Below are 56,723 nucleotides of genomic sequence, written 5' to 3'. Positions count from 1 at the left end.
GCGGAACCCGCCCCCGCCCCACGTCCACGCCCTCGTCTTCGCCCGAAAGCTCACCTCCCAGGGCTGGACCAGCTTCTCCCCCATCACCAGCCACAGGCACCACCCGGCGCTGGTCGCGGCGTGGGGCGCGTGGAGATTGTGGAGGTGAGCTTTGCCGAACGGGGGTGCCGCCCACGCGCAGTGGGAAGGAAATTCACCAAGAGATCACCACGCGAGCCGGCGTCAGAACAAGCCCCTTCGGACGCGCCCACCTCTGCCCACCTGTCGCTGGACCGCCCGGCGCGCAACGGGCTAGACACAATCCGTGCCGAATGAAGCCTTTGCCCGGGTCCGCATCGATCAGGTCCTGAAGGATGCCGGCTGGGCGCTCACGGATGGCACCAGCGTCCGCTTCGAATATCCGCTGAAAGAAGCCGGCAAGGCCGATTATGTGCTTTTCGATCGCCAGGGCCGCGCCCTTGCCGTCCTTGAGGCCAAGCGCACCAGCGTGTCGCTTTCAAGCGGCGAGACCCAGGGCCTTCGCTACGCCGAAGCGCTCGGCGTACCTTTCATCTTCCTCGCCAACGGCGAGGAGGTCTGGTTCCGCGATCGCGACCGGGATGCCCATTTCCGCAAGGTCGCAACCGTCTTCAGCCAGGACGATCTCATCCGCCGCATGGCGATACGCACCGTCCGCGTGCCGCCTTCGACCATCGCCATCGACACGCGCATCGCCGGCCGCGGCTATCAGCAGGCCTGCATCGAGGTGCTCTGCCGCGAGATGGAACTCGGCCGCCGCAAGCTCCTCGTCGAGATGGCAACCGGCACCGGCAAGACGCGCACGGCCGCAGCCCTCATCAAGCGCTGCTTCGATGCCAGCTGGGTCAGCCGGGTCCTCTTCGTCGTTGACCGCAACACACTCGCCATCCAGGCCGAGGATGCCTTCGCCGAGCATCTGCCGCACCTTCCCACCTATCGCGTCCCGCGGGTCGGCCAGCGCTTCCAGGACGAAAAGCGTGTCACCATCGTCACCCTGCAGACTCTGGTGAACGAGTATGAGAACTACACCTCGGGCTATTTCGACCTCATCTTCATCGACGAGTGCCATCGCAGCATCTACGGCAAGTGGCGGCGCGCGCTCGACCATTTCGATGGGGTGAAGATCGGCCTGACTGCAACGCCCTGCGTGATGGAGAATGCCGCCGACGTGGACGAGGAGGACAAGGTCGCCATCCGCGACACGCTGCGTTTCTTCGAGGTCGAAAAGCCCACCTACAGCTACACGATGCGCGAGGCGATCGAGGACGGCTATCTCGTGCCTTACGAGATCTACCGCGCCATGACCGCCAAGACCGCCGCCGCGCAGGGCTTCCAGGTCTACCGGCACGAGATCGACTGGGACGCGCCCGACGACGCCACGCGCGCCGAGCTTGAAGCCCTCTTCGCCGATCAGGATCCCATCCTTGTCGATCCGCTCGCGCTCGAGCGCCGCTTCACCATCCCCGAGCGCAACCGTGCAATGGTGCGCGAGTTCCGCCAGGTGATGGAAGAGGGCTACTTGGGCCCCGATGGCGTGCGCCGCGCGCCTGACTGGGGCAAGACTATCGTCTTCGCCGTCACCAAGCGCCATGCCGAAACGCTCGCCCGCCTGTTCGACGACGCCTTCGCCGACCGGAAACCCTCGCCCACCACCCGCTACGCCGATTTCGTCGTCTCTGGCCTTGGCGCCGACGACAGCGTCGATGGCCCCACCATCATCAAGCGCTTCAAGAAGGAAGAGTTCCCCCAGATCCTCGTCAGCGTGAACATGCTCGACACCGGCTTTGACGCGCCCGAAGTCCGCAATCTCGTCCTCGCCCGCTTCACCAAAAGCCGCATCCTCTACCAGCAGATGCGCGGCCGCGGGTCGCGCTTGGCCGAGGGCAAGACCCGCTTCACCATGTTCGACTTCACCGGCGTCACCCTCTGGCACGGCGACGACGAACAGCCCGGGGAGGGCGGGGTCATCGTCGTCCGCCCGCCGGTCGCACCCCAGCCCACGCCCCGCCGGCTCCTCACGCTCGACATCCACGACGAGATCGACCCCACCACGCGCGAATGGGTGACGGTCGATGCCGATGGCCGCCCCTTCATGGATGCCGAGCATGGCCGCGCCGAACAGCTTGGCGCCGCCTTCGAGGCCTGGCGCGCCGGCACCCCGTTCAACTCCGACCAGACCCGCCTTCTCGATCTCGTGAAGGAGCTGATCCTCGCCAACGCCGCCACCATCGACCGGTTCGACAGCTGGCGGTTCGATCATGGCTCGCTGCAACTGAACGGCGGCTATGCCCGCGCCCTTGCCGTCTTCGGCGGCGAGGCGCAGCTGGAGGCGATGCTTGCTGCCATGAACGACGCCCTGTTCCAATCCAGCGATATCGGGTCGAAACACTCCGAAGAGCCTGACAGAAAACACAAACCTCTATAGGTATGCGAACGGAAATCGGGGGGGCACATGGGCGACAATCTGGAACCAAATCCCGGCCAGAACCTCTTTGATGTCGCGAGCGATGAGGTGCTGGCACAAATGATCGCGGGCGCCCGTCACCGAATCCTGATGGTGGCCCCGGCGCTGACCGCGAGCGTGGCACAGGCCCTGGTTGGTCGGCTGGATGAACCACAGTCACCCTTGATTGAACTCATTCTCGATGCCGACCCGGAGGTTTATCGGCTTGGCTTCGGAGATGTGGCGGCGCTCGCCCTTATCCGCGATCGCATGCTTGCCCATGGCCTGGCGGTCCGTCAGCAGGAAGGAATTCGGATTGGCGTGCTTGTGACCGACGAGGCCATGATCGTCTGGTCGCCGACGCCAAGGCTGGTCGAGGCGGGCTCAACGTCGCGACAGAAGCCGAATGCGATCCGCCTGGGCGGAACAGCAGCGGCTCAGAAGCTGGCCGAAGCCGTCGGAGCCGGCGACGGCCCGCCTGAGGTTGGCAAGGTCGGACTGACGCCCGAGAAGGCCGAGGAGGTCGCGAACGATCTCCGGCGCAACCCGCCGCAGAAGTTCGACCTGGCGCGTGCTGTCCGGGTCTTCAGCAGTCAGGCCCGCTACGTCGAGCTGGAGGTCAGGAACAGCCGCTTTGCTTCGCGCTCGGTGCCTTGGCCCGAGGAACTTCTCGGGATAATCGATGAGAAGCTGAGGAAGCGCGTGGAGGGCCGCTTCAAGCCGTTCGCGGATTTCGACCTCCGGCTGCCCGTCAATGTCGTCCATCCGGACGGACGCGAGCGGGAAGTCCGTATCGATGAGAAATGGCTGAACCAGCAGCGCCAGAGTCTCGAGAACTGGACCTTCGAGGTCAAGGGCTACGGCCGCATCATCCTGCGCCAACATCAGGACGCTTTCGAGAAGGGTGTCGAGCGATTGAAGACCAATCTCAATCGCTACCGGTCCGCACTGCAGAATGCGATGGATGCGCGAAAGGCTGAGATCGTGCAGCAGGTGATTGCCGAGTTCAGGCCGCGGTGGCTGGCCAGCCCCCCTCCGGAACGAATGCGCTGGGGCCGGCCATCGGATGCCGAACTGGAAGCGGAACTTGCCTGGATCGCTGCGCAACTGGTGGACGATGCAACTTGCTTCGACGAGCCCGAGACAAAGGTGGTCATCAAGGATATCGCCCCCGAGTCCGTGCAGTCAGAGGAGTTTGTCAGCAGGTTGGAACAGGCCATGCGCAAAGCCCGTGTTCCCGACAGCATCATCGAGAACCTGTGGAAAACCTATATGGCCGCCCGGCAGGCCGACTAGGTGCCCAACCACGATCGCCCCCACGCAACCGGAGCTGCCTGATGCCCTTCACGCCTGAGATGCGCCGCAAGGTCGACCAGATCCGCGACTATCTCTATGGCGGCGGCTATCCCGACCCGCTCGGCAATGCCGAACAGCTCTCCTTCCTCTTCTTCTTCTACATGGTCGAAGGGATCGATGCCGCGAACCTGCGCCAGGCGCGCGCCACTGGCCAGCCCTACACCAGCATCTTCGCTGGCGACTGGACCATCCGCAACCCGCTGAACGCGCCCGCGAAGGGTGTGGAAACCATCCCTGCCGAGCGCATGCGCTGGTCCTCCTGGGCGCACGCGCTTTCGGGCGAACGCCTCGTCTCCTTCCTGCGCGACGAGGTCTTTCCCTTCTTCGCGAGCCTCGGCGACCGGCTCGGCCTCGGCTTCATGGGGCAGGCAAGGCTTGCGATCGACGAGCCGACGGTGCTGACCCAGGTCGTCACCCTGGTGAACGGCCTCGGCCTCGACCAGGCCGACCCCGACACCAAGGGGGACCTGTTCGAGCATGTGCTCCGCCAGATCAAGCAGGCCGGCGAGCTTGGCCAGTTCCGCACGCCCCGCCACATCATCCGCGCCATCGTCCAGCTCGTCGACCCCAAGATCGGCGAGACCGTCTACGACCCGGCCGCAGGCACCGCCGGCTTCCTGGTTGCGGCCTATGAGCATATCCGCCTCGCCAATTCCTCTGCTGCTGGCCGGGTGGAGGCGGAGTTCGATGGCAAGCGCTTCGAACGCGGCCTGGGGGATCGGCTGTCGGATGCGCAGTGGCGGAAGCTGCGCACCGCCACCTTCTACGGCAATGATGTCGACCCGAAGATGGTGAGCCTCGCCTCCATGAACCTCGCGCTCCGGGGCCTTCCCGATGTCCGGATCCTGAAGCGCAACGTGCTGACCACAAGCCTCGACCGCGCCGGCAAGGCAGCGCTCGGCCTGCCGCTGGATGGCCATGACGTGATCCTTGCCAACCCGCCCTTCTCGGGCCGGGTGGACCGCGACCGGATCGTCGATGACGTGAAGGTCGGCACCACGACCGCGACCGAGATCCTGTTCCTGAAATACATGCTCGACAATCTGAAACCCGGGGGGCGGTGCGGCCTCATCGTGCCCGAGGGCGTGCTCTTCGGCTCGACCGGCGCGCACCGGGAAATCCGCCGCATCCTCCTTCAGAACAACCGGGTGGAAGCCGTGCTCTCGCTTCCCGGCGGCGTCTTCCAGCCCTATTCGGGCGTCAAGACAAGCGTGCTCGTCTTCGCCCGCGGCGGGCGGACGGAGCGGGTGATGTTCCTTCACGCTGACAATGACGGCTTCAGGCTGGACGCGAACCACGACCAGCCGATCGAGGCCGACGATCTCCCCGGCCTCATCGCCGCCTTCAACAGCCGCGAGGAGCTCTGGGCCGACTGGCAGCGGCGCGACCCGGCGGCACCCTGGGCCGAGAAATGGTGGTTCGCCGATGTGGCGGCGATCGAGGCGGAGGGGTGGAATCTTTCGGCCAGCCGCTACCGCCCGCAGGCGCGGGAAGCCGCCGAGCACCGCCCGCCGGCCGAGCTTCTGGCCGAGCTCAAGGAGGAGCTCGCTGAAGTGATGGCCGAGCTTGAGGCGCTGGAGCTGGACCTTTCGGAGCGCGCCGAGGCGTGACCAGGTGGCCGCTGCATCGTTTGGGCGAGCTATGCGATATTATTGGCGGCGGCACCCCGTCGCGCGAGAGGCCTGAATACTTTGGCGGCGACATCCCTTGGATTACGCCGACCGACGTCACTAAGGGTTGTGCGCGCTACCTCGATCGCGGGGCCGAAGCAATCTCGGAACTCGGGTTAAAGAACAGTAGTGCCAAGCTGATCCCGCCGCGCTCGGTGCTTCTCACCACGCGGGCCACGATCGGCTTCACAGCCATAAACACGGTGCCGGTTACCACAAACCAAGGCTTCGCTAACCTAGTGTGCGGACCCCACATTTGGCCGGAGTATCTGGCCTACTGGCTGGAATGGTCCCGTGACCGGCTGGTTGAACTGGCGTCGGGCGCGACATTCAAGGAAATCAACAAGTCAACTTTGAAGCGGCTTCCGATCCCTCTCCCGCCGCTGGAGGAGCAGCGGCGGATCGTGGCGATACTCGACCGGGCGGCGAGCCTGCGCCGCCGCATCGAGGCTGCCCGCGCGCGCGCCCGCGCCCTCATCCCCGCCCTCTTCCTCGAAACCTTCGGCGACCCCGCCACCAACCCCAAAGGCTGGCCAGACGTGACACTCGGCGCAGTTCTTGGCGCCCCCTTAAGCTATGGCTCAATGATTAGACCAAATGCCAATGAGACAGGTTGGCTTGACATCCGGGTTGCCAACATCAAGGCGGGGCGAATTGACTGTACTGATCGCAAATTTGTCGAACTTGCGCCAGAGAATCTAGACAGGCACGCCCTTCAAGACGGTGACATCGTGCTTGCGCGGGCGATTGGATCAGAGGCGCATCTAGGGAAATGCGCAGTGGTTTATCCGGGTAACGAGCGTTGGGCCTACGACAGCCACGTGATGCGAATACGCTTAGATCCGGATAGAATCTCTCCGCTGTGGCTGCATGCGCTTATGAATACCGAAGGCGGCAAACGTCGGCTTCTTCAACGTAGCCGGGCCTCTGCCATCCAGCACAATATCAATACGAAGGAGGTCGCTGCCTTTACATTCGGCCTCCCACCGCTCCCCCTCCAGAAGGCCTTTGCGGAGCAGGTGGCGCGGATCGAAGCGCTCGCCCGCCGGCTCGACGCCGCCGAATCCAGCGCCGGCCAGCTCGCCGCCAGCCTCTCCGCCCAGGTCTTCGGGGACTGAACGCCGCCAGGCGACCGTGATTCGTACTCGGTGGGAGGGGGAGGAGACGAAAAGGCGGACGCGTCCCGCCCCCGGCGCGACTGGAAGTGCCTCATTCCGGCAAGGCCGGTACGTGCGAAAGGACGCCGCCCCAGGCCGGCGCCAATCCGAGTGGACATAAACAGGCATCACTCCATACCACAGACACGATAAACGGTATGGAACATGGCAACTCTCCATGCCAGTATCCGGGCATCATCCCAATCGGAGAGCTGAGTCCATGATCGACCCGAACATCCTGAGGGCCCGGCGGACGCAGATGGGCCTGTCGCTCGAGAAGCTGGCCAGGAAGGCCGCGCTTTCCAAGAGCCAGATCCACAAGATCGAGCAGGGCAAAGCGGGCCGGCCGAACGAGACGACCGTGACCCGCCTTGCCAAAGCCCTCGAACTCACGCCCGAGCAGCTGGCCGGCAAGGCCCCGATCGAGAATGGCGAGCACCACACCGTCTGGGAACCGCGGCGCGTGTCGACGGGATACCGGATGACGGTCCAGAACCGGAATGCCCTCGCGTTCGTGGCGCGCCGTTATCGGGTGCCTGCTGCGCACATTCTCGAACTCGCGCCACTGATGTTCCACATCCTGGCAGGCCTGTCGCTCAAGGCGCGGCGCGAAGCGCTCGACGAGGTGTTCGCCATGTTCCGGGCGCTGGATGATGCGAACGGGAAGCTGCCCCACCTGGGACCGGTGGCCTCGAACAGCGTGGAACTCGATGACCTGCTGAACGCGGAGGATGAAGCCATCCGCAAGAGGGACCTGCTCTCGCTCGACCTGACGCGCGAGGATGGCGAGAATCCGTTCGTGCATTTCCTGAACACCCAGCTTGCTGCCATCACGGCACCCGAAGAGAGGGAGCAGGATGGCGTCCACGACTGGGACGGCTTCCGCACGCCGGACTACACGATCTGCTCCTCGGACCTGTCAGCCTTTTGCCAGGGGGACGAGGATGCGATCCACGGCCTTTCGGTGGGATGGATCGGGTTTCATGACATCCCGGCGGAGCTGCGCGCGGATGACCGGGCTGGCGAAAGGCTGGACTGGCTGAAGGCCCGATATGCCGAAGCCAAGCGCGAGGCGGACCGGAAGTGGGCCGAGGCCGGGCTCGACATCCTCCTGGAAGGGGAGGGCCAATGATCGGCCCTGCAACCAACAAGATCGCCGATCGCCGCGCCATGCCGCTCCCTCTCACCGCCCACGCGGTTCGCCGAAGCCGAGAGCGGAGCATCCCCGAGTTCATCATCGAGGCCCTGCTCGACTATGGCGATCGGCACCCGGCCCCTGGCAATGCCGAGCGGATCGTCTTCGGCCGGCGGGGATGGGCCCGCTTCGCGAAGCGGCTCGGACGCGAAGCGCGCCACTTCGAACGCTATCGGCGGGCCTACCTCATCGTCTCCAACGATGGCTATGTGATCACCGCAGCCTGGCAGGATTGACGAGTTGGCGCTGAACCTGACGCCCCAACGCGGATTGCTGTTCCGTATCACGCATGTGGCCAACATCCCGTGGCTGCTGGCCAACGGGCTGACCTGTGCCAGCTCACAGCTCAAGGATCCGATATTCGTTTCAGTCGGCAAGGCTGACGATCAGATCCCGTCCGTCGGATTGATCCACCGGGCAACCGTGCATTCGCGCCGTGCATCGAAGAGATAGTCGATCCCCCCGCCGAGGTCCCAGAGAATGACGGTGCCATCATCCAGCCGGGCCGTCACCGAACGGTCGTGCAAGGGCCGTTCGCGCCTCGAGACGAACCGGGGATAGACGCGCAGGTCTTCCAGCCGGCACTGCCGAAGGGCCCGCATCAGGGTTTCGCGCTGCTCGCGATCGCTTCCGAACCGCGCGTCCGGCAGGCTGGCATTGTCGAAACAGGTGAGATCGACGGCATCGATGCTGACCCGCCTTTCGCGCAGGCCCGCAAGAAACTGTGCAACAGCCTGACAACTGGCCCGCGAACCCGCGGCATAAGGGTCGACGATGTCCAGCCTCCGAACGCTACTGGCCTGAAGCGGCTCGACGAACAGCTGCCAGGGAATATCTCCACCGGGCCGCTTCTTGACGCGATGGTTGGTTCGCCCCGGCAGTTGCGGAGCTGGAGGTGAGGCTGGGGCGGCGGGCGATGCCGGCGGCGGGCCCTGCGTAGTTGTCGCCTCCGGCTGCTCCTCTGGCTCCAATTCCGCTTCCACGAGCAGATCGTCCAGCAACTGCTCCGGATCAGCCGGCGACTCGGGCTCGATCAGCAGGCCCTGGGCGAGGTCGCGCTTGCGCTTCAGAAGCGCATCCAGCTTTCGGTCGAAGCTCGCCTCGCCATAGACGGGGTGCTCCGCGATCGGCAGCCAGACCGTCACCTCGCGCTCCTGCCCGATCCGGTAGACCCGGTCGGTCGCCTGGTCCTCAACTGCCGGGTTCCACCAGCGCGAGAGATGGATGACATGGTTTGCAGCAGTCAGCGTAAGGCCAACCCCACCGGCGCGCGGCGACAGGATCATCACGTCAAATCCCGGCGGGCGGGACTGGAAGCGGTTGACAAGCTCCTGCCGCTGATCGCCTCCGACATCGCCGGAGATGCAGGAGACCGGGTTCAAGAGCCGAAAGCGTCTGCGGATCTCGACCGCGAGAAGTGGCTGCAACTCCAGGGACTCGCAGAAGATCAGCGCCTTCTCGCCCTTCTGCCGGATGTCCTCGAGGATTTCGAACAGCGCCTGAAGGCGCGCCGAGTCCTTCTCGAACCCATCGCCCGGCTTCGGCAGGGTGGGTGCAAGGGAAATGGATCTCAGCCGGGCGAGCGCCTGAAGAACACCCTCGCGCCCCGCAGTTCCGCGCATGAGGACGGCACGGTTCACGGCAGCGGCATAGGCCTGCGCCTGGACTGGCGGCATCGGCCTTGCGCGCTCGATCACGCGCTTGCGCGGCAGGCCTTCAAGATGGTCGCTCTTCATGCGGCGAAGCATGAAGGGGGGCCAGGTCCCGGCTGGAGAGGTCAGGCGCGTGTTGAGTTCGCGCAGCTTGTCGAGGTCAGCGCTCCCGAACTCCTGCTCGAAGGCCTTGCTCGTCGAAAGGAAACTCGGGTGGATGACGTCGGCGATCGACCAGAGATCGTGCAGGCGGTTCTCGACTGGGGTTCCGGTCAGTGCGAGTGCAAGGCGCGACCGCAGTGCCTTGGCTGCCCTTGTCACTTGCGCCGTGGGGTTCTTGATCCGCTGCGCCTCGTCGAATGCCACGACAGCAAAGCCGACCTGCGCGAAGCTCATATGATAGTCCCGGAGGGTCTCGTAGGTCGTCAGCACCACGCCGCCCGAGCGCCACTCCTCGACACCAAGGCGGGGGGCGCCGGTTTCGATGTCGGTACCCTGAAGTACCCGAAAGGAGGAAAGGCTTGGGCCGTAGGCCTTGACCACCGGGCCAAGAGCGCCGGTTTCCAGATGCCGGTCAATCTCCTGCTGCCAGTTGGCAAGCAACCCGGTCGGGGCCACCACCAGAATGGGCGCTGTGACCCTTTCGACCTGCTTGAGCCAGGCGAAGAAGGCCAGGGCCTGGAGCGTCTTGCCAAGGCCCATGTCATCGGCGAGCAGCACTCCCGGCCGATTGCTCTGCCACGCGCGCGCAAGCCATTGGAAGCCCTCGACCTGGTGCGGTTTCAGGCTCGTCCGAACGGCCGCCGGAACTTCGGCTGGCGGAGCGACCACGCCGACTGGAGCGCAGAGTGGCGCATACTCGACGTCCTCGAAATTCTCGCGGACGCGCAGGAACAGCTTCTCGCGCAGGCGTGGTGGCGGTTCTGCGCCGTCTTCCCTGGTCCTGCTCAGCCGTTCCGCCTCCGCCTCCACTTCGGCAATGGAACGAAGGGCCTCGAGCGTGGCGCGGGTTGCGGGTACATCCTCCCCGAAAAGAGACACACTTGGCTTTCCGCCCTCTATGGCCGCCTCGACCGCGGGAATTGCGGGACTTGCCTCGCCCGGCGGGATCTCCATCAGCTGCTGGTTAGGCGGGTCGCCGATTGCAATCCCCATCTTCTCAGGGAGCCAGCTGTTGGGGCGCGGCTTGATCCAGGGCAGGACGGGCTTGCGCCAGGGATCGATGCCAATGACACGCTCGGAATATTGCGCGGTCTCGATGAATGCCGCCTCGAAGGCACCTTCATTCTTGCCAAGCGCCTCGGCCAGCACCCGGCGTGGCGAAATCGCGAAGCGCCGTCGCTCGTCGGCCGGTGCCCGCTGCTTCTCGCTAACCACGCGAAGCGCCTTCGCAAGCTCAGGGTCGATGAACAGCAGCAGGCCGTCGGGAAGGAGGTAGGAAGACTGGCGCCCTGCGCGCTGCCGGAACAGACGGCGGAAGGCCTTGTCCTGGGCAGGAGTAAGCAGATTGTCGGCCTCTTCGTCGACGACCGCACCTTCCGACGCAGCAGCGCCAACTCTCGGTGCGAACAGCACCGGGTCGAAATCGAATGCGGAAGCCGACGAGCCAAGCGACAGCGAGAAATGTGCAGCGAAGGCGACACGGGTCTCCTGAAGCGCGCCATCGAGGATCGCCTCGTCGGCATGCCCTTCCAGCATCCGGCGCAGCTCGGCGAAGGCGGCCTGCTTCTCGCTCAGGCTTGGCGCCGCGTTGATAGCAGCCGCCGTGCGGCTGAGCGTGAAGAGCGGCTCCGGAAGGCGAAACTCTTGTCCTTCCATCCGAACCTGCGCACCGCAGACTCTGACCATCACGGGGAGACCGTTGGTGCGCGTCCATCGCATGTCGATGGCAAAGTTATCCTGTGTGATAAGCCCCCTGCCTTGCAGCCGCAACACGAGGGGAGCTGGTGGCGGAAGCCCGATGGCTGCCGCGAGCCCCTGCTCCAGCGCTGCGACCCTGGCTGCAGGGAGCTCGATGGAATCCCCAAGGTCCTCGGCTTCCCCGCGCGCCGCGAGGTCGATGAGGCGGTAGGCCGCGTCAGAGGCGAGAATCTCGATCCACTCCGAAGTGGGAACCACGCGTCGCGCCGACTTGCTGAACAGTCCAGGCGGCCGCAACACCTGTTGCATCTGGATCCGGGCGTCGCCGGTTGCGGTGAAGCTCGCGACGAACTCGATGCTCATGCCTGGCGTGTCAGGGCCGGATTCCGGTCAGCCTGCGGATCGTCTCCGCGAACCTCCGCTGCCATTGCCCGAGATGCGCATGCGCTTCCCACAGGGGATCCGAGCACAGCTTCCGGGCCTGCCACTCGGCCGCTCCCCTCATGGCCTCGGAGTTGCGAAGATAGGTGCCGTCATAGCGTGCGCGGTAGAGTTCGGGACGGTGAACGGCATTCTTCTGCCAGAAGCAACAGCTGCCATTGTGCGTCCACTCGCCGATCACGAGGTCGCCGATCGTCATCAGCAGCGCGGAGTGGCTGGGATTGGCTCCGGCGTCGAAGCGGCCGAAGCCACCGGCCTCGGCAAGTTCCTCCCGATAGGCCTTGGCCTGCCGTTCGGCTTCGGAACCAAGGATGAACCAGGCTTCTCCCACATGGCCCTTCTCGAGATAGGGGCGCCAGAACGTCTCGCGGGCTCGCCATTGCACCGGATCTTCCGTTGTTCGCCCCATGATCCGGAAGAAGATCTCGAACGACGCTGCAACAAGCCAGCGCTTGAGGATCAGCCGGAGCGTGTCGGCGTCTTCGGCATGGCCCAGGGCCCGCAACGCGGCCTCGACCCCGTGCCAGCGGACAGGGTGGGTCCGGGGATCGCCGACGGTTGCGACCAGCCGCTTCTGAATGCGCACCTTGAGCCCCTGCTCGGGCGGCGCGGTGCGCCACGGCCGAAGGAGCGCGCGGACGGCCCTGGCCTGTGTGTCCGGGAGGATGCCGTCCGGACCAAGGCGGTCAAGCAGATCAAGCAGGGCCGTGCAATCGCTCTCCGCCTGTTTCCCCTTCGTCTCCGCGACATCATCGCAGACCGTGGCAAGGGCGGCCTGTACGAAGCCGGATGTCCGTCGGCCGGGCCCCATCGCTGCTTCCTCGAGGAGTGCTTCCGGGTCTTCGCTCGCCAGCAGCGCTCGCCCGAGTTCGCGTGGACCCTCGGCGGGATCCCAGAGTGCGAACTTGCGACCCGCGCCGCGAAAGGGCCAGTCGCGCCGCTCGGCCGCCTCCCTTGCCGCTGTTGCCAGGGTCTCACGACCTTGACAGCTCGGGAAGACGTCAAGCCACGCGTGGATGATGGCTCGGTCCGCTGCCCGACGCTCGAGGGCAAGCGCCGTTCGGGTGAGCTCCTGCACCCACTCGAGCGACACCGGCCCTTTCCGATCGAGCGAGCGCCAGGCCGGGGCGAGTGCCCGGCGTACATCGCGCGGCGAAAGTTCCTCGGGTGGGCAGCCCGTCACCCGGGCCAGGAACGCGTCCTCCTCCGATTCCATGGTCTGCGCCTTTTCGAGTGGATTCTTGATGTTCCGGACAGCCCGCGGAAGCGCGATGGGATCGGATGCCAGCCGCGGCCAGCCCGGGATCCTTGCTGAAACCTCCACAATGGCATCGCGCAGGCTCATGGCTGGCGGCCGCCTCGTTCGGAAGACTGGGGCGTCGCCATCAGGAAGCGCAGGTCGATCCGACGGTTTCGCTGATAGTTCTCGGGCGTCGGCGCCTCTAAACCAGCCAGCGGCCGAGTCGCTCCATAGCCGCTCACGCTCAGGATCCGCTGGGGTGTTCCACTCGGATTGCGGGTCATGAGCTCGTCCAGCTTGGGTTGCTTCTCGATCATCGCCAGATAGGTGTTGATCGCGCGAAGTGCCGACAAGTCGATGTTGGTATCCCGGCTGATTCCGCGACGCTGGCTGTCGGTGTGGCCTTCGATCAGAAGAGTCTCCACCCGCTGGGCTTCTTCCCGCGCGCAGGGATGCGGGCCGACCCTCGGTGTATCGGTGAAGCAGGGCAGGTGTCTTGCCAGCGCGTCTGCCACGATCCGGACCGATCTCAGACCCTCCGGAGTCAGCGTCTCGGCATTGAGATCGAACATTGTCACCCCGCGCAGGCGCAGAATCCCGTTCGCCGGATCGATTTCCACATCCACCTTCTCCGCCTTGAGTTCCCGCTCGAGGGTCTCAAGGAGCACGCGCCGGGCCTCGTTGGCGCCCGTCAGTTCCTCGGTCGTCTTCCTGAACTGGAAGACAAAGAACATAAGAAGGATGATGAAGACGAAGAGAAGGCCTGTCAGCATGTCCGACATGCTGACGAAATAGCCCTCATCCTCCTCGGCAGCCGTCCTTCGTCTTGATCGCAGGCGCGCCATGATGAGTCAAATCGAAGCTATTTCTTGCCCTGAACCAAGGACTCTGCGATATCTGCGAGCTCGTCGATTGCCGCTGCCAGCTTCGCGACCGCGCTGGCGAGTTGGGTGTCAAGCTTGTTCGCATACTCCACCATCATCTCGGCGCGCTCCCGTGAAGCCGCCTCCATCCCGCGGAGCACGTTCCCCAAGCTTTCGTCCACCTGCCCGAAACGCTCGGAATAGCTCTGCCACGCCGCTTGCGCCGCATTGGCCGTCCTCTCGAACTGGGCCGCCATCTCCCGCAACGCCGAAACCTGCGTGCTCAGCTGCGCTCCCTGCGCCTCGAGCGCGGTCCGCACGCCCTCGACACCCCGCTCGATCGCAACCGCCGCCTTCTCGAAGGGATTGGCGATCTTGCCGAGCGAATCCCCAGCCTTGGTCAGGAGCGGAATGGTCTCGCGCGCGGTGGAGTCCAGCATGCCCGCCACGCGCTCTGCAGCGGTTCCCGCGCTTGCGAGCTTTGCCGCCTGTGCGTCCGCGCTGGCCGAGGCACGTTCGATGCTTCCGCCGAAGGCCTGCACCTTCGTGGCCCCGGCCTCGATCGAACTGGCCAGCGCCCGGCTCGCCGTGTCGATGCGTTCGGAAAGCTGCCGCAGGGCATCCTCGACGGCCTTGGATGTCGCATCCGAGGCAGCACGGGCAGCGTCAGCAGCAGCATCGACGAAGCGCTGGGACGCCGACGCCGCCGCATCCCCGAGGGCCTCGCGGGTTCGGGCGAGGAGCTGTTCCGAACGGAGGATGTCTTGCTCCGCCTGGGCAGCCAGCTTGCTGCCGAGGTCGGAGAGCGTGCCCCCCATGCTGCTGACGAGCGACCGCAGCTCCTCGGTTGCCGCCTCCACCTCGGCGCGACTCCGCTCGCCTGCAGCGCCGACTTCCTCCCGTTCTCTGGCAAGGCTTCTCTGCAACTCTAGGGCCGCCGCCTTCTGCTGCTCGACAAGCTCAGCCCCCATCTGCTGGATGCGACGGCCAAGCTCGTCGAAGGCCGCCTGCATGCCGCCAGAGGCCTGGCTGAACATGAGTGCCGCATTCTCGATGCGGGCGTGGGCCTCATCAGCGCTCGCGCCAATCTGCTCGGGGATGTTCCCCAGTCGCTCGCTCATCGCGGACAGCGCGGCAGCGAGAGCCTGCATTTCCCTGCCGGCTGTCTCGTTGAGGGTGTTGGCGACCGCGCCGCCGACGCCTCCCACGAGTTCGTCCTTGAGATTTCGAATGCCGCTATCGATCTTCCCGAGCACGGACACCACCGGGTCGAACTGCTCATTGAGCTTCTCTCCGATGGCCGCGGCCAGATCCTGGGCAAAGACGGTTTGAGCTTCGGCAATCTGCTCGAGCTGGCGGAGTTGCTTGGCCGCGATCCGCTGCGGAGGGAGATAGACAAGTCCGCGCTCCAGCGCATCGACCAGTAGCGCAACTTCACGACGGATCCTCCCTTGCAGCCTATGGTCGCCTGAGCGAAGCGCAATTGACGCGCCAATCCCAAAAAAAGAGGTCATGAATTTTGCGGCCGTGACCTTCAGCAGATCCTGGAGGGCACGCTGCATGTTGGCGGCATCGCCTGCCGCTTCCATCGCGACAGCCGTATTGCCGAGCGCAGCCATGATTCCAAGAAAGGTGAAGAGAAGCCCGATCGCCACCATGATGTTGGCCCACCAGAAGAGGCCGCGCGACTGCTCCACCAGGGGTTCGAAGAATTCGTTGGCATGAACCGTGCTGCTGAGTGGAGCAGCAGACGGGTCGACCAGACTCTCCTCGAACTCGTCCCAGGCATGGCGAAGGTCGGCATGCCCACTTTCTAGGATGGCCTTTGCAACATCATGGTAGTTGTCCACAAGGGCAGCACGTGCGTCATCCGGCCCTGCGGCTTGACGCACTGGATCTAGGGACTTATTTACCTTTTGAAGTGCGCTGATGAGAGGAGTAGTCTTCTGGCGCAGTTCCCATCTTAGCCATATCGTCCATCCAACGATCCCAAGGCTGACAATTAAGGCAACTGTCGGCGTGTAGTAGGTGTTTAGCCAAGCGAGCCCGGCCGCGATCCATCCGTCGAGAAAATTGTGCACCTTGCCGTGGGACCCTGTTTGAGACCTGCCTGTCTCTAGCCAAGCCTCGTGTCCAACGCCAAGTGGCGCCTCCCGCTGTGAATTGCGCTGCGTTGCGGGGGTCAATGGGCTTTGCCTGCAGCCGGTCTCGATCACCGTCAGGAATGTCCCGAAAGCACCAACCGGGGTCATCTGAAATTGAAAGGCGGCGTTCGGAGCTATCGCCTGCACCGCTGTCGAGCCACGAGTGGGAGAAGGGCGAAGTGTCACGTCGGCGGGAAGTCGGCAGCGAATCGCCGTCCATGGAGGTCAGCTTCTTTAGGGCAGGCGTCTGCGGACGCGCTGCAAAGCGGGCCAGCAGGGCCAGTAGGTGCCAAGCCTGAACTTGGGCGCAAGCCATAGGGCCGACTCGCGGTGAATGAGACGGCTAGATGACCCGCAATCGGTAAGACTCTCTTCGGCCGTCAGCATCCCTTCGAGCTCGAGATCGCAGCCGATACCTAAGGATCTTCCACTTCCAACCCGCGGAAGATCGTCAGAACAGTATCCGAATTTCCCAATCGTTCGAGTGCCCGCACTTGTCATGCACGGCGCACCGATCCCGAAGCCGAGGGCAGACGCCAGGAGATCGGGCCGGAAGACCTCTCTGGGCGATGGGAAACGAAAGCACATTGGCCCCCCGTTCCAATTCCCGACCGTTCGGCAGATGAAGTGCGCCCCCCGCAGCTGGCAACTTCGGTCCGCCCGGCGGCCGGAACCGGCCCAGCGAACGCCGGCCGCCGCATCGGGGGGCAGAGCCGCGACGGACCGGTGCCGCAGCGCAGCGCGGGCCGCATGGGTTGGTGCGGCTTCCGCGAGGGCGCGAGGATCGAGGAGGGTGGCCCAGGAGTCAGCGGGTCGCGTCGCCCGGGACGTCGCACCTCGCATTGACCGGGTTGCAGCGGAAGCCGCCCGGAAAGGGCGGGACCTGGTAGCCGTTGCCGAAGATGTTGGGTGCCAGGAGATAGTCCGTGTGGATGATCTGGGCGCCGCTTGCGATGGTCGCATCGCGGCGGGTGGTGTCGTTCGCGCGCACCTCCCCCGTGTCGATGTCGGCCCGCGAGCGGACGAGATAGCCCTGGCGCACCAGCTCCCCGATCCGTCCGGGCCGGGCGAGCGCATTGTCAACCATCACGAAGGCGGCGTGCGCCATGCCCGGCTCGCCCTGGACGAAGGCCACCCGCCCCTCGAGCGACGGCGCGCCGGCAAAATAGGGGCGAAAGGCCTCGAAGTTGCGGCCCGGCACGATGAACAGGAACAGCATCCGCCCGCGCGCCTCAGCCAGGCGCGGCCAGGCACCGGCGCGCGCGGCCGCCTCGAGCGTCCGGTGGCGGCCGCGGACGTCGTCGGGCGTCACCAGCCGGTCGCGGCCAATGATCTCGAGGATCGAGCGGTCCACCTCGGCAAAGGCGGCCGCATCCCAGGGGGCGACCTTGGCGGCACCGGGGATCGCCTGGTCGAGCCCGCCCCACTTGGGCTCGAGCAGGATGAAGAGCGGCGCATGGCCGGGGTTGGCGTCCGACCATGCCCTGAGGATCCGGAGACAGTCGCGGAAGCGCGGGCAGGAGGAGCGGAAATCGACATCCGCCATGTGGAAGACCTTGAGGCCCGGCTCGCGCAGTTCCGCGCCGTGGAACGGGGCAAGGTCCTTGACGCCCCTGGCGCGGAGCTCGCGGTAGGGCAGCGGATCGGCATAGAGGCCGCCCTCGGGGTCGGGGAAGAGGTCGAGCTCGAGGCTGCGCGCGCCGGCCCGCAGCTGCGCCTCGATCGGCGGATGGATGTAGTCGAGGCTGGCGCGGATGCCCCCCTCGACACGGTTGGGATGCTCCTCCTCGAAGCTTGCGCGCATCGCGGGCGTCATCCGCTCGCGCATCGCCTCGAACAGCGCATCCACGCGCGGCGCCATGAGGTCGAGCGCGCGGGGGTCCGGCGGCAGGGCATAGCTGTTGTGCGTGCCAATCACCTGGATCTGGTTGATGCGGAGCGCCGATTCGTCCGCAAGGACGGGCGCGGCTGCCAGCGCCGCCGCCACCCAGACGAGCCGGGCCTGCACCGCCTTCCTCCGCATGGGCATGGGGCCTTCCCGGAAGGCGCGTCGATCAGAAGGCATAGCTGGCCACCAGGCGGACGTTCCGGCCGAAGATCGGCCGGCCGTAGATCACGGTCGCCGCGCCCTGGCCTGACAGCTGGTCCTGCCGCGGATTGCCTTCGGTGATGCCGCGGGCATTGGTCAGATTGTCGCCGACCAGCTGCAGCGCCAGCCCCCCGCGCGAGGCGCTGAGGCCGGCCTGCAGCGTCTGGAAGCCGGGCATCTCGGTCTGGTTCTCGAGATCGACGAAACGGCGGCCGATGAAGTTGAAGCGCGCGAAGAGCGTCATGTCGAAGCCGCCGGCGTCGAAGAACAGCGACGGGCGGATGTTCCCGTAGATCTCGGGCTGGCGGATTGGCAGATTGCCTTCCGCGCGCACCACGGTCGCCCCGGTGGCGCTCACGAAGTTGCCGAGGCGCGGCCGGTTGTAGGTGATCGTTCCGTCGAGCGCGAAGATGCGCGCAGGCCGCCACGAGAACTCGGCCTCGACACCCGGGCTCACGACCCTGCCGACAAAGGCGGCAAAGCCGAGCGAGCCGTCGGGATTCTCCGCGAACAGGGTGGCGGTGAAGGGGTCGAACTTGCTGTAGAAGGCAGTGGCGAACAGCGAGAAGTCCGGAAGCCTCAGCTTCGCCCCTGCCTCATACTGCCGGGCGGACGTCACGTTCGGAATGGCCGGGATGATGAGGTTGAACTCGTTCGGGCCGCGGAACGCGCGGCTCGCGCGCGCGTAAAGGCCCACGCGATTGCTCACCGTCCAGTTGGCGCCGGCAGTCCATGCCGTGTGGCTGTGGTTGACCTTCGTTGGCACTCTCGCGCCCGAGAAGCCGAGCGCGGCATTGTCCGCAAGCGTCGTGGGGTCTCCAAGGTTGAAGGGCCGGGGCTCGCGGAAGAAGCCCTGCCCATCGTAGATGGTGTGACGGAGGCCCGCCTCGAGGGTGAAGTCCTCGGTGATGGACCAGCTGTCGGCGGCATAGATGTCCCACTGGTCGACGTTGGACTGGCCGGAGATGAGGGTGTTCGAATAGGCGAGCACGCCGTTGTCGGTGACGAAGCCGACCGGGTTTCCGGCCGCGTCGAAGGCGACGAGATCGATGAGCCGCGGCTGCGAGCGGACCTGCGCGAGATAGGCCTGGCTGCGCCAGGTGGAGTCCGAGTTGAAGAGCGCGAGGTTGAGCCCGAACGTCGGTTGGTGCCGGCCGAGCAGTTCCACCTCGCCGGTGACTCGAAAGTCGTTCTGGAATGCCTCGAAGCGGTTCTTGATGGCGCGATAGTCGAGCGGGATCACGAGGCCGGATTCGGTCGCCGGATCATAGGTCTCGCGTCCGCGCGAGCCGGCGAAGGCATAGCCCAGCCGCGCGACCCCCGGCCCGAAGGCGGCGCGCGCGGCGTTCAGCCGGGCGGCAGCGAACAGATTGGCATCCTGCGGGTTCTGCGCGGAATAGATGGCGTCGAAATCGAGCCATCCGCGGGTGTAGCGGAAGCGGTTCACGACCGTCAGCCCGTCGAGCGGCCGGAAGGTCACCTCAAGACCCGTCGCCACATAGCGGGTGTGGCGCAGGTCATCGAGCGACCGGTTCTCGGTGGTGACTGCGCCGCCGGCATCGGCGCTGGTGTAGCGGAAGACCGCGCGCCCGTTGGCAAGCGCGGGCGTGTTCAGCGTGCCGGTGAAGATGTTGACGAACTCGTTGAGCGAGCGGCTCGGATCGCGCGGGTCGGCCAGCGGGATCGGCAGGTAGAAGACATTGCGGTCGTTGAAATATTTGAAGTGCGCGCGGACTTCCACCCGCTCGAACGCGTGCCGGAGGTTGAGCCGCACCTGGCCGCCCTCGTCGCTTCTGAAGCCGTTCTTCCGGTAGCCATCGTGATAGCGGAAGAAGCCGCCCGCGGCGAAATAGGTACGCGGACCGAGCGGGCCGGAAAGGAACGCCTCGCCGCGGTAGAGGCCGGTGTCGCCGAGCGTCAGCCGCACTTCGCCCTTCAGCTCGTCCGTCCCCTGCCGCGTGACGAGATTGTAGATGGAGGTCGCGTTGGTGGCAAAGACGGGTGCCGGGCCACCGATCACGGCTTCGTAGCGCTCGGTCATGATGTCGGTGCGCTGGATGCCATCGCCGGTGAAGAAGAAGCCGGCAGACTCGGGATAAAGGGGCATCCCGTCTTCCTGGAAGGCCTGGAAGCTGCCTTCGTTCGGGATGCCGCGGACGCGATAGACGTTGGAGGCCTCGCCGCCGCTGGCCTCGGCGAAGATCCCGCGGATCTGGCCAAGGAGGTCGGCGGTGCTGAGCGGCGCAAGACGCACCAGCTCCTCCTGGCTGATGCTGGTGATCGCGTAGGACGTCTCGAACTTCGATTGCCCGATCGCGCTCGCCGTCACCACGATGACGTCGAAATCATCCTGCGCCGCTGCGTCTGCAGTGGGAGCCTGATCGGTTGCGTCCTGGGCGAACGCAGGTGCGGCGAGAAGCAGCGCAGCGGCACCCGCCGCGCGTGTCGCGGTCGAACGAATCATCGGGAATGTCCTCTGAACTCTCGGTGGGTGCGCGTTATGCGCCGCAGATTACATCACCAAGACGCTTGTATGGCTCTATCGTGAACTTTGATGCGATATCAGGACGGGTGTACGGACGGCATGGCCCGTCGGATGGTATCGAGCGCCTGCCGCAGCCGCTGCAGCCGGTCCGGCTGGAGCCCGTCGGCGGAAAGACAGGCGCCGAGGAAGGTCAGGGAAATCAGCTGCGCGTTCAGGCGATGGCTTCCGGGAGCGCTGCCATCGCCCATCATGGCAGGCAGAAGCGGCCAGAGATTCTCGCCCCGGCGCCAGCGCATGTCGATGGCATAGGGGCGGAAGAAGGGATCCCTCGCAGCAGCAAGGGCCAGCCCATGGCTTGCGCGCGCCACGCGTTCGGCCAGCGCCACGTCGTTCCGCGCGCCGCTGCGAATCCGACGATAGAGGGCCGTCAGCCCTGCCCGCATCAGGGCGGCCGCGGTCGGGAAGTGATGCGCAACGCTCGTGTGCGCCATGCCGAGCCGTGCGGCCACCTTGCGGTGCGAGATGGCGCCAAGATTGCCCTCTTCGAGAAGGTCGGCGATGGAGTCGGCGACGAGTCCGCCAACGCCCTCGGCTGGCTTCCCGTCGGCTTCGGCCGTGATCGAAAGCGCTTCCAGCTCGGCAAGCAGGGCCGGCAGTTCCGGCGGATCGGACGGCGGGAGGCCAGCCAGAAGGTGCCGGAGGCATCTCCAGCGAAGCCAGCGATAGGCGGGCAGATCGCCCATGCACAGCGTGAAGGCCAGCTCGTCGACCAGCATGGCGTGAAGGACCGCAGCAAGCCCGCCCGGCGATGCCGGGTGGCCCTGCGACAGCGCGGCCAGGAACTGCTCCAGCACCCGGTCGATTTCGGCGAGGCTCGTGCGGAGCGCAGCCGGCAGCAGCGGGGCGGAGACGCGCAGCGCCGCCTGCAGGTGGGCGGAGCCGCAGCGGTTGCGCGCCCAGTCGTCGAGCAGCGCCTCGATCGCCTGCGCCACCATGGCATCGTCGGTTGTCTGGCCCAGAGGCAGGCGCAGCCGCCACCCGCCGAGCCAGGCCGCCATGTCCCGAACCTCCGCCTCGGCGATCGAGGCGAGCAATGCGTCGAGACTGGCGTGCCGTCCGGCGAGCCCGCCCGCCGACATCCCGGCCTTGCGGGCGATGCCGCGGAAGGTCAGCGCTGACAGACCCGATTCGTGACACAGGCTGCGCGCGGCCTCGAGCAGGCGACGCTCAACTGCCTCCCGACCTTCCATCCGACGTGTTTGGGCGGAAGCCGCTCCGTCTGCAACACGCCGGGGCCGGGTCTGAGCGGCCGCCAGGCGCCGGGCCGGCATCGCCGGGCTTGCTCAACGCCAGGATTTCCCAGGGACCTCCCGGACCTCAGGCTGTCCTTCTCATTCTGTCGTGGCTCTGGTGATCAGGCCACGGTAAGGCTAAGATTACAAGCCTGCGCATCGGAAAAGGATATTCCGAATGTTTGCGTTCCGGCTGCTGGCCTGCATCCTCATCATCCTGGGCTCGGCACCAGCCAGCGCCGCGCCGGCAGCCGGCAGCCGGCGCTGGACCTTCACCGCCGAGCCCTATCTCATGGCGCCCTTCATGAACGGCGCGACCGGCATCGGGCCGGTCAGGTTCAGCGGCTCCACCAGCCCGAGGAACCTGTTCGCCAACCTGAACTGGGGGGTGATGGGCCTGCTCGAGGCCAACAACGGGCGGTTCGGCCTCGCCTTCGACGGCACCTACATGAACCTGGAGATGGAGCGGCGCGGGCTGGTCGACCGGGTCGGCGGCCACCAGGGCGCCTATGCGGTCATGGGGCTCGCCCGGATCCACCGCTTTGCCGAGGCCTATGCAGGCGTGCGGGTGAACGACCTTGGCGTTGACATCTCGGCAACCGATCCCCGCACGGGCGCACCCGTGGCCGTCCGGAACTCGGAGACCTGGGTCGACCCGCTGGTCGGGCTTCGGGTCCGCGGGCCGCTGTCCCGCACGGTCGATCTCGCCATGCTCGCCGATGTGGGCGGGTTCGGCGCCGGCTCCGACATCGCGGCGCAGGCCTGGCCGACCCTTGGCGTCCGCCTGTCCGAAAGCGTCCAGGCCAAGCTTGGCTACCGCGTCATCTACATGAAGTATGAGACGGGCGAGGGACTTCGGGCCTTCCGCTTCGATGTCATGGCCCACGGCCCAACCGCGGGCATCCGGTTCCGATTCTGAGCATCCCACGTTCCTGTCCCGGCAAGCGGCCGCAGCGGCAGCGGGCGGAGCGGCAGCGGGCGGAGCGGCAGGTCGGGGCCGAAATCCAGTCCCCGAGCAACAGCATCCCGAACGCGACGACAAGGGGCGTGCCGAAAGCGGAGCGGGCGTGTTCCCAAATCTGCGATGCAGATGCGGGTTGACCGTTTCGATCGCCGCAGGCTGGCAGGGCCCAGCGGCAGCATTCCGACCGCTGACGCCGAAGCCGACGCCTCCGCCATCACCGGCTAGTTGAAGAGGGCGCCGTGACCCATATCGGGGAGGCTCCGGACACCCGGTCGCGGTCCAATCCGGCGCGGGGGTGTTCGAATGCAGGCAGGAGGATGACGAGCTGATGGCTGCGCAACCAGGCTTGCTGAACGTCCGGTGGTTTGCCGAACTGTCGGTCCGCGACGTCCCGATCGTCGGCGGCAAGAACGCATCCCTCGGGGAGCTGATCCGCGCGCTCGGCGCAGCCGGCGTCAGGGTTCCCGACGGGTTTGCGACCACGGCCGATGCCTATCGCGCCTTCCTTGCCGAAAATGGCCTCGAGCCGGAGTTGCGCACCCGCCTCGAGCGCTTTCGTTCGGGGCAGACGAGCCTGCAGGATTGCGGCCACGCTATCCGGGCCCTGATCCTCGCGGGCCGCCTGCCCGATCCGCTCGTTGCCGACATCCGGGCCGCCTACGCCGCGCTCGCGGAGCGGCTTGGAACCTCCGATCCGGCCGTCGCCGTCCGCAGCAGCGCGACGGCCGAGGATCTGCCGGACGCGAGCTTTGCCGGCCAGCACGAGACCTATCTTAACATCCGGGGCGAAGCTGCGCTCCTTGACGCCTGCCTCCGCTGCTTCGCCTCCCTCTTCACCGATCGGGCCATCAGCTACCGCGAAGCGAAGGGCTATGATCATCTTTCGGTCGCGCTTTCGGTTGGGGTCCAGCAGATGGTGCGGGCCGATCTTGCCGGGTCTGGCGTCATGTTCACGCTCGAGACCGAGACAGGGTTCCCGAAGGTCGCGAGCATCAGCGCCGCCTGGGGTCTTGGCGAGACGATCGTCCAGGGCGCCGTGAACCCGGACCGGTATCTCGTGTTCAAGCCCCTTCTCGACACCCCTGGCACCGCGCCGATCATCGAGAAGGCGCTGGGCGACAAGGCGATCCGCATGGTCTATGCCGACGAGGGGGGAAGCCGCACCCGCGTCGTGCCCTGCACGCCAGCCGAGCGCCAGTCGTTCGTGCTGAGCGACGCCGAGATCTGCGAACTCGGCCGCTGGGCGGTTGCCGTCGAGCGCCACTACGGCCGGCCGATGGACCTCGAATGGGCCAAGGACGGCGGCAACGGGCTGCTCTACCTCGTCCAGGCTCGGCCCGAGACGGTCCACGCGGCCGGGTCGGGCTCGGTCCTGCGCACCTTCCGGCTGCAGACGAAGGCAGAGCCGGTCCTGACCGGGATTGCCGTCGGCAGTGCGATCGCCACCGGCCGGACCTGCATCATCCGCGACGCCTCGGAGATCGAAGACTTCCGGGACGGGGCGATCCTGGTGACGGAGAACACCGACCCGGACTGGGTGCCGGTGATGAAGCGGGCGGCCGGCATCATCACCGACCGAGGTGGCAGCACCAGCCATGCCGCGATCGTCAGCCGCGAGCTCGGGGTCCCGGCGGTGGTCGGCACGAGGACTGCCACCCACGACCTGGCGGACGGCGAGGCCGTGACCCTGTCGTGCGCCTCCGGGGCGCGGGGGCTGGTCTATCGGGGCATCCTTCCCTTCGAGACCGAGGACATCGACCTCGCCACGATCCCGGAGACCCGCACCCGCATCATGCTCAACCTCGCGGACCCGGCGGCGGGCTTTGCCTGGTGGCGGCTGCCGGCGCGGGGCGTCGGTCTTGCACGCATGGAGTTCATCATCGCAAACCTCATCAAGGTGCACCCGATGGCCGCGGTCCACCCGGAACGGCTCGGCGAGGCCGACCGCCGCCGCCTCGAGGCGTTGGCCGCGGGCCATCCGAGCCCGGCCGACTATTTCGTCGACACCCTGGCCCGCGGCATCAGCCGCCTCGCCGCGCCCTTCTTCCCCCACCCCGCGATCGTCCGGCTGAGCGACTTCAAGACCAACGAATATGCCCATCTCGTCGGCGGGCAGGCGTTCGAACCGGTCGAGGAAAACCCGATGCTCGGCTTCCGCGGCGCCGCGCGCTACCACCACGAGGCCTATCGCGAGGGGTTCGCGCTGGAGTGCCGGGCGCTGGCCATGGCGCGCCGCGAGATCGGCTTCCGCAACCTCATCGTGATGGTCCCCTTCTGCCGTACGCCCGAGGAGGCCGACCGCGTGCTGGCGGAGATGGCCCGTCACGGTCTTGTCCGCGGCGAGGATGGCCTTGAGGTTTACATGATGTGCGAGATCCCCGCGAACGTGTTTCTCGCGGAGGCGTTCGCCGAGCGCTTCGACGGCTTCTCGATCGGCTCCAACGATCTCACCCAGCTGATCCTCGGCGTCGACAGGGATTCTGAGCTGCTGGCCGACCTGTTCGACGAGCGGAATCCCGCCGTCACCCGCGCCATTGCCGAGGCCATCGCGAAGGCCCATGCCCGCGGTATTCCGGTTGGCATCTGCGGCGAGGCGCCGAGCAACCACCCGGACTTCGCCCGCTTCCTCGTTGCGCAGGGGATCGATTCCATCTCCCTCAACCCCGACAGTTTCGTGCGGACCGCCCGGCTCATCGCAACCGCGGAAACCGCGGCTGGGAGCGGGATGGAGCACGGGCAGGCCTGACCCGCTGCCGACCCCGGGCGGGGCGGCGCTGCCGCTGCGAAGCCGGACGCGTGAAACGACCGTGAGAAATCCGTGGCCGGCGGGTGCAGGGCGCCTGCGGTGCGGTCTTGCTGCTCGCGTTCGCAAGCAGGCGGACGAGCCTCAGGAGGCAGGCGATGGAACGGGTGATGAGTGGAGCAGCACGGGTCGTGCTGGCGGCGGCGGAGGCCAGCCCGCCTCAGGGTCTGGTGATCGAGACGGGGGCTTGAGCGGAGCCGGCGGCGTTCAACACTGCCGGCGAGATCGTTGTCCCAACGTCGGGCGGCGTCGACGCCTAGGCCCAGGCGGTGATCGGGTCGGCGGGCGCGCTGTCATCGCCGCGCACTGGCTATGGACTGCCCCCGGGCGTGACCTCCGCCCGGTTCATCGGCTGGGGCCTGAAGAACCATGGGGTGATGGTGGGCAGTCTCTTTCAACTCGGCGGAGACGGAACTCTGGCCTTGCGCTCAGACAGCAAGGGCGATGTTTTCACGGTCTATCCCAAGCTGGTGGAGCCTAACGGCGATTTCCATGTGTCTGACAGCGGCAGGGACATCAACGACGCTGGCGTGATCCTCGGCCAGTCCGGCTCATGGGGCAGCGATGGTCCTGTGCGGGACGGCGCGACGGTGCGATGGCGCGAACACGGCCGCTCGTTCCGCCCGTCCGGAACCGTCCGCGCCCTGAACGAGGCCGGCGCCGTGATCGGCTCGGCGCTGCGCCGCCGCGGCCCGCGCGCTGCCGTCAGGGCCTGACCACCCCGCAGGGTCGGGCCCGCGCCGGAGCACCCCTCCGGCGGAGGCCTTCCATGTCCGGCAAGCCCCGGCGCATCCGGAAATTCCCGTGAAAGCGCAGGGAATGGGCCATGAGGCGCACGCTCTTCCGCGGTGCCTTCGGGCATGGTTCTCCCGCCGGCACGCTTCGCCGGCAGACACGGAGGATGACCATATGTACCCTGGATGCAATCGGCGGCCTTGCCACCCTGCACGCCGCCCTGCTGCCTTCCAGCCCCGGCCATGCCCAGGCCCGCCCCGACACCTTCCAGAACGGCGAGGTGCGGCAGCTGAGCGCCGAGGCGCTGGCGCGGGCACCGCTCCGTCTGGCGATCCCGGCAGGCGGGGATCTCGACCTTGCCGACTGCCCCGAGACGCGGGGGGCCGGCTTCGTCACCATGCAGCCCGATCTCACCCTGCGGCTGACCGAGAATCCGCTGGGCCGGCGGCTGCGCTTCCGCGTCGAGAGCGTCGGCGTCGACCGGGCGCGCGCAGCCTGCTGGGATGTCTGGCTCGGCCGCCCGGGCGACGGACCGGGCGCATGCCCGGCGACCCTCGTCGGCTCGGCCGGCCCGCCTTCATAGGGCGGGCGTTCCGGCCTTTCCGGACGGCGCAAGGACGGTATCGCAATCCCACCAGAGGTCGCTCTTGCCGGCCGCTTCCCGGCAGGCCCGCAGCCGGTTGAGCTCCTGCTGGACCGGCAGCCGATCGCGTTTCGCCTTCTCGCGTGCCGCGGGGCTGTAGGCAGTGGCGAAGGCTTCGGCATCCGTGGCAATCCCGGCAGGGCCGCCCGTGATGGCCGCCGCGCGCGACGTCGTGGCCACGCTTGTCTCGCTTTGCTGCCCGAAGGCGTCGAACTCTGCCTGGAAGGTCCGCGTGCGGCCGAAGCCCGCCCGCAGCGGCAGGCGCTGCAAAGGGCCCCACTGCCGCATCGGGACATCGGCCAGCACCTGCGACGCCGCAATCCCGCCGTTCGGCTCCGTGGCGCGCAGCACAAGCATGACCACGACATCGACCTTGGCCGGGGAGGGGAGCACCAGCGCGGCGGCCTCGGGATTGGCTGGCTGCACAGCCGTCTCATCGGCAGCGGCGTGTTCCTGCGCGTCGGGGGGCAGAGCCTTGGGAAGCGCCACCGCCACGGTCATCTGCCCGGCAGGCTCGAAGCCGGCAAGCAGGGTGGCCGGATCCTCCGCGAAGGCCGAGCGAACGATCGTGACGCTTTGGCCCGTCGAGGCCACCACCGTTGTTCCCGGGTTCGCGCTCAGGTGGGAAGGCGCAAGATCGACAGAGCCGTCCAAGGCAGACGGAGCCGGGTTGCCCGGGGCGCTGCGACCTCGCTCTTGAGCATCGCGATGTGCGCGGCCCGTGCCTCGGAGGGATTGCGATCCTGTTCTTCTTCAAGCGTCCGGATCCGGGTTTCCCTTGCCGTGACCTCCCTGATGAGGGCGATGGCCGCCTCGGTGCAGGTCATGGCCTTCCGCGGCGCGAATCCGGCCGTGCCCAGGGTCGCGGCCTTGAGAAAGAGTTTCACGATCTTGCCCAGGACCTCCGGGCCGCGATTGGCCGAGGCGGCGTTGACGGAGGAAAGCACGCCGTGCCTGCGCACCGCGAGCGGCTTTGCCACGAACGTTGCCTCGAGCGTTGCCCAGAGCGTTGCGGTGTCGTCGTTGGCGCAGCCGCGCACCATGAGGGCACCGGAGACCTCGATGAGCGCCTTCGGAAGATGAGATTCGATCAGGAGCGGCGACTCAGGCGACGCCGAACCTTGCGGAAGGACGCGCGGCCGCCGGCGAGAGAAGCACGGTTGGCCCGACAACCGCCCGCGACAGGTTGCCATTCGGGATTTCGTCTCCTTTCCTGCCGGTGTCATGCGCGGCCAGACCTTGCCAAGGCCTGCGACGATCGCTGCAACCGAGGCGGCGAGCGGCTCGCCGAACAGCGCGGCAGCGGCTTCGGGTGTCGCGGCAGCGCAGCGGTAGCCGGCATCCTCGAGGTTTCGCGCCGCCGCCTGGAGGCGGACCTGCCAGCCGGCCGGGCCGACGTCTTCCAGCAGCGCTGCCGGCGTGTCCTGGCGCCAGTCCCGCGGGTGGCGGCCGCCGCCGGCACCGAGCGCGGCCAAGAGCGCGAACCGCACCTCCGCTTCGGCGGTCGCGGAATAGACAGGGTCCGGACCTCCCTCGGCCGGGCCCGGAGAAGGGGGTTCGGTCATCTCCCCACCCTGCCTGCCGCCGCGTCCGCGTGGCCCCGGCTTCACGCGAATGTCATGCGCCCACCTGCCGCCCGTCGCCGCTGCGGATGCGGGCAAGCGCACCGGTGTCGGGCGGGGGCGCGATGGGAAGCGGCGGCAGCCGCGGGCAGCGCGGCCGCAGCGCCAGTGCCAGCGCCGCCCGCGCATCCGCGCGCTTCAGCTGCCGCTCGACGCGCGGCAGCGCCGCAAGCAGCCCGGCGCGGCGAGCGCAGGCGGCAGTGGCCCGCACGTCGACGAGCGCGACCGAGACCGGCTGCCAGCCGAGCGCGGCGGGCGCGTGGGCAACATGCCCATGCTGGCTGCGCCGATGAGCCGGTGGCCGGCGGCCATGAGGTGCAGCAGCTCCTTGTGCCAGGGGCTGCGGACGCGCCCGAACAGCCCGTCGATGAGGCCCAGCGTGGCAGGCTGTGCGGGCGCTTGTTCCAGCATCTTGCCGGCGGCTGCCGGCGGCCTGGCCTCGAAGCCCTCGGGCAGCGCCTCGCCGGCGAGCGTCGGCCCGACGAAGACGAGGACGGTCATGGCCCTGCACCCGGTCCCGGCGGGGGCGGCATGTCGCGCATTCCCGGCACGACCACATTCACCACTGCCAGCGGGCAGCCGGGAACGCGCATGTCCACATGGCCGACATCCGCAAATCCGGCCGCCACGACCCGCGTGACCGTCCAGGCCAGCGGGTCGGCGCTGTCGCACTCCCGGAACCCCGCGCGGGCGAGACCCTTGCGGGCCAGCCCCGGCGGCAGGGCAGATGGGCGCCGAAGCCATTGTCCGCGTCCTCGGCTGCAGGTGTCGGCAGGTCCTCGCGGGCCCCGGCAATCCGGGTCCGCCGCACCTGCGCTGCTTTGGCAAGCGAATTGCGGATCGCTCCGGCAAGCGTCGGCCGCGCGGCCGTCCCCACGGCCACCCGCCCGGCGACCCGGTCGGGCCGCAGCTCGAGGAGCTGGCAGGCGACCACCGGTACGCCGGCCGCGCTGGGAAGCGCGTGGAACCGCACGCCGATGCCGGCGTCCCTCGCGCGGGCGAGAAGGGTGCGGACGGCCGCGTCGGCATGCCCGTCCGGCGCCAGGGCGGCAAGCCCGCGCGCCAGCGGGTCCTGCCCGAGCCAGGCGGCAATCGCGGCGCGCGCGATGACTTCGAGCAGGCCGGCAAGGAGCGCCCCCGCACGCGTCTCCCCTGAGGCATTGCCGTTGCTCGAGACCGTGAGCGGGTGGGCGCCGGTGAAGTCCATCCGCACCTGCGCGAGCGGCACGCGGAAGGACGCACCGGCAAGCGCCTTGGCCTCTACCCACTGGAGCGGGAGAGCGGCGGGGACCTTGCCGCCCACGAACCGGCGGTCGGGTCGAACCCCTTGCCCGCGTGCACGCCGATGGCGCGCGCCAGCGGCGGGACGGCCTGCGCGACCGGCAGCCCGAGCCGGTCAAGACCGGTCAGAAGACCGAGGCGGGTGACGCCCAGCGCGCGAACCGAGCTCCCGGCCGCGCAGCCCCCCGGAGGGCGCCCATGTCGCCGCCGCCGCGTCAGCAGCCCGGGCGGGGTGGTGCAGGGGCGCTGCGTCACCGAGAGCCCGGCGAGAGGGCTGGCAGCCGCGATCCGCGCCTCCGCGCCGGTCGGGGCCAACGCTTTGAACGCGGCCGCGACGGCCGCGCAGTCGTCCACCTGCTCCTGGGTGGTCGCCTGCTCCGGGTCATACTCCCAGGCGGCGAGCACCAGATGGTGGGCCGGCTCCCGGCTCTCGCCGCGCGGCACCTGGAGCAGGAAGACAGGCGTGTCGCAGGCCGGCACGGCCCAATGGTTCACCTTGGCAACGACGAGATCGGGGGTGCTGGTGTTGGGAGTGCTGGTCATGCGTTTCTCCTCCGCCCGGCGAATCGGGCGGAGGAGCCATCGCCCGCGCACGCCGGACATGATCGCAAGGCGCGCGGCGAGCGCCTGCACATGGGCGCCCGGGTCGAGCCCGCCCTCGACGGCCGCCGCCAGCCCGAACACCTGGGTCCGGACGTCGGCCTGGGGCGCGCGGCCCGGCGCTGCGCGCGCCTCGAGCGGATGGCCCGCAACGAAGCGGAGGATGAGAGGGCCTGCGCGCCGGCCGATCTCGGCGAGGCACTGGCGCAGGCTGTCCTGCGTCTACCGGGGGCGGAGCGCTCCCACAGGAGCCTGCCAAGACGATTCCGCCACTCGCCCTGCCGGCCAGCGCGGGCGAGAACGGCAAGGGGGCAAGGGCCCGGCTTCCTAGCGGAACCGGAACCCATTCCCCGACCCTTCCGCGCGCTCGAGCCGGGCAGGCCCGCGCAGCTGCAGCCGGAAAACCTCGCTCGGCCTTGCGCTCCTGCCGCATGCTGCCGCGTCGATGCCCTTCGAATGGCAGGATCAAAAGACGTGAAGCCTCCCTTGCCACGTTGGACAGCCTGGACGCATCTCTTCGATGGGAGCCCTGGCATTTTTCTGCGTCGGCTTTGCCGGAGAACTGTTCGAGATAGCAGAGCAGCTGGACACAGCTCTGCTCTCGTCAACGTCCCCATCGCGCCGGGGCCTCGGGCGCCGGAGCGTGGGCTTGGGCGCGGCCGTCCCGCCGTCCGGCAGAACGCGTCAGCGCACGCGCAAGACCGCGTCGCCCCCGCCCCTGTTGCGTCCGTAGGCAGCGAGGCTCGCCGGGGCACTGCACCGCTGCATGAGCGAGCTGACGATCTCCTGCCGGTCGGCAACAAGGGTGGTGGAGAGCAGGGGCCGCGCGCGAGCCGCCTGTACCTCCTCCGCGGTGAAAGGCTGGGCGTTGGCAGGCACGGAAGCCCCGCCGAGCCGGAAGACAACCCAGTTCATCAGCTCGGCGAGCTCGGCATCGCTCAAGGGCGCGCGGGTGACGTTCGGCAACCGCAGGAGATAGGACCGGCCCTCCGCGGTGCAGAGGAACCAGCCCACCTGCCCGCTGAGCGAGGGCACGTTCGTCTCGGGTGACCGTCCCTGCGTGCCATGGCAGCCGCCGCAGCGCAGGAGGTAGCGCGTCTCGACCCGGCCCAGAGCGCGCACGCCCGTGTCTGGAGATGCGGCGGCCTGGGCCGCGGCGAGGCCCAGAAGACCAGGGAGCAGGGCGAAAAGGCAAGCCTCGAAGCTGCCCGCGCGGCGCCAGCCTGCAGCCCGCCAGGGCAGGCGCAGCCTCACTCGGCAAGTCCGACGATCGCGGCCGTCGAGCAAGTGTACTGCATCGACCGCGTGCCGAAGCACCAGATGATCTCGTTGTTCAGTTCCGGCCGGTAGGCGGGGGATGCCTCATCATGCTGGCTGCACCGGCACCGTCCGCACGCCGCCATGCCGCAGCAGTCGCGGTAGGCAATCACGTAGAAGCGGCCGTCATCCGGGTTCCGGCAGGTGCCGATCCAGGACGTGAGCGACGGCTCGCTTCCCGGTGGGCAGCGCGAGGTGGTGCCGCCGCAGCAGGTGCAAAGCGAGCCTGAGATGGCGCAGTAGCGCCAGTAGGTGCAGCGCGTGTCGTCCTTGGTCTGTGCGTCTTTCTGGATGTCCGTGAGTTCGGCCTCGGCGGTTTCCGCGCTGGCGCGCCCGTAGGGCAGGAGCGGCAGGGCCGGGGCGGCTGTGAGCGCCACGCCAAGGCGAGAGACGATGTTGCGCCGCGACAGCCGGGAGGCAAGCAGGCGCGTGAGCCGTTCGGCAAGCCGATCAAGGTGCCCGCTGTCTCTCATCGCGACCTCTCCGTCATGCCTGGACCGGCGTGGCCGGCCGCTCGGCGAGATATGTCCCGAGCGTGGGGTGGCCGAGGCGGCGTGCCTCGAGCAGGCTTTCGAGGTGCTCCCGGCTGTTTACGAGCCCCCGCGCGATGAGTCGGCCGTCTGTGTCGAGGAGGGCGGCGGTCGGGAGCTGGGCCACGCCGTAGGTGCGGCCAGCTTCCTCGCTCAGGAGGATGCGTTCGGGCGGCAGGCGGAATCGCGAGACGAAGAGCTCGAGCCCCGTATCGGAGGGATCCGCCACGAGGAGAAGTTCGAGGCGCTCGGCACGCGCCAGCACCTGCGCAAGCGGCACCACGCGCTTGCAGATCGGGCAACCCGAGCCGACGAAGAGCAGCAGCAGCCCCCGCGACGCAATCTGCCCGGGGCCGATCGTGCGCACTCCGTTGGCAAGCGTTGGCGCGGTGATTGCCGGCGCAACTGCGCCTGGAGCTGCCCCGGTGTCGGCGACGAGGGCCCCGACGGGCGCAATCCGCTCGTGAAGGACACCCACCTGCCGTGCCAGCGCCACCACCGCGACCCCGAGCACTCCGACGGCCAAAACCAGCAGGATGACGACGACCTCGATCATTTCGCCGAGGTCCCGGCAGTTGCCACGCCCGCTCGCGCGCGTGCTGCCAAGATGCCAAGGACGGAGTCGAGCAGCAGAAACCCGGCAGCCCCGGCGCAGGCGCAGAAGGCGCGAAGCGCGGCCGGAAGCGCCCCGACAAGCCCGACGGCGAGCGGGAGGGCGAGGGCAAGGAGCAGGTTGCCCGCAACCAGATCAGGCCCCAGCGGACGGCGTCGGCCCGGCCGGCACCCGCAGTCGATCGCCGATCGGCCGGCCCGGATCGCGGCCGCGACGGCCAGCGCGAAGACGACGGCGAGGGCGATCGCGGGGGCAGCCAGTCGAACGTCGCCGCCCAGGAGGGCGGCCACGAGCCCCACCGCAGCGAGGGCCTCGAGGTACGGGACGGCGACGGCGACCGTGGTGAGGCTCCTTTCGGGGACGACGCCATAGCCACGAACGGCTGTCCGGAAGGCGAGCGGGGCCCGCAGCTTGGCGCGGGCCGAGGCGAGGAAACTCGCGGAGGCCGCACCGATGCCGGCGGCCGCCGCGACTGCCAGGACAAGCTCCATCGATGGCATCAGAGCCCCGAAGTCCGGATCATGCCCGGCCGCCGAATCTCCGGCAGCTGGCCGAGGATCTTCCCGCTCGCAGGTTCCAGAACCCACAGCCAGTCGCCTTCGCCCGCGACGAAGAGCAGCGGATCTTCTCCTTCCGAGACGCCGACGAGCCGGCCGGCCGTCGGCAGGGGGTGGCGGGCCACGACCCGCCGCTCGCCGACATCGACCACCCAGACCTCCGTTCCCGGATCGTAGTGAGACCAGTGCTTGCCCTCGTGCATGAGGACGAACAGGCGCCCGGATGCCCGGTGGAATGCGAAGGGGCGGCGTCCGCCGGGTCGCCAGGTCCGGTGCTGGACGCCCGTGGTCGCCGGTGCGAGCCCGGCTGCCTGCTGGAGGCTCCAGGGCTCGCCAAAGCGGATCTCCCGGCCGAGGGAGGCTGGAATCACCCGCCCCGTCAGCGTGACGAGGAGACCCTCGCCCGTCTGCCGGTCCACGAGGCTCTCCTCGAAGACCGGGTCGCGCTCGGCATCGAACACCGGCGCGCTACGGATGATCTCGCCGCGCCCGCGGGTATCCACGGGCACGAAGGCGATCGACCCATCCGCGCAGAGCGTTGCGAAGCCATCATCCCGCACCGGATAGACGAGCCCGCAGCCCGGGATCTCGATCGTGGAAAGAAGCCGCCGGCGCTCGGTATCCACCACGTGAACCTTTGTCGCCGGGTCGAAATCATAGACGTAGGCGCGGCGCCCCGAACCGGAGAGCGCGAAATAGTTGCTTCGGCCGCCAGCGATGAGCCGCCCGGGCACCGGAATTTCCGACAGGAGTTCGAGCGTGCGTCCGTCGTAGATCGAGACGAGGTCGACTCGCGTACCCCGATTCCCCCGACTGAAGTAGGTCTCGGCAACGAAGATCCGCCGCCCCTCGGGCGCGACATCGATCACGGGCGCGGCCCCGGCGTAGAGCACCCCCTCGACCTTCCGTGACCGGCCGTCGACAATTGTGAAGCCGTCCCCCGTCGACAGGAAAAGCCGGTGGGGCGTGAAAGGGGCGAGGACCTCGGTTCCCGGCTCCTCGATCTCGAGAACCGGCCTTGGCTCCTGCCCTGCGCCAGCACTGGCCGGCAGCGCAGCGATCAGGGCTGCGGCGGCAGCCCGCACGGTGACATGCCTTGCCCCGGGCAGAGACCTCATGCCGATCTGCAGTCGCCAACTCTGCATGATGTGTCGCGCTACGCGGTCGGACCCGCGAGGCGCATCCGGCATTTGACGTAGCCGCAGCACCACCCGGAGCCGCTACGCAAGAAGCATGCGTGGCGGGGTCTCGGCTTGGCTTGCATGGCTGGGCGCCAGCCTCCTGTCTGCGATCGGCATTGCAGCAGCCCTGCCCGCCCGCTCCGGGGAGGAGGCGCAGCCGCTCCGCTTGCCACCCGACATTGAGGCGGGGCTCGCCAGCCTGCCGGCAGAGTCTGCGGCATTTCTGCGTTCCAAGGCGGCCCGGCGCTATTTCCCGGTCGAGGGCAGCCTTGAACGGCGCCTTCGCGCGATGACTCCGGGAGAGATCGCCGAGCTTGCCCGGGCGCTGATGGAGGCGGAGGCTGCAAGCCGCTTCGATGCCCAGCGGGACCGCCCGAACATCCCTCTCAACCCCGAGGCGAGCGGCTTCAACGCGTGGAAGGTTCGTCGGCCGCCGGGGCTTGACCCGCCGCGGTCGCCCGGTCCGTTCTCGCTTGCCCGCTACGTGCAGGGCCGCAGTGGCATTCCGACCTTCTTCGGCCTGCCAGTCGCGCTGACGCCGGAGGATCTGAAAGCCGGCGAGGTGGATGTGGCGCTCTTCGGCGTTCCGCTGAACCTCGGCTCGGGCACGCGCGGAGCGCACCTCGGGCCCACCGCGATGCGCACCGCGCGGATGGGCGCCGGCCTCGACATGTACACCATGGTGGCACCCAATGCCGTGCTCCGCATGGTGGACTACGGCGATGTCGCGGTCGACAACCTGTCGGCCGAGCGCTCGATGGAGCATGTGCGGGAAATGGTGGCGGAGATCGCGCGCACCGGGGCGCTTCCGTTCGCGATCGGCGGGGACCACAGCATCGCCTATTCGAACATCGCGGGCGTGACCGACGTCCACGGCAAGGGGCGGGTGAGCGTCATCCACTTCGACGCGCACTACGACGCCGGGCGGGATCGCGCTCACCTCATCGACCACGGCCAGCCCGTCTACCGCCTCATTGCCGAGGGCCATGTCCGCGGCCGCGACTACATCCAGGTCGGCCTGCGCGCGCAGGGCCCCAGCCTCGAGCTGTTCGAATGGATGCGCGACCAGGGCATGCGCTACCACACCATGGTGGAGGTGGAGAAATCGGGTTGGGAAGCGGTGATGCGCCGGGTGCTGGCCGAGGCCAAGGCGGATGGCAACCGGATCTACATCAGCTTCGACGTCGACGTTCTGGACCCGGCCTTCGTCCCCGGAACGGGGACACCGGTCCCCGCCGGGCTCACGATGCGCGAGGCCGTGCCCATCGTCCGGCGTCTCTGCATGGAGACCGATCTCGTCGGTTTCGAGCTCGTCGAGCTCGATCCCACGATGGACCCGACCTACCGCTCGGCCCTCAACAGCGCTTACATCGTCCACGCCTGCCTTGCGGGCATCGCGGCGCGCCGGAAGGGCATTACCCAGCCAGGCTTCCTCCACCCGGTGAGCTCGGAATGGCAGCCGGGCCCGAAGCGAAGGGAACCGAAATGAGCACCCGCCGCCTGTCCCTGCTTGCCATGGCGCTCGTCGCGCTTGCGGGCGCCGGCGCGCTCGGCGCCGACACGGCCCGGCCTGCCTTCCCGGCCGCGCTCCAGGCGGTCATCGACCGCCTGCCGCCGGCCAAGCGGGAGTTCCTCCTTTCCGACAAGGCCGAGGGCATCGCCGGGTCACGCCGCAAGCTCATCGAGCGGCTGGAGGGGCGGAGCCTCGAGCAGGTCGAGGCCTATGTGGACGGCATGATGGCCGTGGTGGAGGCGGGCAAGTTCGACCCCGCGCGGGACCTCGCGGCGATCCCGCTCGCGATCGAGTCGGAAGAATTCAACGCCTGGAAGACAATGCGGCCGCGAACGCTCAACCGGCAGCGCGAGCCCGGCCCCATCCACCTTTCCTACTACATGAGCCAGTTCTCCGGCGGCATCGCCACCTTCGCCGGAGCGCCGGTTGCCATCTATCCCGAGGATCTCGAGGCCGGCCGCGTGGACGTGGCCATCGTCGGCGCGCCGCTCGACATGGGGTCCGGCTACCGAGGCGCCCGCTACGCCCCCGCCTACATGCGGATGCTGGGCGGAATCTCCCGGAACGACATGTACACGATGGTGAACCCGGGCCGGGAGCTCAACATTGTGGACTATGGCGACATCGCCGTCGACAACATGTCGACGGAGCTCACCATGCGCCACGTGCGCGAGCGCGTGGCCGAGATCGCCCGGACGGGTGCCATTCCGTTCATCGTCGGTGGCGATCACAGCATCCAGTATGCGAACGTCGCCGGGCTCGCCGACGTGCACGGCAAGGGCAGCTTCGGCGTCGTCCATCTCGACGCGCACTACGATGCCGGCAAGGCCACGCTCCACTTCATGACCCACGGCCAGCCCGTCTACCGCGCGGTCAAGGAAGGCCATGTGGACGCGCGCCACTACATTCAGGTGGGCCTGCGGGGCGGCTGGCCGGGCAAGGACGGCTTCGAGTGGATGCGCGACAACGGGATGCGCTACCACACCTTCGCGGAGATCCTGAAGCGCGGATGGGATGGCACCATGGAGCGCGCGCTCGCCGAGGCGCGCGAGGGTGGGCGCAAGATCTACATCAGCTTCGACATCGACGTTCTCGACCCGGCCTATGCGCCGGGCACGGGCACGCCGGTGCCCGGCGGGCTGACCATGCGCGAGGCGATCACCATCGTCCGGCGCCTGTGTGCGGAAAACGATCTCGTGGGCTTCGAGCTGGTCGAGGTGGCGCCCATGCTCGATCCCACCTACCGCACCGCGCTCAATGCGAACTTCATCCTGAACGCCTGCCTGACCGGGGTCGCGATGCGGCGCGCCGGGATCCGCGAGCCTGGCTATCTTTCGGAATTGACGGTCGAGCACGGGCAGCCGAAGGCGGGGCTGGCCGGCGAGCGGGCCGGACGCAGGGAGACGATCGACCCCGACTATGCCGCCCCACGCTCCCCGCGCGCGCCATGAACCCGAGGTGGCGGCCGCGCGGCCGCTACCTCTTCCGCGCGTGGCCGGAGAAGCCCGCATCGGCTGGTCGGCGGGGGGACTGCAGTCGCTCTACCAGCGCGCACCCGCCCGGTTCCTGTTTCCCGAGCCGTCGATCCCCGGCCATAACGAGGCCGTCCTGGTGGTAACCTCAGGCGGGCTCACGGGCGGGGACACGCTGACGCTGGCCGCACGGGTGGGCGGGGGTGCGTCCGCCACGCTGGTTACCCAGGCAGCCGAACGCTTCTATCGGGTGCGCTCCGGAGATCCCGACATCCGGGTCTCGACCCGCCTTCGCGTGGAGGCAGGCGCGAGCATCGACTGGCTGGCCCAGGAGGCGATCCTGTTCGACGGGACGCGCCTGCGGCGCGCGCTCGAGCTCGACCTGAGCACAGGTGCGCGCGTGCTGGCGGTCGAGAGCCTCGTGTTCGGCCGGCGCGCCCGTGGCGAGACCTTCGCGACCGGCCGTGTGCTTGACGTCATCCGGGTTCGGCGCGACGATCGGCTCGTGCTCCATGATGCGCTGGCGATCGGGGACGACGATCCGGAAGCCTTCGCCGACCGGTTCCGGCTGGACGGCGCGGCCGGACTTGCAACCCTCGTCTATGCCGGGCCGGATGCGGCGTCCCACCTGCCGCTCGCCCGGGCGCTCGTCCCGCCGGGCGGCGGCGGCGCCAGCGCCTTCGACGACCTGCTCTTCGTCCGGCTGCGGGATGCGGATGCGCGGGCGCTGCGCGATGCAGTGACGCGGGCCGCAGGCGCGCTCCGCGAAGCGGTCCTCGGCCTCCCCCGCGACCTCCCGCGCGTGTGGGCCTGCTGATGCAGCTCTCTCCCCGCGAGACCGAGAAGCTGCTCGTGGTGGTTGCTGCGCTCGTCGCCCGGCGGCGCCTCGAGCGGGGCCTCAGGCTGAACGTCCCCGAGGCCATCGCCCTCATCACCGAGCATGTGCTGGAAGGCGCGCGCGACGGGCGCACCGTGGCCGAACTCATGGAGTCGGGGGCGGCCGTGCTGTCGCGCGACCAGGTGATGGAGGGTGTGGCCGAGCTTCTGCACGACGTGCAGGTGGAGGCGACCTTCCCTGATGGGACCAAGCTCGTGACCGTCCATCGGCCGATCCGGGAGCGAAGCGCATGATCCCCGGCGAGATTCTGGTTGCAGACGGCGAGATCCTGCTGAACCCCGGCCGGCCGCGCCTCGTGCTCGAGGTCGCGAACCGGGGTGACCGGCCGATCCAGGTCGGCAGTCACTACCACTTCGCCGAGACGAATCCGGCGCTCGCGTTCGACCGGCAGGCGGCGCGGGGGCACCGGCTCGACATCCCCGCCGGCACCGCCATCCGTTTCGAGCCGGGGCAGGCGCGGCGCGTCACCCTCGTTCCCTATGCGGGCGCGCGGCGCGTCTTCGGCTTCCGGGGCGAGGTGATGGGGCCCGTTGGGCCAGATGCCTCCCGGGAGGAGCAGCGATGACCCGCCTGGCAAGGGCGGCCTATGCGGGCATGTACGGGCCGACGACCGGCGACCGGGTCCGGCTCGGCGACAGCGCGCTCGTCATCCGGGTGGAGCGGGACTTCGCCATCCCGGGCGAGGAAGTGAAGTTCGGCGGCGGCAAGGTGGTGCGCGACGGCATGGGCCAGTCGCAGGTCTCGCGCGCCGAGGGCGCTCCCGACACCGTCATCACCAACGCCCTCATCCTCGACCACTGGGGGATCGTGAAGGCCGACGTTGCCATCCGCGACGGGCGGATCGCGGCCATCGGCAAGGCCGGCAACCCCGACATCCAGCCCGAAGTGGGCATCCCCATTGGCCCCGGAACCGAGATTATCGCCGGCGAGGGGCGGATCCTGACCGCCGGCGGCGTGGATGCCCACATCCACTTCATCTGCCCGCAGCAGATCGAGCATGCGCTGGCCTCGGGTATCACGACCATGCTCGGCGGCGGCACCGGGCCGGCCCACGGCACGCTGGCCACCACCTGCACGCCTGGCCCCTTCCACATCGCGCGGATGCTCGAGGCGCTCGCCGGCTTCCCGCTCAACTTCGGCCTGTTCGGCAAGGGCAATGCCGCCACGCCGCAAGCGCTCGAGGAAATGGTGCGGGCCGGCGCCTGCGGCCTCAAGATCCACGAGGACTGGGGTGCCACGCCTGCCGCCATCGACTGCTGCCTGGCCGTCGCCGACCGGCACGACATCCAGGTCACCCTCCACACCGATACGCTGAACGAGAGCGGCTTCGTGGAGGACACGATCGCTGCCTTTCGCGGGCGCACCATCCATGCCTTCCACACCGAGGGCGCCGGCGGCGGGCACGCGCCCGACATCATTCGCCTGGCCGGCCTTCCCAACGTCCTTCCCTCCTCCACCAACCCGACGCGGCCCTTCACCATCAACACGCTCGACGAGCATCTCGACATGCTGATGGTCTGCCATCATCTCGACCCGCGGATCCCGGAGGACGTGGCTTTCGCCGAGAGCCGCATCCGCCGGGAGACGATCGCGGCCGAGGACATCCTCCACGACCTCGGCGCCATCTCGATGATGTCGTCCGACAGCCAGGCGATGGGCCGGGTGGGCGAGACCATCCTCCGCTGCTGGCAGACCGCGCACAAGATGCGCCTGCAGCGCGGGCCGCTGCCCGAGGACCCGCCCGACTGCGACAATTTCCGCGCGAAGCGCTATGTCGCGAAATACACGATCAACCCGGCGCTCGCGCATGGCATCGCCTCCGAGGTGGGCTCGGTCGAGCCTGGCAAGCTTGCCGATCTCGTCCTCTGGCAGCCGGGCTTCTTCCCGGTGCGCCCCGAGCTGGTGCTGAAGGCGGGCGTGATCGTCGCCGCGCCGATGGGCGACCCGAACGCGAGCATCCCCACCCCGCAGCCGGTGGTCATGCGGCCGATGTTCGGCGCGTTCGGCCGGGCGCCCTCGGCGCTCGGCCTCCACTTCGTCTCGGCGGCCTCCCTGGCCGAGGGGGCGCTCTCCGGTCTCGGCCTCGGGCGGCGGCTCGTTGCGGTCGCGAACGTCCGTTCCGGGATCGGCAAGAAGGACATGGTGCTGAACGACGCCTGCCCGCACATCGAGGTGGACCCCGAGACCTACGAGGTGCGGGCAGATGGCGAGCTTCTCGCCTGCGAGCCGGCTGCGGACCTGCCCTTCGCCCAGCGCTACTTCCTGTTCTAGGGTTGCGGCATGTGCGAGGCGACCGAAGGGCAGGGGGCGGAGACAGGACCGGTTCGCGTCGTTGCCGTCCGGCCGCCGGAAGAGGGCCCTGCCGACGATGTTCTCACCCTCGATTTCGACCGCCGCAGCCGTCGCCGCCACGCCTTCCGGACCGACGGCGGCACGGACATCCTGCTCGATCTGCCGCGGCCGCTTCCGCTGGTGGACGGCAGCCGTCTGGTCCTGGCCGACGGCCGCATGGTCGCCGTGCGGGCGGCCGCCGAGCCGCTGCTCGAGGTCCGCGCCGCCGATGCATGCGGTCTGGCGCGGCTCGCCTGGCACATCGGCAACCGCCACGTGCCGGCCGAGTTCCGCGCAGAGGCATTCCGGATCCATGCGGACCACGTGCTCGAGGAGATGCTTCGGGGCCTCGGCGCTCGTGTCGAGCGCCTGGTCGCACCGTTCCAGCCGGAGGGTGGGGCCTACTCGGGTGCCCATGCCCACCACGGCCATGCCCACCACGGCCATGCGCACCACGGCCATGGGCAGCACGGCCACGGCCGCCACGATGCCGCCGATGACTGACGGCGCGCTTCACCTGCTGCTGGCTTGGGCGTCGCCAGCGCTGCCGATCGGCGCGTTTGGCTACAGCCAGGGCCTCGAGGCGGCGGTGGCAGACGGCTCGGTCAGGGACCGCGCGGGCGTTCGCGCCTTCGTGGCGGCGGTGGTCATGCATGGCGGCGGCTTCGTCGATGCGGTGCTGTTCGCTGCGGCGCATCGGGCAGTTGCCGACCCTGCCCGGCTCTCCGACCTCAACATGCTCGCGCTCGCCTTCCGCGCGACGGCCGAGACGCGGCAGGAGAATGCCCAGCAGGGGAGGGCGCTCCTCGGCATCCTGCTCGCCGCCTATCCCCGCCCGGCAATCCGGGCCTTCGCCGAGGCGCAGGCCGGCGCGCCGGTCGCGCTGGCCGTGGTGGCCGGGCTTGCCGCGGCTGCCCATGGCGTGCCGCTTGGCCCGGCGCTCCAGGCCTTCCTGCATGCGCTAGCCGCCAACCTCGTCTCGGCAGGCGTCCGTCTCGTGCCACTCGGGCAGACCGAGGGCCAGCAGGCCCTCGTCGACCTGTTCCCCTGCCTCTCCCGGGCGGGCGCACGGGCCCTCGCGACGGCGCCGGAAGACCTTGGCATCAGCAGCATCCGCATCGAGGAATGGAGCATGCACCACGAAACCCTTTATTCGCGGCTGTTCCGCTCATGACCGGCAGTCCCTTGAGGGTCGGGATCGGCGGCCCGGTCGGCTCCGGCAAGACGGCGCTCACCGACTGGCTGTGCAAGCGCATGCGCGAGCGCTGGGCAATCGCCGCGATCACCAACGACATTTACACCCGCGAGGATGCGGAGTTCCTGGTGCGCTCGGGCGCGCTCGTGCCCGAGCGGATCATGGGCGTGGAGACCGGGGGGTGCCCCCACACGGCGATCCGCGAGGACGCCAGCATCAACCTCGCCGCCGTCGCGGAGATGAACGCCCGGTTCCCCGATCTCGAGCTCATCCTCGTCGAGAGCGGCGGGGACAACCTGGCCGCCACCTTCAGCCCCGAGCTTGCCGACCTCACGATCTACGTCATCGACGTGGCCGCTGGCGACAAGATCCCCCGGAAAGGGGGGCCGGGCATCACCCGCTCCGATCTCCTCGTCATCAACAAGATCGATCTTGCCCCGCTGGTGGGCGCGAGCCTCGAGGTGATGGATCGCGACGCCCGTCGGATGCGGGGTGACCGCCCGTTCCTCTTCACCAACCTCAAGACGGGCCAGGGGGTGGCAGAGATCGTCGATTTCGTGGTGACGAAGGGCGGGCTGCCCCGGCGCGACTGAGATGGACGCCCCCGTCGTCGGCCCTTCGGGCGTGCGGCGCGAACGGCGCCGCTACAATGCGTGGGTCAACCGCGACACGCTGGAAGACTATGCCCTGCGCTACACGGCCAGTGCGGCCCGTCGCTACGCGCCAGGGCGCGTGGCCGGGACGGCCATCGGCAGCACGGCGTTCCTCGCGAACGAGGCACTCGGCGCGGCCATCGCGCTTGCCTTCGGCTTCGGCAATGCCCTTCTCGCGATTGCCGCGGCAGCCGCTATCTTCATGGCAACCGGCCTGCCGATCGCCCGGGCCGGCGCCCGCCACGGCGTCGACATCGATCTGCTGACTCGCGGCGCCGGGTTCGGCTACCTCGGATCCACCGTCACCTCGCTCGTCTACGCCACCTTCACCTTCCTCCTGTTCGCGCTCGAGGCGAGCATCCTGGCGGCCGCCCTCTCCACCGCGACCGGCCTTTCGCTGCCGCTCGCCTCGCTCCTCTCGGGGCTCGTCGTCATTCCCATCGTCGCCTACGGCATGCGGGCCATTTCCGGGTTCCATGCCGTGACCCAGCCGCTCTGGCTCGTGTTGCAGTTGGCCCCCGTGCTCTGGCTCGCGCTCCACGGCCCGTCGCTTGCGGCGTGGAAGGCATGGACCGGGCTGGGGGAGGAGACGGCACCGAGCCTCGTCGGGTTCGGCCTCTCGCTCTCCATCCTCCTCTCGCTCCTGCCGCAGATCGGCGAGCAGGTGGACTATCTGCGCTTCCTCCCGCCCGTCGAGCGCATCGGGCGGCGGCGCTGGTGGGCGGCGATGCTTGCCGGAGGGCCCGGGTGGGCGCTCATCGCGGCGATGAAGCAGCTGCTCGGCGCCCTGCTGGCGCTGCTGCTCGTCGGCTCGGGCAGCCCGCCTTCCCAGGCGACCGAGCCGATGGCCATGTACAGCCACGTGTTCCGCGCGCTCGCCGGGCCGGAGCTCGCGGTGCCGCTGGCCCTCCTGACGGTGCTCGTCTGCCAGATGAAGATCAACGTGACGAACGCCTATGCCGGGTCCATCGCCTGGTCGAACGTGTTCGCCCGGCTCACCCACAACCACCCGGGCCGGGTGGTCTGGCTGGTGTTCAACGTGGCGCTCGCCCTGCTCGTCATGCAGCTTGGCATCCTCCAAGCGGTTGGCGACGTGCTTGCCCTCTTCGCCATCGTCGCGGCCGGATGGGTAGGTGCGCTCACCGGCGATCTTGCCCTCGCCCGGCCCCTCGGCCTTGCGCCCCGGTCGCTCGAGTTCCGCCGGGGCCATCTTCACGACCTGAATCCGGTCGGGCTCGGCGCCATGGCGCTTGCGATCCTCCTGGGCGCCGGGGCGCGGGCAGGCCTTGGAGGCGCGCTGGTCCAGGCCTTCGCGCCGCTCCTTGCGCTTGGGGCGGCGATCCTGCTTGCCCCGGCACTGGCGTGGGTCACGCGCGGGCGCTGGTACCTTGCGCGGGAGGAGTGGCGGCCTGCGGCGACAGGCGGCGGCGGGGCGAATCTGGTGACCTGCGCCCTGTGCAGCGGCGCCTACGAGGAGCCTGACACGCTGCGCTGCCCGTTCCACGGCGGCTCCATCTGCTCACTCTGCTGCACGCTGGAGCAGCGCTGCGCGGATTCCTGCCGGCCCGGCGCGCGCGCCGGGGACCAGATCCGGACGTGGCTGGCCACCATCATGCCTGCCGCCGTGGTCGCGCGGATCGACGGTCTCGTGGCCCGGTTCCTCCTGCTCCTCTGCACGATCCTGGGCCTGGTTGCGGGCCTTCTTGCACTTGCCGGGCTGCTCCACCCCTCGGCGCATGACGCCTTCACCACGGCCTTCCTCCTCTTCGCCATCCCGGCCGGGCTTGTTGCCTGGTTCGCTGTGCTCAGCCACGACGGCCACCGGAAGGCGCGCGAGGACACCGCCCACCACATCGACCGGCTGGTCGAGGAGATTGCCGCCCACGGCGAAACCCTGAAGGCGCTGGAGCGGGCGCGCGAGGCAGCCGAAGCCGCAAATCTCGCCAAGAGTCGCTACCTCATGAGTCTGAGCCACGAGGCACGGTCCCCGCTCAATGCGGTGATGGGCTATGCGCAGCTCCTCGAGCAGCGCCTCGAGGTGGAACCGGTCGAGGCCGCCAGGGTGATCCGGAACGGCGCCGAGCATCTCGTCAACCTGTTCGATGGCCTGCTCGACATCTCGCGGATCGAGGGCGGCGTGATCCGGCTCGCGCCCCAGCCCTTCGATCTTGCGCGGCTGGTCGCGCAGGTCGCCGACATGTTCCGCGTCCAGGCCGAGGCCAAGGGCCTCGCCTTCGTCTTTGCCGTGGAGTCCCCGCCGCCGCCGCTGGTGCGCGGAGACGACCGTCGGCTCCGCCAGATCCTGATCAACCTCTTGTCCAACGCGCTCAAGTTCACGCGCGAGGGGAGCGTCCGGTTCCATGTGGGCTGGCGTGGCGAGATCGCGATCTTCCGCGTGATCGATACCGGTCCCGGCGTCCGTCCGGAGGACCGGGAACGCATCTTCCGGCCGTTCGAGCGCGGTTCGGATCCTGCGGTGCGCCGCCAGCAGGGAACGGGGCTTGGCCTTGCCATCTCGGCTGCCCTCGTCACCATCATGGGCGGTGAGCTGGCCGTGGAGGACACGCCAGGCGGCGGCGCGACCTTCGTCCTTCGCCTCATGCTTCCCATGGTGGCGGGCGCGGCCTGCCAGAGCAGGGTTGCTGAACCTGCCCCTGCGGCCGAAGCCCGGCCGCTCAGGATCCTTGCCGTGGACGATGACTCCGCCCAGCGCCGCCTTCTCGAGACGGTGCTCGCCGCACTCGGGCACGAGGTGACGACGGCCTCCGACGTCCAGAGCGCGAAGGCGCATCTCGGCACGCCATTCGATGCTGCGCTTCTCGACATCCAGCTACCCGACGGCTCGGGGTGGGAGGTTGCCGAGGCTCTGCGCGCGGCGAACGGCAGGCGCATGCGGCTCATCATCGTCTCTGGCGTTCACCCCGAGTCCGACCCGCGTGCCGCCTCGGGGCTTGCCGATGCATTCGTGACCAAGCCGGTCGCGTTCGACCTGCTGCGGGCGCTTCTCTCGGGCGCCCCGGAGGCAAGGAACAGCGTTCAGGGGCCGCGGCGGCCGCCTGCCATGGGCGAAGACCTTGCCGCGCATCTCGAGAGCCTCGACCGGCTGGCCCGCATGGGCCATGTGCGCGCGCTCGCCGACGGGATTGCCGAGCTCGCCCGCCGCCATCCGGAGGCGGGCCTCCTTGCCGAGCAGCTGCGCGGCCACCTTGACCGGTTCGACATGCAGGCGATCCGGCAAGCGCTGCTTGCGGAGCAGCGGGCATGACCGCCACCCCCGAGGCCGCCCCGGCCACGATCCTGCTCGTCGATGACGCCATCGACACGCTGCGCATGCTGACGGCTGCGCTTGAGGCGGATGGCATGACAGTGCTCGTGGCCACCGACGGTGCCTCGGCCCTCGCGGTGACGGAGCATGCCCGGCCCGACCTCATTCTCATGGACGCCGTGATGCCCGGGCTCGACGGCTTCGAGACGACGCGGCGCCTGAAGCGCAACCCGGCGCGCGCGACGATCCCTGTCATCTTCCTGACCGGCCTCGAGGACGGTGCGCACGCGGCCGACGCCCTTGCGGCTGGCGGGGTCGACTATGTCCGCAAGCCGGTGCATCTCGACGAGCTGCGCGCGCGGATCCGGGTGCATCTGGCCAACGCGCGCTCCGTGGCCTCGGCCCGCGACGCGCTCGATATCGCCGGGCGGCACCTCGTGGCCCTGGGGCCAGAAGGGCGGCTGCTGTGGCTCACGCGGGAGGCGGGGCGGCTGCTTGCTGCTATCGATCCGTCTTGGGACTCGGGCCAACCTGGACTTCCGCCTGCAGTTGCGGATGCCGCTGCGCGCCTGCTTGCGGGCGACGATCGGGCGACCGTGCGCCTGGCGCATGACGGCGGCAGCCTGGAGCTCTCCCGCCTGTCCGCACCCTCCTCGGGGCGCGAGCTTCTCGTGCGCCTCGTAGCCGCAAGCGAGGCCGGCGCGGTCGCCACACTCCAGGCCCGCCACAGCCTGACGCAGCGGGAAGCGCAGGTGCTGCTGTGGATCAGCTACGGCAAGCCCAACCGGGTCATCAGCGAGATCCTGGGCATCTCGCCGCGAACGGTCAACAAGCACCTCGAGCAGATCTTCGAGAAGCTGGGGGTCGAGACCCGCGCGGCAGCCGCCGCCATCGCCGTGCGCACGCTCGGCGGTTGAACGGGCGCTGCCTCGCTGGGCCTGACGCCAGCCTGTCAAGGGGATGCGTGACGGATGGCAGCAGGCAAGCATGCCATGCTCATCCGCGTGTCATGCATCGCACAGCGCCATCGATCCGGCTTGTCCGCAGCCTCGTCGGTGCGGGCATCGCTCTCGTCTCGCCGCAGCCGGTCTCGGCGGGCCCGCAGTCTTCGGCCACCCAGGAGCCGGAGCGGGGCGAGGAGATCCTGGTGACCGCGCCGCGGCCGATCCTCGCCGATCAGCCCATCGACGGCCATGCCGCAACCATCGCGGTGGTCGGTCGCGCGCAGATGGATGCGCTCAATGCCATCGACCTCCCGTCCGCGCTTCGGCGAACGCCGGGAGTGGTCATCTCGCGCTACAATCCGGTCGGCGCCTTCGGCGGCGCCGACGGCGGGGGCGTGTTCATCCGCGGACGCGGTCAGAGCCGCCCCGGGGCCGATCTCCGGACCTTCTTCGATGGCGCGCCGGTCTACATGGGGGTCTTCAATCACCCGCTCATGGACATCCTTCCCATCCAGGCGGCGGGCGAGATCCGGGTCCGCAAGGGGCCGCAGCCGCACCGCTTCGGCAACGGCGTGGCCGCAGTCGAGATCGTGCCGGAGGACGAGGCCATGCCCGGCATCGCGACCCGACTGCTCGCCGCCGGCGGCGCCTTCGCGACGGCGCGCACCGAACTCCTGAACCGCGGGCGCGAGGGCCCGTTCGACTGGCTGGTGGGCGGTGCCTTCGTCCGTTCCCGGGGGCACCGGCCGGATGCCGAGGGCAGGCTCGCGAACGGACTCGTGCGCGGGCGCTGGATGGCTCCGGGGGGGCTCGAGGCTCGTCTCACGTGGATGCGCGCCGAAAGCTTCGCGCTGGACCCCGGCCCCGAAGGCCGTCCGGACCTGAGGAACGGGCGCTACGAGAGCGGCGTCGACCTTCTCTCCGGCGCGGTGTCACGCCGCGGGGAGCATGTCGGCGTCGATGTGATGGGGTATCGCACGGTCGGCCGCGGGCACTGGCTGCGACAGGCAGGGACGACGGGCGACACCCTCACCGACTGGCGCGGGTCGGGCCTGCGTGCGCGGCTCGAGGTCACGCCTGCGCCGACGACAAGCCTCGAGGCCGGGTTCGACTACGAGAGGATTCGCGGAGAGACGAGGTTCCGCCCCATCGGTCGCCCGGGCACGGATTTCGTCTCGCCCACCTTCGCGATCGGCATGCCGTGGGCCGCGGTCAGCCAGACGGTCGAGGCCGCAGAGCTGCGCCTGACGCCCTCGGCCGGGATCCGTGGCCACATCCATTCCGACTTTCCTTCTTCCGCTGCTCCCTTCTTCGGCCTCGTGGCCGCGCACGGCCCCTTGTCCGCGCGCGTCAACTGGGCGCGCGGGGTCAGCTACCCTGGCCTCGATGTCGTGGTGTTCGCAACCGCCGTCGTGCCCGGGCTGGGCCAGAGCTGGCGTGATCTGCGGCCGGAACGTGTCGATCACCTGGAACTGGGGTTCAGGTACGAGACGCCCACCGTGCGCCTTGACCTCGCCTGGTTCGACGACCGCGGGCGTGACCGCTACGTCTTCGTGCCGCCGCCGCCGCCGCCGCCCCGCTACGTGAACCGCGGGGGCGTACGGATCTCCGGGCTGGAGGCCAGCGCCAGCGTCGGGCTCGGCGCCGACTGGTCGGTCTTCGCTGGCCTCACCCATCTGCGGCCGGAGCCCGAGACCGTGCCCTACGCGCCGCGCGTGGCGCTGAGCGCCGGGCTGACCGGTCGCGCAGGGCCGTGGACGCTCGCGATCGACCTTCAGCACCAGGGGCGCCAGCGCGTGCTGGCGCAGAGCCGGGCGTTCGGAGCGGTGAACGCCGTGATGACTGACGGCTTCACCCTCGTCTCCGGGCGGGCCGGTCGTGCCTTCGGTCCGTTCGAGCTGTTCGTCGCTGTCGAGAACCTGACCGACACCCGCTATGCCTATCGTCCTGGCTACCCGATGCCTGGCATCAACGCCCAGGCGGGCATGGTGGTCCGCCTGTGACGCCCGCGCGCCTTGGCGCGTGGGCGCGCGCCCTCCGCAGCGTGGCGGTCGGAGGGTTTCTCGCGCTCGCCCAACCAGGCAGCGCAGCGGAGCCTGACGTCCCTTCGCTCCCGGTTCCGGCCTCCTCCCTCCGATCGGCACCGGTCGTTGCCCATTCTCCCGAGACCTGGATCGCCCATGGCGCGCAGGTGCATGGCGGGTTCGGCGTCCTGATTGCGGTCGGGATCCGGATCGGTCTGGATGCGCTCGAGCGTCTCGGTGTCGCCCGGCGCGAGCTGGACGTGACCTACTTCGCCGGCCCGGGCGCGCCGTGCCCCTGCGTTGTCGACGGCATTCTGGTGGCCACCTCCGCAAGCCCTGGGCAGGGCAGTCTGCGCGTTGGCGCTCGGCCGGCAGGACTCGGCTGGCACGGCGAAGCCCTGATCAGGCGACGCCGCGATGGCGCCGGCCTGCGCTACTGCATCAAGGAGACCGGCGTGGCCGAACTCGAACCGGCCCAGCGGTCAGGCGACGCGATGATCCGGTGGCAGGCAGTCATGACCATGCCCCTCGACCGGCTCGTCCATGTGGTCGAGGCGCAGCAGCCATGTGGTCCCGCCGAGGGGCCGCCCGCGACGGGTCGCCAGCCCTAATTCCCGGAAGGACCCGCAAGCGCCGCAACGGCGACCGGCAGTGCCCCGCGTGCACGGGCAACCGCGGCTGCACGGCATTCGGCGGCCTGGCGTTCGAGCGCCAGGTGGACATGCTGGACCCGGTCGCCGCAGACCGCATCGGCTGCCCGCGCCAGACGGCTTTCGAGACGGGCCTGGCCGGCGGCCGTGCCAAGATCAAGGTCATCCACGCGGACGACCATGCGCTCGGCGCCGACGAGGGGGTTCGCTGCTGCCGGCAAGGCAAGCGCTCCGGCGACGACCAGCGCCGCCATGACGATGTTCGTGTGCATGCTTCGGTCCTTCTGCTCGGCCACGCTCCTTGGCTGGCGGGCCTGATGCTGCGCTACCACGCGCCGGCGGGCCTGCCAAGCGCTACGTCAAACACCCCATGCCGTCCTGGTGCAGTGCAGCACTAGCTTGCCGCCATGCAGAACAGCGCAAAAATCCACGGCTTCGGCAGCGGCATTTCCCGGCAACTTGGTCCTCGCGGCGCGCGTGCGCTGCTTCTCGGCACCGCAGCCATCGTTTTTCCCTTGGATTCGGTCGAGGCGCAGGTGGCATCTGCCGCCGCCACCGCGGCCGACGAGGGGCTCATCATCGTGACGGGCACGCGGCGCGAGGTCTCGCTCCAGGACGCCCCGATCAACATCTCGGCCGTCGGCAGCGAGACGCTTGCGCGGCAGCGGATTGACGACATTCGCGACCTCATGGGCTTCGTGAACGGGGTGACCATCCTCGACACCGGCCCACGCAGCACGGGTCGAATCGTGCTCAGGGGTCTTTCGGCCGATGGCACCGGGATCTTCGGCAACAACGTCGACAATGGCGTTGCCATCTACCTCGGCGAGATCCCCCTCTACCAGGACTTCAAGTTCATCGACATGGACCGGGTGGAGGTGCTGCTCGGGCCGCAGGGGACGCTGTATGGCGTTGGCACCCTGGCCGGCGCGATCCGCTACATGCCGCGCCGGCCCGACCCGGTGAACGTGTCTGGCGAAGCCTATGCCCGCGGCACCGCGCAGGCGGAAAGCGATGATCTCGGCTACCAGGGCTGGGTCGCCGTCAACACGCCCATCATCCAGGACCATGTCGCGCTTCGGCTGGTTGCGGGATACTTCTTCGAGCCTGGCTTCATCGACTATCCGGTGGTGCTCAAGGTCCCCGGCGTCTCGCTGCCGCAGCCGGCACCTCTGTCGCTCGGCACGCCAGAGCAGCGCGCGGCCAACTTCAATTCGTTCAAGGACGTCAACTTCGAGCGCACCTTCTCCGCGCGGGCAACGGCCCTCTTCCAGTCGTCGGAGCGGTTCCAGCTCTACGTGACCTATGCGTATCAGCGCACGACGACCGACGGTTTCCAGGCGAACAGCGCCGGGGTGCTCGGCACCGGACGGTTCGAGCGGGCCGCCCGCTACCTCGAGCCGCAGGAGCGCGAGACCCATCTTATCGGCTTCGAGATCAACGCCGAGCTCGGGGACATCGCCAAGCTCGTGTCCTCGACCGGGTTGACGCGCCAGCGGCTGGTCGGCCTCAACGATAACACCGACCTCCTTCTCGACCTCGACTACGACTACGAGCTGTTTCCGGGCTTCTCGTCCTACGCCGATCCGCGCACCCGCTACCGTCAGATCAACCAGGAGGTCCGCCTGGTCTCGGCGCATGGTGGGCCCATCAGCTGGACCGCCGGCTTCTTCTTCAACCGCTTCATCTGGAACAACCGGCGCGACGAATATGTGCCCGGCTACACGCGGTGGCTGGGCGTGACCTTCCGTCCGGACGACCTCGAGTACATCTCGTTCGTCAACACAAGGACCCGGGAACTTGCGCTCTTCGGCGAGGCAACGTGGCAGGTCACGCCGAAGTGGCAGGTGACGGGCGGCATCAGGTGGTTCGAGTACAACGCGTTCGCAACCGGAGGCACCGACCTTCCGCTGCTCCCCGGCGGCCGCCGGCGCACGCCCTATCCGCTGATCCAGTTCGACCCAAGCCGCATCCGCTCGGGCAGCACCGATGACAACGGCGTGGTCTGGAAGGCGAACACCTCCTACCGCTTCAGCGACGACCTGCTCGCCTACTTCACCTATTCGACCGGCTATCGCATCGGCGGCGTGAACCGCGTGCCCCCGTGCGTTCTGCCCATCGACACCTCGGTGCAGAACATCTGCGCGCTGCCCGACGAGCTCGTGTTCGGGCCTGACGAGACGAAGAACAAGGAACTCGGCATCCGCTACCAGCTCTTCGACCGGCGGCTGACGGGCTCGCTCGCGCTTTACCACATCAACTGGGACGGCGTGCAGATCTCCAGCCGCACGCAGTTCGGGGCGCTCGGCATCATCCGGAACGGGGCGGAAGCGGTCTCGAAGGGCCTCGAGTTCCAGGCAAGCGCGGCCCCGACCGATCGTCTAAGGATCGACGCGAGCTACAGTCTGACCGACGCGCGCCTCACGGCGGATGCGCCGGGGATCATCGTCATCAACCCGGCCGACCTCAACGGGGACGGGATCCTCGAAACCCGGGTTGACGGCAAGACCGGCGACCGTCTCCCTGGTTCCGCGAAGCACATTGCCGCGGTTGGCGCCACCTACACGACGCCTCTGCCGAACGGGGATGATCTCACGTTCAACTGGACGGCGACCTATCGCGGCAACATCCTGACCCGGGTGGGGGCGCGCGGGTTCGGCGAGAAGATCCCGGACTTCTGGGTCCATCGGGGCGCGCTCACCTACGCCGTGACCGACTCCCTGAGCTTCGGTCTGTGGGCAGACAACATCCTCAACAAGTATGCGGTGACGTCCGTCGGCCAGACGACCCAACAGATCGGCGTCAACGACGGGGTGGTGCTGCGCTACTACTCGAAGTCCGTTCTGCGTCCGCGGTCCTACGGTCTCGAGGCCAGATTCCAGTTCTGAAGCCCGCCGCGGGCGTCACACGGGAACGCCGGCAGCGACGAGAATCTTCCGAGCTGGCTCGAGTTCGGCTTCGACCTTGCGCCACTGGCCGATTGCGCTCCGGAAGAAGGGCTGCCGGACCTGCTGCGCGCTCGGGGTTGCCACCGGCGAGGCATTCTCGTGGAAGGCAAGGCAGCTGTCTGCCCACGGCAGGCGGCAGTGGGCGAGGATTCGCGCAACTTCGGCTTCGGGCGCGGTCACGAGCGCCTCGTAGGAAATCTCCAGGATCCGCCCGGGGAAGCACGTCTTCCAGAAGCCCATGAGCCGGTCGAACAGCAGCCAGTAGCGCGCCGTGTCCTCGAGGTCGTAGCTCCAGCCGTAGAAGGGCGAACCGGTCGCAAAGAGGTGCCGGTAGTTGCTCCAGATGCTGTCCATGGGGTTGCGCCGCAGGCACAGGATGCTGGCCTTCGGCAGCGCGCGCGCGATCCAGCCGATGTAGAGGAAGTTGAGCGGAAGCTTGTCGACGAAGCGGGGGGCCTGGCCGACGCGCGTCGCCCGCGCGCGGGCCAGATAGGCCTGGCCCAGTTCCTGTGGGGAGACCGAAGCAGAGGCCAGCACCGTCTCCGGGTCGATCACGTGGCGCGAGCGCGTGCCGGCGAGCCGCTTGAGCGAGACCGGCATGGCCTGGAGCTCGCCCGCGGAGATAACGTCGGGATGGGCGGCGAGGATCCGGTCGACGAGGGTGGTGCCGGTCCGCGGCAGGCCGGTGACGAAGATCGGGGCATCGGGCAGGCTGCTCGTGCCCGGGAAGAAGTCGGGACGCTCGAACGCGCGGCGGATCACGAACGCCAGCCGCTCGTCACGCTCCACGTCGAAGCCCATGCGCGCCCGATGCTCGTCATTGACGGTGCGGAGCCATCGGAACGCCTCGGCGTCGCGCCCCAGGCCCTGCAGCAGGCGGGCGAGGGCATGGCCCAGCCGCAGCCGTTCGAGCGGGTCGCGGGCGGAGGCGAGGGCCGCCTCGAGGGGGGGGAGGTCATCCTCCCGGGCTTCGCCGAGGGCGGTGATCCCGAGCCAGGCGCGACCGTCCCCCGGGGCGAGGGCGAGGACGGCCTCGTAGGCCCGGCGTGCTTCGGCAACCCGGCCGAAGAAGCTCAGGGAGGCGGCAAGGTTGAAGTGGAACTCCGGCACCCGCGGCGCGCGCCGGACCGCTTCCTCGAAAAGGGGGAGGGCGGCCTCATGATCCCCAAGCCGGGCAAGCACGCATCCAAGCGTGTCGAGTGCCATGGCAGGGGCGCTTCGGGTCTCGAGCCGGCAGGCGCGGCGGGCCTCCGCCTCTGCTGCGGGCTCCTCGCGCAGCATGAGAAGAACGCGTGCATGCTGCGCGGCAATCTCGAGGTCGTGCGGTTCAAGGCATGCCGAAGCCGCCAGAAGATCGCGCGCCGCCGCAACCCGGCCGCCTTCGACGAAGGCCATGGCGAGCAGGAAGCGCGCCTCGGCGTCCGACGGGTCGCTGGCAACGGCGGCGGCCGCGCGCCGCGCGCAGCGGTCGAGGTCTCCGGCGGCGAGCGCGGCTCTTATCTCAGGCCAGCGCGAAGCCCGCGACACGCTCCGCCATCCACCAGGCGCCGAGCAGACCGACCGCCACGAGGGACGCCGTGCGGAGGGCCGGCGCCACGGCCAGACCCCGCAGCAAAGGTGCAAGAAGGGCCACTGCGGCGACGAACGCAAGCTGCCCCAGCTCGACGCCAATGTTGAAGGCGGCAAGCGCGACGAGCCGTTCCTGAGGGAGGATGCCGAGCTCGCCGAGGGCCGAGGCGAACCCCAGGCCGTGCAGGAGCCCGAAGGCAGCGACGATGACCATCTGGCGCCGGTGGCGCGACGCGTCGGGCGCCGTGCCGCCCAGCAGGAGGGCCTCGCGGGCCATGATCATGATCGAGAGGGCGATCGCGGCCTCGACCGGCGGGACGGGCACGGAAATGAGCTCGAGGAAGGCGGCCACGAGCGTCACCGAATGGCCAAGGGTGAAGGCGGTGACCAGCCAGAGGAGCTGCCGCCCGCGGGCGAGCAGGCACAGGATGAAGACGAAGGCCAGGTGATCCCAGCCGAGCCAGATGTGCAGCATGCCCTGCCACAGGAACGCGCGGAAAAGCTCGGCGGCGCCGCGCGGGGCCGCCACCAGCTCGCCGACCGGCAGCACCATGGCGCCGTCGCTCGCCGTCAGCACCCGCTCGAACCGGCCGGATGGGCCGATGGTCACGAAGCGCGCGCCGTCGATCCCCCAGTTGCCGGTGATGATGGCCCCGGCATCGAGCGGCTCGGCGCAGCTGATCCGGTAGTCGAGCGCGAGGCGGCCGGCCTCGCGCCTCGTGCTCGTGGTCTCCGTGTGGCACGTGTCGGGGAGACCGAGCTGTTCCGGTGCCGCCACGCTTTCGGGCAGCTCGGCGGAGAGCCAGTAACGGCCGTCGCCGCGCTCGTCGACCAGCAGGAAGCTGCCGTGGAGGAACCCGTCCGCCCGAGCCGTCCCGGGCACGAGGGCCGACAGGGCGATGAACAGGAGAGCCAGGGCCCGCAGCATGACGTCAGCGCGCATCGCGCACCCCGTGCACCCTTGCAAGCTTTTCCACCTCCGCATCGACCGCACGCTGCGCTTCCTCGGCGAGCAGATCAAGGAGCACCTGCTCGCGGACGTCAGGATAGGCCAGGCGCGACGGAGGGACGCTCTCGAAGCGGCGCACGAAGTGCGTGCCGCGCGGCGAGGAGACCGGCCCGACCCACTCGCCCTGCGGTGCGGTCGCCAGGATGCGCAGGAAGTCGGGACCGAACATGCCGAGGATCATGCTCTCGCCATAGGGCGGAAAGCGCCGACCCATCCAGAAATCGTCCCCAGTGACGGTCTCGCCCGCGCGCAGTCGTGCAAGGACCACGGCAGGCTCGGCCGGTGGCCGTGCGAAGAACACGTGCTCGAAGGCGATGCGCGGCTCGGAGCGATAGCGCGCAATGTTGGCGGCATAGTGGGCGACGAGTTCCTCCTCGGACGGATCCCGCGGAATCCCGCCAATCTCGAAGCGCATCCGGTCGACGAGCCTGCGGCGCACGGCCCCGTCGGTCAGGTGGTAGCCGCGCGCGACGGCCTCGCGGAACAGGAGTTCGTCGGCCACGTGGTCGCGGACGAGACGGGCGCGCTCCTCGGCCGTGGGGGCGCGGCCCGAGAGCGCCTGGCGCTCCTCGGCAAGGGCCGCTTCGAGCTCGGCGGTGATGACGACCGGGTCGCGGTCCGCAAGCGTGGCGTGGGCGGCGAAGAGCAGGGTTGCGAGCAGCAGGAAGAGAACGAAGGGATCGCGCACAAGGGCAGCGAGGCGCCGCGCCAAGCCGCCGGCAGCAGCAGCCACGCCCTCGCTCCCGGCCGACGATTGCTGCACCTCTGGGGTTGCGCGCGACGCCATCTGACACCGTCTCCCTGCCCCCCGCGCCTGCCGTCTGCGGATCGCGGATGGTGGTCCGCGCGCCGACGGGGAGCCCCGTCCCGCCAGGCGGCTGCCTGTCTCTACGCCAGCCTGCTGGAGGGCCGCTACGTCAAATGACGCATGTGCCTTTCTGGCTGCCCCTCCCTACGCGGGTTCTTCCCGGAAACGAGACGAAACGAGACGTGGACGGAGGTCGCCCATGAGGTTCGTGGCAGAAGGGTCCGCCCGGGGTCCGAAGGCGTGGCGAAGGCTGGCGGCGGGTCTTGCCGCGCTTGCCGCGCTTGCGCTTGCCGGCTGCGGCGAGCGGACGGCCAAGGATGCGGCTGGCGCGACCGGCCCCGATGACGGCGCGACGGTTGCCGTCGGCGTCCTTCATTCGCTCTCCGGCACCATGGCGATCAGCGAGATCGCCGTGCGTGACGCGACCCTCCTTGCGATCGACGAGATCAATGCTGCGGGCGGGGTTCTCGGCCGCAAGATTCGGCCCGTGGTGGAGGATGGCGCCTCGGATCCCGCGATCTTCGCCCAGAAGGCCGCCAAGCTCATCGAGCAGGATCAGGTGCGGACCGTCTTCGGCGGCTGGACGTCGGCCAGCCGCAAGGCGATGCTGCCGGTGTTCGAGCGCACCGGCAATCTGCTCTGGTACCCCGTCCAGTTCGAGGGGAACGAGTGCTCGCGCAACATCATGTATTC

General features: G+C 68.7%; 46 protein-coding genes (1 of these 46 cut by a window edge). 25 read left to right on the top strand and 21 right to left on the bottom strand.

What is annotated here, in order from left to right:
* The first annotated feature begins 304 nt into the window (after window positions 1–304).
* The 6 genes from H3H34_RS04610 (at window position 305) to H3H34_RS04585 (ending at window position 8,075) form a co-directional block, all read left to right on the top strand.
* Window positions 305–2,443 carry a DEAD/DEAH box helicase family protein gene (locus H3H34_RS04610; protein ID WP_194744026.1) on the top strand — a complete coding sequence of 713 codons (2,139 nt, stop codon included), beginning with the start codon at window positions 305–307 and terminating at the stop codon, window positions 2,441–2,443.
* Between the two features lie 27 nt (window positions 2,444–2,470).
* Entirely contained in the window at window positions 2,471–3,757 is a 1,287-nt protein-coding gene (locus H3H34_RS04605; protein WP_194744025.1) for a phospholipase D-like domain-containing protein, read from the top strand.
* Window positions 3,758–3,798: 41 nt separating this feature from the next.
* Window positions 3,799–5,427 carry an HsdM family class I SAM-dependent methyltransferase gene (locus tag H3H34_RS04600; RefSeq protein ID WP_194744024.1) on the top strand — a complete coding sequence of 543 codons (1,629 nt, stop codon included), beginning with the start codon at window positions 3,799–3,801 and terminating at the stop codon, window positions 5,425–5,427.
* Window positions 5,424–6,605 carry a restriction endonuclease subunit S gene (locus H3H34_RS04595; protein ID WP_194744023.1) on the top strand — a complete coding sequence of 394 codons (1,182 nt, stop codon included), beginning with the start codon at window positions 5,424–5,426 and terminating at the stop codon, window positions 6,603–6,605. Before H3H34_RS04600 ends, H3H34_RS04595 begins: the two co-directional genes overlap by 4 nt.
* 259 nt (window positions 6,606–6,864) lie before the next feature.
* A complete protein-coding gene (locus H3H34_RS04590; RefSeq protein WP_194751855.1) occupies window positions 6,865–7,776 on the top strand; it encodes a helix-turn-helix domain-containing protein in 912 nt (303 codons plus the stop codon).
* A complete protein-coding gene (locus H3H34_RS04585; protein ID WP_194744021.1) occupies window positions 7,773–8,075 on the top strand; it encodes a DUF4258 domain-containing protein in 303 nt (100 codons plus the stop codon). The genes H3H34_RS04590 and H3H34_RS04585 overlap by 4 nt, the downstream gene beginning before the upstream one ends.
* Before the next feature lie 150 nt (window positions 8,076–8,225).
* Here the strand turns inward: H3H34_RS04585 and H3H34_RS04580 are convergent, their stop codons facing one another.
* From H3H34_RS04580 to H3H34_RS04550, 7 genes are all read right to left on the bottom strand, one after another.
* Entirely contained in the window at window positions 8,226–11,714 is a 3,489-nt protein-coding gene (locus tag H3H34_RS04580) for a DEAD/DEAH box helicase (RefSeq protein ID WP_194744020.1), read from the bottom strand.
* Between the two features lie 10 nt (window positions 11,715–11,724).
* The gene (locus H3H34_RS04575; protein WP_194744019.1) at window positions 11,725–13,137 is read right to left on the bottom strand and encodes an EH signature domain-containing protein; all 1,413 of its coding nucleotides are present in this window, start codon (window positions 13,135–13,137) and stop codon (window positions 11,725–11,727) included.
* A complete protein-coding gene (locus tag H3H34_RS04570; RefSeq protein WP_194744018.1) occupies window positions 13,134–13,877 on the bottom strand; it encodes an OmpA/MotB family protein in 744 nt (247 codons plus the stop codon). The genes H3H34_RS04575 and H3H34_RS04570 overlap by 4 nt, the downstream gene beginning before the upstream one ends.
* Before the next feature lie 17 nt (window positions 13,878–13,894).
* Entirely contained in the window at window positions 13,895–15,745 is a 1,851-nt protein-coding gene (locus H3H34_RS04565) for a hypothetical protein (RefSeq protein WP_194744017.1), read from the bottom strand.
* A gap of 1,099 nt (window positions 15,746–16,844) precedes the next feature.
* Window positions 16,845–18,068: a Ca2+-dependent phosphoinositide-specific phospholipase C gene (locus tag H3H34_RS04560; RefSeq protein WP_328831223.1), complete on the bottom strand. Its 1,224-nt coding sequence runs from the start codon at window positions 18,066–18,068 to the stop codon at window positions 16,845–16,847.
* Between the two features lie 25 nt (window positions 18,069–18,093).
* On the bottom strand, window positions 18,094–20,592 hold the full coding sequence (locus H3H34_RS04555) for a TonB-dependent receptor (RefSeq protein ID WP_194744015.1): 2,499 nt from the start codon (window positions 20,590–20,592) through the stop codon (window positions 18,094–18,096).
* Between the two features lie 98 nt (window positions 20,593–20,690).
* Window positions 20,691–21,863 (bottom strand): TetR/AcrR family transcriptional regulator, encoded by a 1,173-nt coding sequence (locus H3H34_RS04550; protein ID WP_194744014.1) that lies wholly within the window; start codon window positions 21,861–21,863, stop codon window positions 20,691–20,693.
* A gap of 220 nt (window positions 21,864–22,083) precedes the next feature.
* On the opposite strand from H3H34_RS04550, the gene H3H34_RS04545 reads away from it, so the two are divergent.
* The 4 genes from H3H34_RS04545 to H3H34_RS04530 all read left to right on the top strand — a co-directional run bounded on the left by H3H34_RS04545 (window position 22,084) and on the right by H3H34_RS04530 (window position 26,990).
* Window positions 22,084–22,824 (top strand): hypothetical protein, encoded by a 741-nt coding sequence (locus tag H3H34_RS04545; RefSeq protein WP_194744013.1) that lies wholly within the window; start codon window positions 22,084–22,086, stop codon window positions 22,822–22,824.
* Between the two features lie 373 nt (window positions 22,825–23,197).
* Window positions 23,198–25,615: a phosphoenolpyruvate synthase gene (gene ppsA, locus H3H34_RS04540; RefSeq protein ID WP_194744012.1), complete on the top strand. Its 2,418-nt coding sequence runs from the start codon at window positions 23,198–23,200 to the stop codon at window positions 25,613–25,615.
* Between the two features lie 326 nt (window positions 25,616–25,941).
* Entirely contained in the window at window positions 25,942–26,388 is a 447-nt protein-coding gene (locus H3H34_RS04535) for a hypothetical protein (RefSeq protein ID WP_194744011.1), read from the top strand.
* 185 nt (window positions 26,389–26,573) lie between these two features.
* The gene (locus tag H3H34_RS04530) at window positions 26,574–26,990 is read left to right on the top strand and encodes a hypothetical protein (RefSeq protein WP_194744010.1); all 417 of its coding nucleotides are present in this window, start codon (window positions 26,574–26,576) and stop codon (window positions 26,988–26,990) included.
* Here H3H34_RS04530 and H3H34_RS04525 read toward each other — a convergent pair.
* The 10 genes from H3H34_RS04525 to H3H34_RS04480 form a co-directional block, all read right to left on the bottom strand.
* Entirely contained in the window at window positions 26,985–27,647 is a 663-nt protein-coding gene (locus tag H3H34_RS04525; protein ID WP_194744009.1) for a hypothetical protein, read from the bottom strand. The genes H3H34_RS04530 and H3H34_RS04525 overlap by 6 nt on opposite strands.
* Window positions 27,648–27,667: 20 nt before the next feature.
* On the bottom strand, window positions 27,668–28,540 hold the full coding sequence (locus H3H34_RS04520; protein ID WP_194744008.1) for a hypothetical protein: 873 nt from the start codon (window positions 28,538–28,540) through the stop codon (window positions 27,668–27,670).
* Between the two features lie 270 nt (window positions 28,541–28,810).
* Entirely contained in the window at window positions 28,811–29,173 is a 363-nt protein-coding gene (locus tag H3H34_RS04515; protein WP_194744007.1) for a TfuA-like protein, read from the bottom strand.
* Window positions 29,174–29,231: 58 nt separating this feature from the next.
* Window positions 29,232–29,975 (bottom strand): YcaO-like family protein, encoded by a 744-nt coding sequence (locus H3H34_RS04510; protein ID WP_194744006.1) that lies wholly within the window; start codon window positions 29,973–29,975, stop codon window positions 29,232–29,234.
* On the bottom strand, window positions 29,933–30,637 hold the full coding sequence (locus H3H34_RS04505; protein WP_194751853.1) for a hypothetical protein: 705 nt from the start codon (window positions 30,635–30,637) through the stop codon (window positions 29,933–29,935). Before H3H34_RS04505 ends, H3H34_RS04510 begins: the two co-directional genes overlap by 43 nt.
* A gap of 600 nt (window positions 30,638–31,237) precedes the next feature.
* On the bottom strand, window positions 31,238–31,675 hold the full coding sequence (locus H3H34_RS04500) for a hypothetical protein (RefSeq protein ID WP_194744004.1): 438 nt from the start codon (window positions 31,673–31,675) through the stop codon (window positions 31,238–31,240).
* A 128-nt stretch (window positions 31,676–31,803) separates the two neighbouring features.
* The gene (locus tag H3H34_RS04495; protein ID WP_194744003.1) at window positions 31,804–32,343 is read right to left on the bottom strand and encodes a methylamine dehydrogenase light chain; all 540 of its coding nucleotides are present in this window, start codon (window positions 32,341–32,343) and stop codon (window positions 31,804–31,806) included.
* Between the two features lie 13 nt (window positions 32,344–32,356).
* Window positions 32,357–32,956, bottom strand: coding sequence for a thioredoxin domain-containing protein (locus tag H3H34_RS04490; RefSeq protein ID WP_194744002.1), 600 nt, complete (start codon window positions 32,954–32,956; stop codon window positions 32,357–32,359).
* Window positions 32,953–33,513 (bottom strand): MauE/DoxX family redox-associated membrane protein, encoded by a 561-nt coding sequence (locus H3H34_RS04485; protein WP_194744001.1) that lies wholly within the window; start codon window positions 33,511–33,513, stop codon window positions 32,953–32,955. The genes H3H34_RS04490 and H3H34_RS04485 overlap by 4 nt, the downstream gene beginning before the upstream one ends.
* On the bottom strand, window positions 33,513–34,655 hold the full coding sequence (locus tag H3H34_RS04480) for an amine dehydrogenase large subunit (protein WP_194744000.1): 1,143 nt from the start codon (window positions 34,653–34,655) through the stop codon (window positions 33,513–33,515). The genes H3H34_RS04485 and H3H34_RS04480 overlap by 1 nt, the downstream gene beginning before the upstream one ends.
* A gap of 385 nt (window positions 34,656–35,040) precedes the next feature.
* On the opposite strand from H3H34_RS04480, the gene H3H34_RS04475 reads away from it, so the two are divergent.
* The 13 genes from H3H34_RS04475 to H3H34_RS13530 all read left to right on the top strand — a co-directional run bounded on the left by H3H34_RS04475 (window position 35,041) and on the right by H3H34_RS13530 (window position 49,657).
* Window positions 35,041–36,240, top strand: a complete 1,200-nt coding sequence (locus tag H3H34_RS04475) for an agmatinase family protein (RefSeq protein WP_235945270.1) — start codon at window positions 35,041–35,043, stop codon at window positions 36,238–36,240.
* Window positions 36,237–37,715 (top strand): agmatinase family protein, encoded by a 1,479-nt coding sequence (locus H3H34_RS04470; protein ID WP_194743998.1) that lies wholly within the window; start codon window positions 36,237–36,239, stop codon window positions 37,713–37,715. The genes H3H34_RS04475 and H3H34_RS04470 overlap by 4 nt, the downstream gene beginning before the upstream one ends.
* Window positions 37,716–37,755: 40 nt before the next feature.
* The gene (locus H3H34_RS04465) at window positions 37,756–38,553 is read left to right on the top strand and encodes an urease accessory protein UreD (protein ID WP_194743997.1); all 798 of its coding nucleotides are present in this window, start codon (window positions 37,756–37,758) and stop codon (window positions 38,551–38,553) included.
* Complete coding sequence (locus tag H3H34_RS04460; RefSeq protein ID WP_194743996.1) at window positions 38,553–38,867, top strand: urease subunit gamma; 315 nt, start codon at window positions 38,553–38,555, stop codon at window positions 38,865–38,867. Before H3H34_RS04465 ends, H3H34_RS04460 begins: the two co-directional genes overlap by 1 nt.
* Window positions 38,864–39,199, top strand: a complete 336-nt coding sequence (locus H3H34_RS04455) for an urease subunit beta (protein ID WP_194743995.1) — start codon at window positions 38,864–38,866, stop codon at window positions 39,197–39,199. Before H3H34_RS04460 ends, H3H34_RS04455 begins: the two co-directional genes overlap by 4 nt.
* Entirely contained in the window at window positions 39,196–40,905 is a 1,710-nt protein-coding gene (locus H3H34_RS04450) for an urease subunit alpha (protein ID WP_194743994.1), read from the top strand. The genes H3H34_RS04455 and H3H34_RS04450 overlap by 4 nt, the downstream gene beginning before the upstream one ends.
* A gap of 9 nt (window positions 40,906–40,914) precedes the next feature.
* On the top strand, window positions 40,915–41,469 hold the full coding sequence (ureE, locus tag H3H34_RS04445) for an urease accessory protein UreE (RefSeq protein WP_194743993.1): 555 nt from the start codon (window positions 40,915–40,917) through the stop codon (window positions 41,467–41,469).
* A complete protein-coding gene (locus H3H34_RS04440; RefSeq protein ID WP_235945268.1) occupies window positions 41,381–42,139 on the top strand; it encodes an urease accessory protein UreF in 759 nt (252 codons plus the stop codon). The genes ureE and H3H34_RS04440 overlap by 89 nt, the downstream gene beginning before the upstream one ends.
* Window positions 42,136–42,753, top strand: a complete 618-nt coding sequence (gene ureG / locus H3H34_RS04435) for an urease accessory protein UreG (protein ID WP_194743992.1) — start codon at window positions 42,136–42,138, stop codon at window positions 42,751–42,753. The genes H3H34_RS04440 and ureG overlap by 4 nt, the downstream gene beginning before the upstream one ends.
* Before the next feature lies 1 nt (window position 42,754).
* Complete coding sequence (locus tag H3H34_RS04430; RefSeq protein ID WP_194743991.1) at window positions 42,755–46,078, top strand: ATP-binding protein; 3,324 nt, start codon at window positions 42,755–42,757, stop codon at window positions 46,076–46,078.
* Entirely contained in the window at window positions 46,075–46,995 is a 921-nt protein-coding gene (locus tag H3H34_RS04425) for a response regulator transcription factor (RefSeq protein ID WP_194743990.1), read from the top strand. Before H3H34_RS04430 ends, H3H34_RS04425 begins: the two co-directional genes overlap by 4 nt.
* Before the next feature lie 92 nt (window positions 46,996–47,087).
* Complete coding sequence (locus tag H3H34_RS04420) at window positions 47,088–49,025, top strand: TonB-dependent receptor (RefSeq protein ID WP_194743989.1); 1,938 nt, start codon at window positions 47,088–47,090, stop codon at window positions 49,023–49,025.
* Window positions 49,022–49,657, top strand: a complete 636-nt coding sequence (locus H3H34_RS13530; protein ID WP_207790735.1) for a formylmethanofuran dehydrogenase subunit E family protein — start codon at window positions 49,022–49,024, stop codon at window positions 49,655–49,657. The genes H3H34_RS04420 and H3H34_RS13530 overlap by 4 nt, the downstream gene beginning before the upstream one ends.
* Here H3H34_RS13530 and H3H34_RS04410 read toward each other — a convergent pair.
* Complete coding sequence (locus tag H3H34_RS04410) at window positions 49,654–49,968, bottom strand: UrcA family protein (RefSeq protein ID WP_194743988.1); 315 nt, start codon at window positions 49,966–49,968, stop codon at window positions 49,654–49,656. The genes H3H34_RS13530 and H3H34_RS04410 overlap by 4 nt on opposite strands.
* A gap of 135 nt (window positions 49,969–50,103) precedes the next feature.
* Here H3H34_RS04410 and H3H34_RS04405 point away from each other — a divergent pair, with 135 nt between their 5' ends.
* Window positions 50,104–52,584, top strand: a complete 2,481-nt coding sequence (locus H3H34_RS04405) for a TonB-dependent receptor (protein WP_194743987.1) — start codon at window positions 50,104–50,106, stop codon at window positions 52,582–52,584.
* 15 nt (window positions 52,585–52,599) lie between these two features.
* Here H3H34_RS04405 and H3H34_RS13970 read toward each other — a convergent pair whose 3' ends face one another.
* Genes H3H34_RS13970 through H3H34_RS13965 form a run of 3 tightly spaced genes read right to left on the bottom strand, consistent with a single transcriptional unit; the run spans window position 52,600 to window position 55,955 of the window.
* On the bottom strand, window positions 52,600–54,171 hold the full coding sequence (locus H3H34_RS13970) for a tetratricopeptide repeat-containing sulfotransferase family protein (RefSeq protein ID WP_194743986.1): 1,572 nt from the start codon (window positions 54,169–54,171) through the stop codon (window positions 52,600–52,602).
* Window positions 54,146–55,141, bottom strand: coding sequence for a HupE/UreJ family protein (locus H3H34_RS13515; RefSeq protein ID WP_235983258.1), 996 nt, complete (start codon window positions 55,139–55,141; stop codon window positions 54,146–54,148). The genes H3H34_RS13970 and H3H34_RS13515 overlap by 26 nt, the downstream gene beginning before the upstream one ends.
* A gap of 4 nt (window positions 55,142–55,145) precedes the next feature.
* A complete protein-coding gene (locus H3H34_RS13965; protein WP_194743984.1) occupies window positions 55,146–55,955 on the bottom strand; it encodes a peptidyl-prolyl cis-trans isomerase in 810 nt (269 codons plus the stop codon).
* Window positions 55,956–56,229: 274 nt separating this feature from the next.
* On the opposite strand from H3H34_RS13965, the gene urtA reads away from it, so the two are divergent.
* On the top strand, window positions 56,230–56,723 hold the beginning of the coding sequence (gene urtA, locus H3H34_RS04385) for an urea ABC transporter substrate-binding protein (RefSeq protein WP_194743983.1). It continues 775 nt past the right edge of the window; 494 of the gene's 1,269 nt are visible here — the first part of the coding sequence; it begins with the start codon at window positions 56,230–56,232; the stop codon falls past the right edge of the window.

This window comes from Thermaurantiacus tibetensis (assembly GCF_015354055.1).
Taxonomy (GTDB): Bacteria; Pseudomonadota; Alphaproteobacteria; order Sphingomonadales; family Sphingomonadaceae; genus Thermaurantiacus; species Thermaurantiacus tibetensis.
The sequence above is the reverse complement of the archived record's forward strand: the minus strand, read 5'-3'. Positions and strand labels throughout refer to the sequence as shown.

Bases quoted from the DNA above. Each gene is read 5' to 3' on its own strand.
- H3H34_RS04605 (WP_194744025.1), top strand. From the start codon at position 2,471: ATGGGCGACAATCTGGAACCAAATCCCGGCCAGAACCTCTTTGATGTC.
- H3H34_RS04600 (WP_194744024.1), top strand. From the start codon at position 3,799: ATGCCCTTCACGCCTGAGATGCGCCGCAAGGTCGACCAGATCCGCGAC.
- H3H34_RS04590 (WP_194751855.1), top strand. From the start codon at position 6,865: ATGATCGACCCGAACATCCTGAGGGCCCGGCGGACGCAGATGGGCCTG.
- H3H34_RS04585 (WP_194744021.1), top strand. From the start codon at position 7,773: ATGATCGGCCCTGCAACCAACAAGATCGCCGATCGCCGCGCCATGCCG.
- H3H34_RS04580 (WP_194744020.1), bottom strand. From the start codon at position 11,714: ATGAGCATCGAGTTCGTCGCGAGCTTCACCGCAACCGGCGACGCCCGG.
- H3H34_RS04575 (WP_194744019.1), bottom strand. From the start codon at position 13,137: ATGAGCCTGCGCGATGCCATTGTGGAGGTTTCAGCAAGGATCCCGGGC.
- H3H34_RS04570 (WP_194744018.1), bottom strand. From the start codon at position 13,877: ATGGCGCGCCTGCGATCAAGACGAAGGACGGCTGCCGAGGAGGATGAG.
- H3H34_RS04560 (WP_328831223.1), bottom strand. From the start codon at position 18,068: ATGCCCATGCGGAGGAAGGCGGTGCAGGCCCGGCTCGTCTGGGTGGCG.
- H3H34_RS04555 (WP_194744015.1), bottom strand. From the start codon at position 20,592: ATGATTCGTTCGACCGCGACACGCGCGGCGGGTGCCGCTGCGCTGCTT.
- H3H34_RS04550 (WP_194744014.1), bottom strand. From the start codon at position 21,863: ATGGAAGGTCGGGAGGCAGTTGAGCGTCGCCTGCTCGAGGCCGCGCGC.
- H3H34_RS04545 (WP_194744013.1), top strand. From the start codon at position 22,084: ATGTTTGCGTTCCGGCTGCTGGCCTGCATCCTCATCATCCTGGGCTCG.
- ppsA (WP_194744012.1), top strand. From the start codon at position 23,198: ATGGCTGCGCAACCAGGCTTGCTGAACGTCCGGTGGTTTGCCGAACTG.
- H3H34_RS04530 (WP_194744010.1), top strand. From the start codon at position 26,574: ATGACCATATGTACCCTGGATGCAATCGGCGGCCTTGCCACCCTGCAC.
- H3H34_RS04515 (WP_194744007.1), bottom strand. From the start codon at position 29,173: ATGACCGTCCTCGTCTTCGTCGGGCCGACGCTCGCCGGCGAGGCGCTG.
- H3H34_RS04495 (WP_194744003.1), bottom strand. From the start codon at position 32,343: ATGAGAGACAGCGGGCACCTTGATCGGCTTGCCGAACGGCTCACGCGC.
- H3H34_RS04490 (WP_194744002.1), bottom strand. From the start codon at position 32,956: ATGATCGAGGTCGTCGTCATCCTGCTGGTTTTGGCCGTCGGAGTGCTC.
- H3H34_RS04485 (WP_194744001.1), bottom strand. From the start codon at position 33,513: ATGCCATCGATGGAGCTTGTCCTGGCAGTCGCGGCGGCCGCCGGCATC.
- H3H34_RS04475 (WP_235945270.1), top strand. From the start codon at position 35,041: ATGACTCCGGGAGAGATCGCCGAGCTTGCCCGGGCGCTGATGGAGGCG.
- H3H34_RS04470 (WP_194743998.1), top strand. From the start codon at position 36,237: ATGAGCACCCGCCGCCTGTCCCTGCTTGCCATGGCGCTCGTCGCGCTT.
- H3H34_RS04460 (WP_194743996.1), top strand. From the start codon at position 38,553: ATGCAGCTCTCTCCCCGCGAGACCGAGAAGCTGCTCGTGGTGGTTGCT.
- H3H34_RS04455 (WP_194743995.1), top strand. From the start codon at position 38,864: ATGATCCCCGGCGAGATTCTGGTTGCAGACGGCGAGATCCTGCTGAAC.
- H3H34_RS04450 (WP_194743994.1), top strand. From the start codon at position 39,196: ATGACCCGCCTGGCAAGGGCGGCCTATGCGGGCATGTACGGGCCGACG.
- ureE (WP_194743993.1), top strand. From the start codon at position 40,915: ATGTGCGAGGCGACCGAAGGGCAGGGGGCGGAGACAGGACCGGTTCGC.
- H3H34_RS04440 (WP_235945268.1), top strand. From the start codon at position 41,381: ATGCCCACCACGGCCATGCCCACCACGGCCATGCGCACCACGGCCATG.
- ureG (WP_194743992.1), top strand. From the start codon at position 42,136: ATGACCGGCAGTCCCTTGAGGGTCGGGATCGGCGGCCCGGTCGGCTCC.
- H3H34_RS04430 (WP_194743991.1), top strand. From the start codon at position 42,755: ATGGACGCCCCCGTCGTCGGCCCTTCGGGCGTGCGGCGCGAACGGCGC.
- H3H34_RS04425 (WP_194743990.1), top strand. From the start codon at position 46,075: ATGACCGCCACCCCCGAGGCCGCCCCGGCCACGATCCTGCTCGTCGAT.
- H3H34_RS04420 (WP_194743989.1), top strand. From the start codon at position 47,088: ATGCATCGCACAGCGCCATCGATCCGGCTTGTCCGCAGCCTCGTCGGT.
- H3H34_RS04410 (WP_194743988.1), bottom strand. From the start codon at position 49,968: ATGCACACGAACATCGTCATGGCGGCGCTGGTCGTCGCCGGAGCGCTT.
- H3H34_RS04405 (WP_194743987.1), top strand. From the start codon at position 50,104: ATGCAGAACAGCGCAAAAATCCACGGCTTCGGCAGCGGCATTTCCCGG.
- H3H34_RS13515 (WP_235983258.1), bottom strand. From the start codon at position 55,141: ATGCTGCGGGCCCTGGCTCTCCTGTTCATCGCCCTGTCGGCCCTCGTG.